A 57,671-nucleotide genomic window follows, 5' to 3' on the forward strand; every position below is an offset into this window, starting at 1 on the left:
TTTCTTTTTTTCAGAGTTTAATATTTATATTTTAGTTATCCTTTGTTTTTTTATTTATATAATATTATTATTGTGTATGAATGCCTTTACGAAAGAGGATTATTTATTATTTAAGAAAATATTTAAATGATGTAGTCTTATCTTCTATTAATTGCTATATACTAACGATAGACATGAATGCTTTTTACTGGTTGGTGCAGTATGTATTTCTTGATGACAAATGATGTGGAGCATCACTCAATTTCACTAAATAAAGAAGATTCAAATATACCATTTCAAATATATCAAACAGGATTACCGAGGCTTCTTGACACACTGAATAAATATGATGTATCATCTACTTTTTATTTCACAGGCATGTTCGCGGAACAATGTCCAGAGTCAGTTGAATTAGTTCACAACAGTGGTCATGAAGTTGGGTGCCATGGTTATGATCACTCGCCTCTTCGTGCTTTTGATTCTATTAGTTTTGATGATCAAGTAAATGAGTTGAAAAAAGCTAAATCTTTTTTAGAACCTTTAGCAGGTAATGTTTCTTCTTTTAGAGCACCTGCATTAAGATTAAATGATGATACTATTTTAGCTTTGAAAAAAACCGGTTTCAAAACAGATAGTTCTGTTGCATCACAAAGGTTTGATGGTCCTTTTACATTTGGTTCTAAAAACAAATTAAAGTGGTTGAGCGCTCCTAGAAAGCCTTATACTCTTTCCTATGAATCCCCTACAAAATCAGGTAATTCTGGTATATTAGAAATTCCAATTTCCGCAGTTTTAATTCCTTATATAGGTACAACTATGCGGATATGTCCTTCTCTCTTAAAGTTTATTGAAAAATATATATTTTATGAAGCTTACAAAACTGAAAAACCTGTTGTTTTTCTTTTTCACCCCAATGAATGCCTTGATTATGGTGTCAAGGGTATTTCAACTCGTAGGAGCTCAAACCTTATTGAATATGTTTTTGCAGATGTAATTAGGCATAACTTAAAAATGAGAAATCTAGGATTAAAATCTATTTCTCTATTGGATGAATTGTTAAAAAAAGCACAGAACTATGGTTTTGAGTTCGTTACAGCTAAGGAATTTGAGCAAATATACAGGAGATGAGGGAGCAATATGGATCAAAATGAACTAGATAATCTATACAAATATGATTTGCATGTACACTCCATTTATTCTTATGATTCATTGTCTACTCTCAAGAATATATTAAAAAAAGCTAAGTCTTTGGGTTTAGATGGATTAGCAATAACAGATCATGATACAATAAAGGGATCATTGAAGATGTCTGATCTCAACAAACAATTAGGAAACCCTCTTAATGTAATCATTGGTTCAGAAATCAAAACTAACTTAGGTGACGTAATAGGTTTATTTCTTTCTGATGAGATTGTATCTCGCAACTTTGAAGATGTTTTGGATGAAATCCATAATCAAAATGGTTTCGCAATACTACCTCATCCATATAAAACTTTTGAGTATATTCCTCAAAATGTACTGAAGCAAATAGATGCTATTGAAATATTTAACGCAAGAATTCCTGAAATATTGAATAATAAATCTAATGACTTAGTTATGAAGACACATATGTTGTACACTGGTGGTAGCGATGCGCATATGATTCGACATGTTGGTAAAGGTTTAACAGCATATAGTCAAGATATTGGTCCTTTGTCAGTTGATAACATTAAAATAGCTTTGAAAAATCCTTGTATCTATGGAGAAGTTTATTCTAGAAAATATCGCTATTATACTGTTGCAGTTGGTAATATCCGCAAAAAGAAAATAGGCCACTTGTCTAAAATTATATATAATGAATCAAAAAAAATCATAGCTGATAGGAAGTGAATATTTGTCTAAAGTATTTGTAACTGATGGCCGTTCTCGTGCATCTCTTGCTATTGTAAGATCCTTAGGTCATAACAATATTCAAGTCGTTTGCGGTGAATCTTTTGATTGCCCTGCATTTTATTCAAAGTACTGTTCACATAAGTATCTGTATTCACCTCCTAATAAGAATCCCGATTTATTTTTGGAATCAATTCTTAAAACTGTAAAAGAAAACAATTATGATACCATCATGCCTGTAAGAGATGACACTACTCTTTTATTATCTAAAAACAGATCTCTTTTTGAAGATTATTTTGAGATTCCGATTACTGATTATGATAAACTTATGATTGGTAGGGATAAGTCGAAAACGATTAAATTTGCTTTGGCAAATAATATTCCATGTCCACAAACTTATTTTCCAAGTGAGATGGAAGATCTTTTGGACTTAGAGGCAGACTTAAGTTTTCCTCTAGTCATAAAACCGCATCAAGGTTCCGGTTCACGAGGTATTCAAATAGTAAATTCATACGAAGAACTAATAACTCGATATGATGATGTATGTTGTTCTTTTGGTCCATCCATGCTGCAAGAATTTATTCCTTACGGGGGTGCTTATGGTGTTTCAATGCTTTTAAAGGAAGGTGAAATTAAAGCAAGTTTTACACATAAAAGATTACGAGAATATCCTCAATCGGGAGGTCCGAGTACATTGCGGGAAAGTGTAGAATATCCTCAGATTGAAAAATATGCCTCGACATTATTAAAAAAATTAAAATGGCATGGTGTTGCTATGGTGGAATTTAGAATTGATGCGCGAAATAACAAACCCATTCTTATGGAAATAAATCCTCGATTTTGGGGTTCATTGCAATTAGCAATTTCTTCAGGGATAGATTTTCCAAATATGCTTTATACTCTTGCAGTTAAAGGTGATGTCGAGCCTCAATTCTCTTATAAAGTAGGAGTCAAATCTCGTTGGCTTCTGTTTGGTGATATATTGTGGTATCTAAAATGTGAAAATAAAATTAAACAAGCACCAGCTTTTTTTAGTAAAGAAGGAGCTGTGTTTGATATTTGTTCAAGAGATGATCCACTCCCTATTTATGGAACCATTAAATATGGTGCATATAAAGTTTTAAGTAAAGAATGGAGATCTCATGTTTTCAATAGAGGATGGGGGCTTTCTGGAAATGAATAATCTATTAAATAGGGATTTTACGTTAATGAAATATAACTCTCTATGTAAAGCTTTAATTGATTCTGATTATGTACCTTTGACTGTGGTTGATTACTTAAAGTCAAATAATGATAGTTTGAAATCAGTAGTTTTGCGTCATGATGTCGATAAATGGCCTCAAAATGCTTTGCTTATGGCTCAAATAGAATCTAAATTTAATATTAAATCAACTTATTACTTTCGAGCACAAAATAACGTGTTTAATCCTCAAATTATAAAAAAAATATCAGATCTCGGACATGAAATTGGTTATCATTATGAAACGATGCACAAAGCAAAAGGTGATGAAGAGTCTGCTCTGCAGATATTCGAAGCTAACTTATGTAAATTTAGGGATATATGTAAAATTGAAACAATATGTATGCATGGTAATTCTCTTTCAAAATGGAATAATTTGGATTTGTGGAAACACTACAATTACAAGGATTACAATATAATTGGTGAAGCTTATTTGTCGTTTGATTTTTCACAAATACTTTATTTTTCAGATTCTGGTGGTACTTGGGATAATTCAAAAATAAGAATTAAAGACATTACTGTAGGAAAGTCAATTTCTTCTCCTAAAGAAGTTAAAAACACGCAGGATTTGATTGAATTAGTTGTGAATGGTTCTGCTAATAACTTGTATCTGTTATCACATCCTGACCGGTGGAATGATTCCTTATCCATATGGATTTATGAATATATGTGGAAAAAAATCAGAAATACAGGGAAGTTTGTTGTAAAAAAGATTATAGGGTGATTTTTCGTGATATCTATAATATCTTCATTTGATGACGACATTTGGAATGATTTTGTTTATAATCATCCACATGGTAATATTTTTCAAAGTGCTGAAATGGCACATGTTTATAAATCTACTAAAAATCAAGAGTCTATATCATTAATGGCTTTTGATTCTGTAAATAATGATGTACTTGCTGTTATTCAAGCAGTAGTTATATCTGAATATTCTAGTCCATTTAAATATTTTTCATCCCGTTCAATTATAATGGGCGGACCCTTGTTTATTGATAATGAACAAGGAATTAAAGCCGTTAATCTTTTACTAAAAAAATATGACGAAATCATTAAAAAAAAAGCAATTTATTCTGAAATCAGAAATTTATGGGATGTTAGCTTTTATCATAATGTTTTTAAAACAAATGATTATCAATATTCAGATCATTTGAATTACATAAATTATTTGGATGAGGATTGCGATAAACTGTGGAGTAAATTGAGAAAGTCAAAACGGAATTCTATTGCAAAAGGAGTCAAATTAGGAACTAAAGTTGAAGAAGTGATAGACTCATCTTTAATTACTGATGTATATAGTTTGTTAGAAGAAACATTACATGGAAAAAAACCACTTGCAGATATAAGTTTATTTAATTCCGTAATTAATTATTTAGTTCCAAGAAATATGGCAAAAATATGGATTGCAAAAAATGAAGGACAAATTATAGGTGTAGTTATTATTCTAATGTATAAATCAGTACTTTACGATTGGTATGCGGGCTCTTCTAGGGATAATCAATATTTGTATCCAAATGATATCCTTCCTTGGGAAGTAATAAAATGGGGACATAATAATAGTTATAAAAAATTTGATTTTGGTGGGGCAGGAAGCCCTGATAAAATATATGGGGTGCGTGATTTCAAAAAAAGATTTGGTGGAGATGAAGTAAATTATGGGCGATATAAAAAGATACATTCAAAATTGCTATGTTTTTTTTTAAAAAAAGTATATCGGGTACATAAGTATATCAGGCATTGGTTGTGATTCAAGTGCTATGTTTTAAGTTTATTAAAAAAATATTAAAAATACTTGCAAAATATTCTCCTGTCAATGGCCTTAGAATTCTATTTTTGAGGTTGTCGGGATATTCAATCGGGCATGATGTATATATCGCAGAAGATCTTATAATAACAGAAGAACTAAATAATAGAAAAAACCTGATTATTGGTGATAGAGTTTCCATTGGTCCAAGAGTCACATTTGTGACATCTTCAAATCCGAATAATTCAAAAATATATCCCTATGTGTCAGTTAAAAGTGGATGTATTATTATAGAAGATGATGTTTGGATAGGGTCCAATGCTGTTATTTTACCAAATGTTGTGATTGGGAAAGCATCTGTAGTTGGTGCTTGCGCTTTAGTTACAAAAAGTGTCTCCCCTTTCACAATTGTAGGTGGTGTTCCTGCTAAAGTAATAGGGGAATTAAATGTCAAAAAAAAAGATTTTAATTGATATACTTCATCCTGCAGATATTAATTTTTTTAAGAATACGATTGAGATTCTTAAAAAAAATAACATTGATGTAGTAATTATTTATCGAGATCGTGGTAAGTTATCCACTATTTTAAAAAAAGAGTTGCCATCTCAAAATCCAATTCTTATAGGTAAACATTATAATTCTTTCCTTATGAAAACAATAGGATTGCTTACTAGAAGCATTCATATTAGGCAATTCATTAAAAAAAATAATTTTGATTTGTGTACAAGTTTTGGGTTTTTTGTAGGTACTTCTACAATCATGCAGAGCATTCCGTCTATCTTATTTGGAGATGATAGAGAGTATCGATTAGCATACTATATTTCAAAATACAGTGGCAATTACTTTATACTCCCACGTTCTATAGAAGGAAATGGTAAAAACATCTTGCATTATGCTGGATTTAAAGAATTAGCTTATGTTCATCCTAATTATTTTGTTCCGAATCAAAAATCTCTTCTCTCTTATGGATTACAGCCTAATAAATACGTTTTCATAAGGGATGTTTCATCAAATAGTATGAATTACTATAAGTCTAAGGTTATGAATTTTAATTTAATTATAGATAAAATATTAGATTTAGGTTTGACTCCCGTTCTATCTAGTGAAAATGATGTAATTCCAACTAATGTTAAAAATAAATGTATTTTATTAAAGGAACCTGTTCACGATATTTTTTCAATATTAAGCTTCGCTCTTTTTTCTATATCTTCAGGAGACACTATGGCTAGGGAATCTTGTTTAGTAGGAACACCTTCTATCTATTCTGGTAAAAGAAATATGCAAGTAAATCAAGATTTTATAAGCAAAAATTGTATGTTTCCAGTTTTTAATGATGATGAGTTAATTAATACAATTGATTTTATATATCATGATAATATTAAAGAACATGTAAAGGAATCAATAGATTTGGCATTAAATCTAGAATGGGATGATACAACACAATATATGTCTAGTTTATTATTAGACATGATTGATAAAAATAATGTGGGTTAAGATATGTTGTCTAACAATAGTAGTATAATGCATGATAAATCTCTTGTGAATAAATCATTTACTTCTCATTTATTAGAAATAATGGCTGTAATTTGTGATTATTTGGGTTTTACATATTTTTTTCGTATAATTGCAACGTTTCGTCGAAACAAGGTTGCAATTTTGATGTATCATAGAGTTACTAATCTATCTTTGTTAGATAATGATAATATTGTTTTACCTGATGTTTTTGAGAAACAAATCCAATATTTAGTCAGGCATTATAATGTTATTACATTTAATGAAGTAGTTGATTTTGTTTCAGGTAAATTACAAAATATCCCTCGAAATTCGGTGATCCTTACTTTTGATGATGGTTACGAAGATTGTTATTCAATTGTATATCCTATTTTAAAAAAATACAATATACCATGCACTTTTTTTCTATCAACCGATTACATAGAGTCCAATGACTTTTTTTGGTGGGATAAAATTAGTTTAATGATAAACAAGACTAAAGGTGATTACTATTTTTCAGAATTTGGTCAAATTCCGCTAAATACACAACATGAAAAAATAAGGGCTAAGTATCTACTTTTAAATGCATTAAAAAATATGAGTAACCGTGACAAAGAAAAAGTGATAAAAAAACTAGAACAAGTATTGAATTTTAATACCGATGACTATTCCCCTTGTTGTTTAAGTAGACAAGAGATAAAGATAATGAGTCAAAACGGAATGGATTTTGGGTCTCATACATGTTCTCATTCTTTACTTACGCGGATTCCACTTAATGAAGTTGATGTAGAAGTAAGTCATTCTAAAAAAACAATAGAAGATATAATTGGGAAAAATGTAATTTTGTTTTCTTATCCAGGGGGAACTATTAATGATTATAATGACTCTATCAAAAAATCGTTATATAAAAATGGGTATTTTTTGGCTGTCTCTACTATATATGGGCTAGCCAAGATATATAATAATGTGAATATATATGAACTACCTCGCTTACCGGTGTATTATCAAACTAATTTTTCATTGTTTAAATTACAACTTACAGGTATTATAGATAAATTGTTTATGTTAAGAAAATTAGTCAAAAGGTGATTTTATATGAACTCAAAACTTGGTCCAAATCAAGAAAAAAAAGTAAAAAATTATTTTTCTAACTATGCAAATGCTTATTATAAAGAAAATTATGATGGGAGTCTAAAAAATTGTTATTCATATTCTCATATTGTTCGAAAAAACCATATTATGAGAATGATCGACTTCAACCAAGGTAGAATATTAGATATCGGATGTGGTCCTGGTGTAATCACTTATAGTTTGTTATTACAAGGCCATGAAGTATGGGGGGTGGATGTTTCTGAATCGATGATAAAGGAAGCATCAGAAAGGATAGAACAAACAGAATTTAAACAGAAAGCTCACTTTTCTGTTGGTGATATCACTTCCTTGGATTTTCCTGATAATTACTTTGATGCTGTTATTTGTTCAGGTGTCTTAGAGTATTTAGAAAATGATGATAAAGCACTTAAAGAAATATATCGTGTCCTCAAGTTTGAAGGTGTCGCTATTTTTGGTGTTCCAAAGCCAAGAAAAATATATGCCAAATCTATAGAAATAATCCGTAAAATTTTAATGCCATCAGTTCCAACTTTAGTGAGAATAAAAAGAAAAAGAAGCAACCGTGAATATAGGGGTGATTCTTCAACAAGATATTTTGGACATAATACATATACTTCTTCTACATTAGATAGTATATTAAATGGAGTAGGATTTAAAAAATTGGATTATGCTAATTATCATTTCGTATCGTTATTTTTATGTTTGTTAGCTCCTAATTTATCATTAAAAGTTGGAGAAAAACTTGATGAATTATATTATAAATCTACATGTTTAAGCAGTTTTTCAAAAGGTTATATTGTTAAAGTTCAAAAGTAAAAATTGGTCACTATGAATGCTAATATAGAAACTACTCATAGGAGTTATATATTGATAACTCCTGCGAAAAACGAAGAACTCAATATCGAGAAGTTAATATTTTCTGTCATGAATCAAACTTTAAAACCATTGTTATGGTTGATTATTGATGATGGTAGCACAGATTCAACTCCAGAAATAATACATAAAGCTGAACTCGAGCATGAATGGGTTACTAGTATTACATTGAATGAAAAACCACGAGATGTTCACAAGCATTATGTAGAAATATGCAATAATGGATTTAGGAATATAATAGATATTGCTGCTAGTAGAGGGCTTGATTTTAATTATATTGGGGTAGTAGATGCAGATATAATTCTAGAGAATACATTTTTTGAAAATTTAATTACTGAATTTGAAAAAAATTCTTCTTTAGGTATTGCTAGTGGGGCTGTAACATACATTGATGAGAATGGAAATGAAGAAATAGAATATGTAAAAAATGATGAGCCTGTGGGTGCTATGCGTCTATGGAATATTGAATGTTTTAATGAGACTAATGGTTATTATAGCAGTTATGCACCAGATTCTGTATCTAACGTGCTTGCTCTTTTAAACGGTTGGGAGGTTAAATTATTTTATCACATAAAAGCAATTCATTTAAGAAAAACAAGGACTGCAGAAGGCGTTTATAATGGCTATAAGTTGATGGCAGTTTCAGATTATTATAGAAATTATCATCCTCTTTTTCTTATATTAAAAAGCTTATCTATACTTATAAAAAGACCTTTGATCGGAATTTCCTATATACATGGATTAATTTATTGTATTTCCAATCATATTGAAAAGATTGATGATGTTGGTGTTAAAAATTATTACTATACAAAAACATTATCTGATATAAAAAAGATTGTTTTCTATTCAAAAAGTGTATCTTTGGGGGAAACTAATTGAGTAGCCCTAAAAAAACAAAAGTACAATTATTTCTTCTTCTCATCGTATTAAATGTAATTTTGCGCATGCCTATTTATTTTTATGAGATTGGATGGGATTCATTTAATATTCATATATTAGCTAATGCGATATCTTATTTTGGAAAAGCGAATTACTGGGAATCTGTATATTCTGTTTTTGGGTTTTACCCTTTATCCTATGCAAGCAGTCTGCCGTTCTTAATATCAGGTTTATCACAATTATCTAATTTAGCTAATTATTATTCAATATTCATCATTAGCGTATTTCTAGGAATATTTTGTATTTTTTCATCTTATTCGATGTCTACTTTTATTAGAAAAGATTATCCTTTTATCTTTATATTCACATTATTATTTTCGATATCATCTGGTGTTCTTTTTCTTACTACATATACAGCAAGTACAAGAGGTCTTTTCATAGCTTATATTCCTCTTTTAATATATTCAATGATTAAAATCTCTTATGATGTAAAGATAAAATCGATGATTATTTTTATAATGCTTTTTGTTTTTTTAATGTCAACACATCATTTATTCTTTTTTACAATTCCACTTATTATGTCTTTTATTGTAGCAAATGTTTTATTTTGGATAAAAAATAGTCGCCATACTTATTTCTTTAGGGGCTATTCGCTTGAGTTTATTTTTATGGTATTGTTGCTTGCTTCGATAATTTTGCCATTTTTAATGCATTTATTTTGGTCATTTGATCCAACCATTCAACGATTAAGTATTGGTGGGTCAAAGTATGCTGTACTGGAAAGTGTTCTCTATCAATATACTCGATATATTGGTGTTTTAATACCTTTCGTTGTTAGTGGGTATATTTTCGTTTTGTTAAATAAAAATAAAACAACTATTGACTATTTTTTACTCACAATCCCCATATTATTACTTCCTTTTATTTATCTCCCAACATATATGGAATGGTTTTTGCTTCCAATAGTTACTATATACATATCTATCGCTCTCTCTAACATATGTAGAAATATGTCTTACAAGTTACATTTTAATATATTTTCTATCTTCATTATTTTTTTATTATTAAGTGGATCTTTATTTTCATCTTATTACCAGTTTTCACATTTTGAATCAGACGATTCTCGTATAATGAAAGATTCAACATATCATACTGGTGTATGGATAAACAGAAACGTAAATGGCAGTTTCTTTTATACAAATGGTTTGATTGCTCTCAGAGTGTTTTCCATTTCACAAGTTTCTACTTTGTTTGGTGATAGCATTGGACTTTCATATGGATATTATAATAGTACTCAAGATTTAAATCTCTCTAAAAATTCACCTTTTTCTGTCAGCTATTATATAGATGGTCCAGTAGTCAAAACTCCAGGTGCAGCGTATATTGAAGGTGATATTAATCAACTTCACTTAAGTGAATATAATAGCAAATGGGGGCAGTACTTTATATCTAAATATGATATTACTCATGTAATTCAATATAAATTAGGTGCACAAACAACATTTATGCAATCTATTTATCCAGTCCACAATGAAATTTATGATAATGGAAAAATTAGTTTATGGAGTTTAACAAATGAAATATAATATATATATGGTTTCAAGTGCAGATTCAACTATGGAATATGGGTCTACAACAAGGCCTTATTATATATCAACATATTTAGTTCAGAATAAAGATATCAATATATATCATATGTGTGAAAATCCTACTAATTTTCAAGATAATTTAATACATTATTATCAAAAAAACAAAAAAAACAAATTTAAAATTATAAATGATCTTATGTTGCTCTATAAAATATCAAGGTCTGCATCTCCACACATATTATATCCACATCAGCCTGTCAATGCATTGAGACTACTGCCTTTTAAGTTTTTATTTAATTCTCCTTTAATTTATGATGCGCATAGTGCCTTCTGTATAGAAAACAATAATTTTAAAAATCGTTTAATAGAGAAAATTATATTAAAATACTCTAACATTGTTATTGCACCATCAGCAATGCTAAAAGAAGTTTTAATTCAGAACTATAATCTTAACCCTGATAAAATAAAAATAGTTGAAAATGGAGTTGATACTACAAAATTATACCCAGAAAGTTCTGATATTTTGCTAAAAGATACTTTAGGTATAAATGAAGATGATAAAGTAATTGTATTTACCTGTCCTCGCATCGAAACTTTTCCTGCTAACACTATAGCATTAAGATATATATTTGATCTTTTTCCTAAAATTGAAAATAGACTACATAACATTAAGTTAGTTATTATTGGTGGTGGTACTGAAATTGATACGCCATCTGAAAATATAATATATGTTGGATATGTACAAAACTTATCTAAGTATATAAATCTTGCAGATGTATGCATAGCACCTTATCCTTCTACTGCTGTTTGTGGAGGCACTCGAAATAAAGTTGCCGATTATTTCGCATGTGGTAAGGTTGTTGTTTCTACGGAAGAAGGAATTAGTGGGTTTGATGACGCGATGCCCGATGTTCATTTTTTATTGGCTCAAAGTGAAGATGATTTTGTTTCAAAAATAGTTCAAGTTTTGACTAGTCCTGATGGTATGTCTAATATTGGTCTTAACGCAAGGGATTTGTGTGTAAAAAAATATGATTGGAAATTGAAAAGCAACGAAATATGTTCTATAATGAGATATTTACTAAAAAATAAGACCTAAGGTGTGATATATACATGAAAATAACATACTTATTACCTCATTCACCTGAAGTCTGCGGATTAAACAATGATGCATTTAAAGAGTCAACTCATTTCTCACTTATTTTTTGTGAAAAACTAAGTGAATTAAATAATGATGTAGAATTGCTGTACTTTGGAACAAAATATTCCGTGAATAAAAAAGAATATGAAATAATTGAATTTCCCGTGTCAATTGGAAAATCATTTGGACAAGAATTATCCGTTCCTCTTTTAAAGTATTTGTTAACAATGGATTCAGATATTGTCCATATTCATGGTCTTAGACAAGTTAACTTACTACCTATTGTTGTGATATTGTACTTAAAAAAAATACCTTTTATTGTTCATCATCATGGTGGATATTTTAATTATTCAAAAAGGAAAGTGCGTTTTTTCTATAAAATAATGTCATTTTTTTTAAAATATCCTTGTGTAACTCTTTCTGTAAGTAAAATTGAAATAAAAAACTTACAAAAATCTGGTGTATCTGCAAATAAACTGATTCATTTTCCTGTTGGAGTAGATTGTTCTCAATTTTATCCAACTGATCAGGCAATATCAAGGACAAAATTATCGCTTAATACTGATGATATATATATTTTATTTGTTGGGAGAATGGTTTTTCTAAAAGGGGTTCAATATTTGATTAAAGCAATATCTATATTGCAAAAAAACTATAATAATGTACGCTTGATTCTTGTGGGGGATGGTCCCCAACATGCTTATTTTAAGTCCGTTGCAGAGTTGGAAAATGTATCAGATGTTGTATCTTTCGTAGGTTTTGTAAATAACTATGAAAAGTTACGTACCTACTATAATGCTACAGATATTTGCGTATTTCCTTCTCTATCTGAAGGTTCCGCTATAGTAACTTTAGAAGCCATGGCCTGCAAAAAGCCAATTATTTGTACACGAGCTCATCTGGGTGGAGGTATAGTTGAAGATTACACAAATGCTTTGATTGCCGATATTAATCCTTCCTCAATTGCTGAAAAAATAGTTGAACTAATAGAAAATAAATCGCTGCAAGATTCAATAAGTAAAAGTGGCTACAATTATGTAACTAATAATCTCTCATGGGAAGTTTTATCAAAAAAACTGAATGATATATATATAAGCAATAATTTAACTGTAGATTGATTTATTGGAAGTATGCCTATTGATTTTGTAGGGATACTCTATTTTTCAATCTAGCAATTATTTATAGCTGCCGTTTTTAGAATTACGTTTAATCCTTTCTGGTTCTATCTAAATTAGGAAGCCTTTCAAAATGGCATTAATTTCTAGCTCAAAAAGCTTTCTTTTCTTTATTGTAGAATCCACTCAAGTCCCCCTACGTAAAGTACGCCATATTATATGGTTACAATTGGGATCACTGTTGAACAGAGGTAATCTGCATGATCAGATACATTTCAGGAAAACGTATAGATCAACGGAAGATCGAAACAAGAATCTCTTGTTGTTTTTGATGAGGGGCGCATATCATAGGGAACACTGCTTTAATAAGGGTAGATGAGATGAATTACTTAACTGCAAGGAAGCTCAATACAAGTGATGATAATAAATAGTGTAAATTATTTCTATTTTCAAGGAAACGTTGGAAAGAACAACTTAATTCTAAAGCAAAAAAAGTCATGATATAAAGGATACGATTCTGAAGAGATACATTCACTAGCGAGAGAACAACTAGAAGCAATAGCTATGATTCCTTTGAGACAAAGAAAAAGGAAGAGAATTAAAGGATTCTATCGCAGGAAAATGGTGTGGGAATTTGATCGAGAATTGTATAATAACAGAAACCTCGTTGAAACGATGTTCTCTGTTCTGAAAAGAAAATATGGTGAAGAGGTAAAAGCAAAAAGGTATTGGAATCAACTAAAAGAAGTCAAGTTCAAGCTATTAGTGCATATCCTTGACAGGTACGTCAAGGTTATACTTGTTGTCAAAATGAGGATTTCTACAAAGCCGCAAATCTAATGTACAAATAACTCATAGCCATGGCCATGTCAGTTATGTTTATGTTCATGCGTATCTGAGTACATATACTAACTTTGTGAGTGATTACATGGTTGCCAAAAAAACAAAACGCTTATTTTCAAAATTTAGAACTATCAACAACCTTTATGTAATATTGTCTTCTCTTCATTCTTACATAAAGACTCTAAAAATCTCGCGATTAATTATGTTTTTTACCTTCTTTTCCAGTTTAATGGTAGGAGTTTCAAGTGCCAGTGTAGATTATGATGGCTCAAAAATAATTATTTATGATGGTAGTGAAGATTTATCATCAATATATGAAAGTTTAATGGATGATTCTATTTTAGAAGAATCGGAACTCGGTGTTTGGATTTTAAAGAAACCAATATTAATTAAAAATACTGGAATATTCGTGATAGATGGCAGTGATTGCGATTATTTAAAATTGCAAAGTTTAAATGATGAAAACTCTGCATATGTTGAAAATATGGGTAGATTAATTATTTTGGATACAAAAATAACTTCATGGAATACCACATCAAATAAAATGGCTACAAATTTCGATACTTCAAGAGCATATATTTATTCTCATGGAATACAAATAAGGATAGATTCAAGTGTGATATCTGGTTTAGGTATGGCTGGATCTATTAATTCGTGGGGTGTTTCTTTATATGCGGATGAAATAGGTGCAAGTATAAGTAATACATTATTTAGTAATAATTTTAGGGGTATCTCTATAGATGAAGATAATGTGCGTATGATTAATTGTGAAGTTTACAATTCATCTGATAAAGGAATTACGATTGCGTACGGCCAACCCGTAAATAATTTGTGGATGGAAAATGTAGAGTCACATTTATCTCCTTATGGCAATGCGATAAATGTCAAGTATTGGTCTACAGGTGGTTTGAGAAATTCAACATTAGTCGATGTAACAGCCCATCATGCAAACGGATCATTGATTCATTTAGCTTCCGCAAGAAATGTTAGTTTAATTAGAGTAAAAACATATGATAGCGGCTGGTATGATGAAGAAGCTGAGTGGCAAAATGGAGCTGGTGTTCCTCCTGCATCAAAACCTATCAATAATGAAGGTGTTCATAGTGGATTAGATTTACATACAGAAGTTCAAAACATATATGTAGAAGATTTTGAAGCATGGCATGTTGAAAATGCATTGTATGTACACAATACTGGTAAAGATGTTACTGTAAACAATGCATCCGTTCATGATAGTTTTGGTGGCTTTAATGTTCAAGCTGGAAATAATAATGTCACATTAAATAATTGTGAAGCCTATAATATAGGATTTGGTTCTTATTACGATGGTGCTGGTTTTAATATCCACAGCTCTAAGAATATAACCATTTCAAATTCTGAAGTTTTTGGTACAAATCACGGAATAAGGTTGATTCCATATGATTGGGGGGATTCTCGCTATGGTGATAATGTTGAAAATATAACATTAATTAATAATCACTTCCATGACCAATTAAGTTTGAGCTATATTTCGTTTGTTTTGGTTCAACCTACTGTGTATTTTGACAATATTGAGATAATAGATCAACAAGAAGCAGAGTACGAATTGCGTCATTTAGTATATGTAACTCCTTTACACCCTATAAATGTTTTAGTAAAGTATACAAGTGGAAAGGTTTTTGAAATAAACAATATGTGGTCTTCTATATCTAGTGATGGAAGTCTATTATCAATTACTTTATCTGAGCATTCCCTTGTAACAAGTTATGATTTGTTCGTAAAGCCTACATCGTATGACGTAGATGTTATTGTTAAAGAATTTGACACTTCAAAACCAATTGGAAATAATCTTGTAGAGTTTATTGCAAGTTCAACAGAAGGAAATAATGTAGATTTCACTATAGGTGACTTACAACCTTATGCAACATATATGGTAAAAATGGATGGGTATGACTTCAGTGAAGTTGTAGCAGATGAAGAAGGGCTCATAAGTTTCAGCAATGATATCTGGTCAGAGCATACTTTTACATTGATACAAACATCAGAAAGTTCAATTCCTATCTCCTCCAGTACAAGCCTGTCATTCACACCATCCGCAACCTCCCTAACAGCAACATCCGGTGAATCCACAACATTCTCTGTAGATACCAGTCAGGAATTTACAAGTGCGGTCTGGTCTTTTGATGATGAAGAGGTTGAGAGTGGTACAACAGAGCATGTAGAAGCATGGGCAACAGCAGGTACTCACACTGTAACCTTTGAAGGCACTGCAGCAGCAGGAACTATCTCAAGGTCATGGACAGTAGTCGTCTCTGCAGCAGCAGAATCTGAGTATTCATCCATCTCAATCTCCCCATCAACTACAACTGTAGTTCCAGGAGAATCCTTCAGTCTGGACGTGTACATAGATCCTACCCAGGCTATCACAGGTTCCCAGTTTGACCTGCAATATAGTCAGCTTGCAAGCATTTCTACTGTAAATGAAGGTGACCTGTTCTCAGCGAGTGGACTTTCAACAACCTTCCAGTATGACAGTATTGATAATGCAGCAGGATTTCTGGACAATGTCTATGCAGCTATAGTAGGTAGCGGATCCATTACATCGCCAGATGTAATGGCTACCATTGGGATGGTAGCAGGTAGCAGTTCCGGTATACTGGATATTGAACTTGCTAATGTCATTCTGAGTGATGCAAACTCCAATCCTGCAGAATATAACGTGTCCAATGCGACAATACTTATCGATACAGCTCCACAATTCACATCTCTTTCCTCACAGACAGTAGAGGAAGAACAGAGCCTGAGTTTCACAGCAATTGCAACTGATGCAGATAGTGATGATCTTACATACACCGCTACATCACTTCCATCCGGTGCAACTTTCAACGATGGAAGTTTCAGCTGGACTCCATCAGAAGGAGCTGCAGGATCATATGTAGCATCATTTGAAGTCACAGACGGATATCTTACAGACACAGTAAATGTGAGCATAACCGTGACATCAATGAATCACATTCCTGAGATAACTCTCTTTGAACCTGCAGATGGCTCAATATTTGAGGAAGGTTCGACTATTGATGTGAATGTAGCTGTAACCGATGTAGATGGAGATTCATTGAGTTACATCATTGAAATTGATGGTGTAGAGGTTAGCACTTCTGCCAGCTACTCATGGACAACAGACTATGAATCCGCTGGAACACATACTATTAAGGTAACAGTAAGTGATGGTACAGATGATGTCAGCTCTTCAGGTACAATAACCATTACCGATCTGCAGCCAAGATGGGATGTAAATGAGGATGGAACAGTCAATGTACTTGACATTACTCTTGTAGGTCAGAACTATGGTAAGACCTATACAGAAGCTCTTCCTCGCTGGGATGTTAATCAGGATGGTACTGTGAACATCCAGGACCTTTCAATAGTCTCTGGTCACTTCGGTGAAATAATTTAAACAAAATGAATTAATCGCCCCGTTCGGGGCACACTTCTTTTTATTGGTCTTGTTTTCTTTTCTGGTTACTGCTCGTCAAATACCTTTTTTGTTCTACTGGCATGACTCAGAATACAAAACTCGGCTCTGTAGAATTACTATTGATATGAGTAACATAAACTTTACTGGCTTTTCATTTCCACAAAAACAATCTGAAATGTAAATACAAAGTAACCATCCCCGCAGGCGGCATATTTCGATGCTGCTATACAGAAGATTTTTCCAAAAATTATCGCATTTATGCTGAGACTTATAATAATGGCTGTGAAAGTATTCCATGGTATTATGCAGGTATTTTGTTTTACTTTGTGGGAAAAACGCCGGCTTTGCCGGACCCTTCGGGATTACTCAAGTTATTCACGAACTACGATACATCAGTTTGCAAACGAATAACAATTCAATTATCCACCGCATATGACACATTTCTGTGCTGCTGTACAGGAGTCCAAAAAGCAACATGATTGTATAATTGGTCGTAGATAAAGAGATCCGCCGGCAAAGTGTGCCAAGTTGAATAGTTACAAAAAAAGAAGTACGCTGAATCGTAATATCATATATTTAATAGCAGGTAAAAATCCCTTAAGCTTCTATTGTAGTTGCTTTAGAATCTTCCTGGTAAAAATATTCCAATTGCACAGAATAGCATTGTAAGGGCGTACATTGCCCAAGTAGCCTGCTTCTCAGTAACTCTGTAGTAGTAGGGGAGTACCCACTTAAGAGTAAGGGGGTTGGGAACCTCCAGTGTCCCATCCTCACGTTCTTTTCCAAATTTAGCCACCGGGAATTTCATAACTCTCCAGTAGGCGTACATGAGGAAGTTGATTGTATGTGGGATGAGCATGACGAATCCACTGATGATAAAACCCTGGACTACTATAATCGTTCCAATAGCAGCTCCTATGGTGAGCGAACCCACATTTCCCCAAAATATCTTAGAAGGGTACCTGTCATACATATAATAACCAAGTGTTGCTCCGGTAACGCTAACAACGGCAAAGATGTTGTCTACATCCCCTATCAATACGGACTTTATAATCAGAGAGATAAGCACGATTACAGATAATCCAGAAGCAAGACCGTTGAAACCGGAGTGCATGTTCACAAGATTGGATGCTACAAGGACATATGTAGGTACGATGAACTGCAGGTAAAGAATTCCCAGTTCAATGCTGCCAATACTTGGAAGTGTGAAAGCCGTATGAGTAGCATACTGGATCAGTGGATATGAACAATAGTACATAAGAAGCAGTTTTGTTACCCTGCCAATATCAACCATATCATCAAGTATTCCAAATAGTCCGAACATGGCAATAACGATCAGAACAACATAATTTGTTGATGAGAATTTGAAGAACAATGTATTCAGGGAAAAACACACCATGGCTACAAGGATGATGGCTATGCCTCCTCTCTCTGGAATCATAGTTACTTCTTTCTTATAATAATCCCTAGCAATGAGGCCTTTATCTGTCAGTTTCCTGATAAAGTATGGCATTGATACATATGTAGCCATGAAAGGCACTAAAAAAGTGCTTCCAAGAATCAAGGCTAACAGCATAGAAGGTGATTCCAGATCCAGCATATTTCAAATCCTCTGAATTATTTAATATTTAATTTATTTTTATGTTCTGAAGCCAATATCATCCACATAATTGAAATCTGGCTCTTAATTATCTTTTTTAGTAATTCATTTATTATATATGTATCTACTGCTATGCATTCTATGTAATTAGAATATGGAATGTTTTCCAGTCACATTAAGTATTTCCTAAAATATGTTCTGGTTTATATAATAATGTTATCCTTTTTGTAACAGATTGTTTTTTCATAATGATGATGAGCATCATTTATTGCATTAGATATAACTTTATATAGTATTATCATCCATGTTAAAATGACAATTGGGTTATTGTCATAATGATAGTTAATACTCTGGTGCATGCATTACAGTATGTCTGCTTCGAAGTTACTTACTATAGGTGGTACGATGAAATTAGTTGAGAAAAAATGCGCAATGTGTGGCAGTCCTATCTATGTTTACGAGAGCTATGCTCGTGAGGAAATGTATTGTACTCTTCACTGCATGGAACGTGCAACATTTGGAATTGTTTCGGAGGGTTTAGAGCAGTTAAAAACAGTGTGCTAAGTCCAAATCATTTTTTTACTATTATTTTTGCTAAATCGTTTTCAATCATATACTCTATATGATTTATGAGTAAGATATACGGTTATATATAAAGTTCACAATTAAGTGAATATGAAAAAAGTTCTTATTACCGGTGGAATCGGTCAGGTAGGTAGTTACCTAGTTGATGCTATGCATGATATTTATGAAGTTACGGTACTGGACAATCTTTCTTCCGGTAAGGAACCAGATCTTCCTTCAAATGTAAGTTTTGTAAAGGAAGATATAAGGTCTCCTGTTGCCAGGGAACTTGTATCTAAAAATGATATCATTATTCATACAGCAGCCCAGATCAGCGTTGCTCGCTCCATGTCTGAGCCTTTATTTGATGCAGACAACAATGTATTTGGTACTCTTAACCTTCTTGAAGGAGCCAGATCAGGCAACATTGAGCGTTTTGTCTACATAAGCTCTGCTGCAGTTTATGGAAATCCTGAATATGTTCCAATTGATGAGAAGCATCCCCAAACCCCCATGTCTCCATATGGTGCCAGCAAGCTATGCGGTGAAAAATATTGCAACATGTACTATCATGCATATGGTCTTCCCACAGTCAGCATAAGACCTTTTAATATATATAGTCCCAGACAGGATCCTTCAAATCCATATTCTGGTGTAATTTCCAAGTTCATAGGCCGATTAAAGGAAGGTCTTCCTCCTATTATTTTTGGTGATGGCTCAAACACCAGGGATTTTGTTTCTGCACATGATGTTGTTGATATGATTACAATGCTTGCAAAAGGAGCTGGTGAGGACGGTGAAGTCTACAATGTGGGTACAGGTACAGTCACACGTATAGACGAACTGGCGCAGATAGTTCTGGACATATTTGAGAGCTCCTTGGATATAGAGTACAAAGACCAAATGCCAGGTGATATCAAGCACAGTTCCTCATGCATTGCAAAGGCTAATAATATTGGTTTTGAACCAAAGGTTGATCTCTATAAGGGTCTTGAAGAGATAATAGGGGAATAACCGGATAACTATTTTAGCTTTGTACAATATTTATAAAATAGAACTACATGCAGAATCTTCGCAAAAACAAATATCTTGCATTCATTGCTCATTATTTACTTCAATTGAAGCAGTTAATCCATAAAGTGGTTTCGTGGATACAGCACTTTGATTACATGAAACACAAAAAGGAAATTCTGATAACTCTGACCATTCTTTATGCAGGATTTATTTTTTATTTATCCGCACAGGCCAACCTCGGTGTTCCTCCGTCGGCTTTCAAGATACCTATTATGTATGAACTTGCAGATCTCGTCAAAAGCCTGGGTCTTGATTTTATAATTGAAATTGCAGAGTATGCATATGAGCATATGGACAAAGTGGCTCATATGTTCCTGTATTTCGGTTTAGGTGCACTTCTACATCTGACTTTCAAAAACTCGGATCATGTACTTCTCAGGAAGTATGCAGCTATCTTTGCCGTGATACTTGGTGTTATCTATGGTATCACCGATGAGTTCCATCAATCATTTGTACCGGGTCGCTCCTCCAGTGTATATGATCTTCTGGCAGATGGTATAGGCGTGACCATTGCACAGATACTTTTTGTAGTCCTTATACTGATGAACCTGCGCAGGAAAAAAGAAACCGGCCGGGAAGCAGATCCCGGTGAAAAGTAGATTACTGATTGGTGATTGAATGACTGTTCTTGTCTCCGCGTCCAATTCCTTTGTACACAAATCCTGCATTTATGAATATATCAGGATCAATAACATTCCTTCCATCTATGATTACAGTATGTTCCTTGCCTGTGAGTTTCTTAATGTCCTCTGGTTTCAGGCTGAAATACTCTTTGTGTCCTGTAAAGATAACAACTGCATCTGCTCCTTCTATAGTTTCATTTGAATCTTTCAGGAGCTCAACATTAGGGTAGCTGAGAACATGCGGATCATGCACTTTAAGTTCTGCACCTGCTTCAAGGATCATGTCCTTGTAAGGTTCTGATGGTGGATTGCGTGCATCATCTGAGTCATTGATGAAAGCCCAGCCAAGCATGGCAATCTTTGCTCCCTTAATGTCCATGTTTATTCTTTTAAGTGCGGCAACAGTAAGGTTATACATGTGTACAGGCATGAAGTCGTTGACCCTGCGGGCAAGAACATAGATTGACTCTGCATCCTGTGGGTAATCAAGAGCTTCAGTTCCTAGTTTTACACCACGTTCAAGGTGATATGTGTCCTTGGTAAGGCAATGTCCACCAACACCGGCACCTGGCCAGAGTATGGCTCTTGTTATGCCTTCCCCTTTCAGGCTGTCAATGCCAGCTCTGACATCATATACATTGATTCCCATGGCCTCACAGTAAAGAGCAAGCTGGTTAGCTGCTGCTATCTGCAGGTCTCTGAATGTGTTCTCTGCTGTCTTTGTAACTTCTGCTGCCGTTGCACTCATTGGTATAACCTTGCCCTCTGTGAGTACAGGGGAGTAGAGTTCAACTGCTCTGTCGGTGCTTGCTTTATCAATACCACCAACGATCCTGTCATGTTCCTGTATATTGCGAAGCAGTCTTCCAACCATTACTCTTTCAGGTGCATGTGCCAGTGCAAAATCTTCTCCTGCCTTAAGTCCTGACTCTTCCTCGAGGATCTCTCTAGCCATACTTTCAGTAGTTCTGGGGGTAATGGTAGACTCAAGGACAACAAGCATGCCTGGTTTAAGGTATTTACCTACATTACGGATACCTTCCTTAAGTGCTCCAAAGTCAGGTTCCAGTGCCTTTGGGTCTGCAAAAGGTGTTTGGATAGCCAGTGTAATCGCATCAAGTTCTGCTATTCTGGAAAAGTCAGGTGTACATTCAAACTTGCCAGCATCAGTGATCTTTTTCAGGAGCTCTTCCAGTCCGGGTTCTTCTCCCTTAAGTGGACTTTCACCATTGTTGAGCATATTTATCTTGTAACCTGATGAAGGAGAATCTCTCTGGAATCCAAGTACGTGGTCAAACTTATCGGAATCAGCAAAAAGAGCGGCTGCAGGGATACCCACATAACCCATTCCGATAACACCAATTTTCTTTATAGGTCCTTTTTCTTTCAAAATATTCTCGAGTTTATGGCTCATGATAATCATTCCTTAATCTCTATCATTTTTTCTTCTTTGTATGAACTAATGGCTGCGAGGCTGACTTTCAGTGCATGTTTTCCATCGTTTCCGGAAGGATTTGGCTGTTTGCCAGTAGTGATACAATCAATGAAATATTCAAGTTCGTTCCTGAGTGGTTCTTTCTGTTCTATTTTTGCTTTCCTTATCCAGCCACTGTCATGAAGTTCCACTGTCTGGTCAATGTAATCAAGATAGGCAACACCGTCAACGCCTACTGCAGTAAGTTTTCTTATCTTATGTGGTGTGAGCCAGTTTACTTCAACAAGTCCTGAGAATGAGTGGTCAAGTCTCATGTGAATGGTTGCATGATCCTCAAAGGAGTGGATGTCTGCTCCGGCCACTGCATATACCTGATTAATATCACTGCCATATAGATATGATATTACATCTATGTCATGTACGCCGATATCCAGAATAACACCAACGTCTCTTATCCTTGGATTATATGGACCGACCCTTGTGGTGGAAATGGAAACTATCTTCCCGAGCAGACCAGAGTCTATTATCTCTTTTAGTTTTATGACCGCAGGATTGAATCTTTCAATGTGTCCAACCATTACAAGCCGTCCTTTTTTCTTAGCTGCATCGATGATTGCATCAGCATTCTCTACGGTGTCTGCAATAGGTTTTTCTACAAGTACATGTGCACCTGCTTCTATAGCATCAATAGCAACCTGGCGGTGCATCTTGGTGGGGACTACAATGCTAACTGCATCAATTCCCGATGCCAGCATTTCTTTGTAATCTGTAAATGCTTTAGTATTATATTGCTGTGCAAGGCTTTCAACAAGGTCTTTATCTATATCAGATATACCTGCAAGTTCCACATCTGGCATCTCACTGTAGATTCGTATGTGGTTCTTACCCATGGCTCCGGCACCGATTACGCCTACTCTTAACATTGTGATTCACTCCATTGCTTTATTGTAGTACTGATTGTGTTGACGTCATCCTCGGTTACAGCAGGATGGACAGGTAGTGAAAGAACTTCCCTTGAGGCTTTTTCGGTAACCAGAAGATTGTCGTTGTATCCAAGTTCTTTATAATAGGGCTGCTTGTGGATAGGTATTGGGTAGTATATTCCGGAACCAATTCCCTTCTCCTTCAGATAATCAGAAAGCTGATCTCTGTTTCTTGTGCGTATGGTGTATTGGTGGAATACGTGTTTGCAGCCTTCCCTGACTGTTGGGCACTCTATTCCTTCTATGCCCTGGAGTTTATCCGTAAGCAGTTTTGCATTTCTTTGCCTTGCTTCTATATAGGAAGGAAGTCTTTTTAGCTGGACCAATCCAATTGCAGCTGATATATCAGTCATTCGCAGGTTGTATCCTAACATTTCGTGAAGATAACGCTGTTTGGAACCGTGTGCACGTATCATACGTGCCCTGTCAGCAACTTCTTTATTATTAGTGGTAATTATGCCGCCTTCACTGGTGGTCATGTTCTTGGTAGGATAGAAGCTGAATGCGCCTGTGCCAAAGGAACCTGCTTTTTTTTCTTTGTACATTGCACCGTGGGCCTGGCATGCATCTTCAATTAGAATTAGGTTATAATCTTCTGCAATGTCACTTATTGCTCCCATGTCGGCAGGCTGTCCATAAAGGTGCACAGGCATGATAGCTTTTGTGGCAGGTGTGATCTTATCTTCTATAAGCTGCGGGTCAAGATTGAATGCATCGGACTTGATGTCAGCAAACACAGGTCTGGCACCTGTGAAAAGTACAGAGTTTGCTGTGGCTATGAAACTGAAAGAGCTTGTGATTACTTCGTCACCCTTGCTGATCCCATGTGCAAGCAAAGCAGCATGCAGAGCCGCAGTTCCAGAATTTACTGCTACTGCATATTCTGCTCCGGCGTAATCGGCAAATTCCTGTTCAAACTCTGCAACCCGAGGTCCTTCAGCGATTATTCCCGAGCGTATTACTTCAGTTACGGCTTCAATTTCAGCTTCGTCAAGCTGTGGTTTTGCAATGGGTATCATGATCATCACGAATCTTAAAAATTATTAAAATCATAGTGGAAATATTATCTTAGTAATAGTTTACAGGTTATTCAAAGTTTTCAGTTTTTCCGGGAGGTCAACTATATTTGCAGGGCATCCAATGGCAAGTTTCCATGCAGGTACATCTTTTGTGACCAGTGCCCCGGCAGCCACCATGGCTCCCTCGCCAATCTCAACTCCGGGAACAAGCGTAGAATTAGCACCAATGGAAGCACCTTTTCTTATAACCGGGCCTTCAGGATGATATTCTCCTCTGATGGGGTATTTGTCATTGGCAAGCACAGCACATGGGCCGATAAAGACTTTATCTTCAATGGTAACATGAGTGGGAATGTACACATTACCCTGGATACTGACATTGTTTCCTATTGTAACAGTGCCGTCGATTATCACATTTGTTCCAATGAGAACATTATTGCCTATCGTGGTGTTCTCTCTTATCATGACATTATGCCCTGTCTTGAAATTGTTCCCTGCTTTTACATTGCTGAAAATTGTTGTTCCTGCCCGGATGAATGCATTGTCACCTATCACAGCACCTGGCTGATCATAGTTCTCTATTTCAACACCAGTTTTTGTGATTTCTATAAGGATGTTATGCTGAGGATAGCCAAGTATAACATTTTCAAGTACTACTGATTCTTTGCCTATTCTGCTGGCACCATAAAGTTTAGCAGACTTGTGAACATATGTGTTTTTTTGCATATTTCCCCACGATGAATATAGTTATGTGTTTATATATATTTATTCTGTACTAGTCATTATCAACAATAGTTATTTGGTGCTATTATTAGTATGACATAATATTTAGTTCAATAGATGTTATCATGTCATTCTTTCCAGCAGTTCAGACAGGAATACAAAACCCATTGTCGGAGTGTATGGATTTTTTGTATCCACCTTCATCGACTCCACCAAAAATAAGAATTTGTAGTCAATGTAAAATGACAGCATTAAAATAAAAAATTTCGGAAAAAAGACAACTATTTTCCAGAAAAAGAAAAATAAGAATTAGAGAGTGAAGGTGAACTTCACTTATCAAGAACTTTCTTATACATCCTTGCCTGGAAACCGTGATACTTAGCAAAGCCCTCGGCATCCTTCTGGTCAATGGTTGCACTGTCAAAGGATACAAGGTCTTCTGAGTAGAGTGCATATGGGGATGTACGTGCAAGAATGATCACACTGCCCTTGTGCAGTTTCACGGTCACAGTACCGCTTACACGTTCCTGTGTCTTGTTGATAAAAGCATTGAGGTCTGCGTAGAGTGGCTCGTCAACAAGGCCGTAGTAGGCAAGTTCTGACCACTGATCGTCCACATTTTTCTTGAACTTCAGCTCTGCTCTGGTGAGCACAAGCTTCTCAAGGTCTTTGTGGGCTGTGAGTAATACTGTGGCTGCAGGGTGTTCGTAGTTCTCACGTGCCTTAAGTCCGAGAACACGATCCTCTATCATGTCAGTCCTGCCAACACCGTGGGAACCTGCAATCTCGTTAAGCTTTATGATAAGGTCAACACCGTTCATCTCCTTGCCGTCAAGGGATACAGGAACACCATTCTCAAAGCCGATAACAAGTGTCTGACCTTCAGGAGCAGATTCAGGGGAAACGGTCCACTGGTAAATCTCTTCAGGTGGAATAAATCCAGGGTCTTCAAGTTTGCCACCTTCAATACTGCGGCTCCAGATGTTCTCGTCAACACTCCATGGCTTTGCGGTTGTAACACCTACTGGTATGCCGTGTTTCTTAGCATACTCGATTTCCCAGTCACGAGTGAGGTTCATGTCTCTCATTGGTGCAATGACATCCATGTCGGTAAGGCGGAAAACTGCCTCGAAACGGAGCTGGTCGTTACCCTTTCCTGTACAGCCGTGTGCAAGTGCAACCGCACCTTCTTGCTCTGCGATCTCAACAACTTTCTTAGCGATAAGTGGACGTGCAATGGATGTTCCCATTACATATCCTTCATAGTCACCATTGGCCTTGATAAGAGGGAAAATATAATCGTTGACAAACTCCTCACGCACATCAAGTGTGAAGTGCTTGTTGCTAATTTTCTGTGCCTTTTCTGTAGCCTGTTTTACATCGGCTTCAGGCTGTCCTACATCAACGGCAACTGTAACTACCTCATCGTAACCGTATTCCTCTTTGAGCAGCGGGATGCATACTGAAGTGTCAAGCCCGCCTGAATAAGCAAGTACTACTTTCTTTGTCATAGTATCTGATCCTGAAAAAATATTAAGAAAAACCTAGGGAGGCCTGAAAACTCAGGCCATCTCCTTGTGATATTCATTGATTGATTTTACCTCGCCCTCACCCTGCTTCATTGTAACAATAGCATTAGCTGCTGCAATTGCTGCCTGGATGGTGGTGATGTAAGGTACCTTGAAATCGACTGCTGCACGGCGAATCCTTGAACCGTCTTCGCGTGAGAGCTTGTCTTCCGGTGTGTTAATGACAAGTGCCACTTCGTATCTGCGCATCATGTCAATAACATTCGGGCTGCCGTCATGCACCTTCCTGACGATTCCCATTTCCAGTCCATGTTCTGAAAGGAAATCTGCTGTACCTTTTGTACCAAGAAGTTCGATGCCTGCGCTTACAAGTTTCTGTGCTACATCAAGAAGTCCGTCCTGATCTTCCTCCTTCACGGATAAAAAGACCTTTCCTGTAAGTGGTAAAAGGTTATCAGCACTAAGCTGTGCCTTAAAGAATGCCCTTCCGTAATCGGAATCAACACCCATTACCTCTCCGGTACTCTTCATTTCCGGACCAAGAAGCGGGTCTGCTCCAGGGAGCTTATCGAATGGCAGGAGGACTTCCTTTACGGAAACATGCTTGACCTTTGGTTCATCACATGTTGAATAACCCTGCTCTTCAAGTGTTTCTCCCATGATAACACGGGCTGCTATCTTTGCCAGTGGCAGTCCGACAGCTTTGGAAACAAATGGAATTGTCCTGCTAGAACGTGGATTTGCTTCAAGAACATAGACCTTGTCGCCTTTCTGTGCCATCTGGATGTTCACAAGACCCTTTACATTAAGTGCAAGGGCGATCTTGCGGGTATAATCACGTACGGTTTCAAGTACTTCATAAGAAAGTGACTGTGGTGGGATCACACATGCAGAGTCACCTGAGTGGACACCTGCTTCCTCGATGTGTTCCATGATAGCTCCGATAAGAACATCCTTGCCGTCACAGACTGCATCAACATCAATCTCAACCGCTCCCTCAAGGAAATCATCAATAAGAATTGGATGCTCTGGTGAAACTTTTACAGCCTCACGCATATACCTCTCAAGGTCATTCTGGTCGTAGACTATTTCCATTGCACGTCCGCCAAGAACGTATGAAGGACGCACAAGCACAGGATAACCAATTCTTGTGGCAATCTCAATTGCTTGATCCTGTGAGGTTGCATAACCTGCATCAGGCTGATTTATTCCAATCTTGCTCATCCTGAGGTTGAACTTCTCACGGTCCTCTGCAACATCGATGTCTTCAGGTGATGTTCCAAGAATCACCGTCTTAAGATCGTTGCGTCTCTTAAGTTCCCTTTCAAGTGGGAGTGCAAGGTTTACTGAAGTCTGCCCTCCAAACTGTACAAGCACTGCACCAGGATTCTCCTTCTCGATTACATTCATCACATCTTCAAGTGTGAGAGGTTCGAAGAAGAGCTTGTCTGATGTATCGTAGTCAGTGGATACAGTCTCAGGGTTGTTATTGATAATGTGAGCTTCAATTCCTGCCTCGCGGATAGCAGCTACTGCATGTACTGTACAGTAGTCAAACTCGATTCCCTGTCCGATTCGTATCGGGCCGGAACCCAGGATCACTATCTTCTTGCGGTCAGATGGATTAGCTTCACACATCTGCTCATAGCATGAGTAATAATAAGGTGTTTCTGCAGCAAATTCTGCTGCACAAGTATCTACCATCTTATAGGTAGAGATAATTCCTGCAGCACGCCTCTGGTCATTAATATCCTCGCGGGTTTTGCCAGTGAGTTCAGCAATACGTGCATCAGTAAAACCTGTCTGTTTTGCTTCACGGAGAAGATCATCGGATATTGCTCCGGAGAATCCTTCTTCCCTGACCATGTCTTCCATATCAATGATATTCTTAAGCTTCCTAATGAAGAAAATATCAATGCCAGTTAGACTGGAAACCTCTTCCACAGAGAAACCATTGCAGAGTGCGTGGTACATTACAAAGAGACGTTCACTTGTAGGAGTTTTGAGCAGCATCCTTGTTTCATTCTCTGACCATTCTTCTGTACCGAAGTTCATCTTGATGTCAAGAGAACGTACAGCTTTTAGAAGTGATTCTTCAATGGTACGGCCGATTGCCATTACCTCACCGGTACTTTTCATAGCTGTTGTCAGTGTCTTGTCAGCATTGACAAACTTGTCAAATGGCCACCTTGGGATTTTGGTAACGATATAGTCAATTGTAGGTTCGAATGATGCCGGTGTCTTCTTTGTGACATCGTTGAGGATCTCATCCAATGCCATTCCGATAGCTATCTTTGCTGTAACCTTGGCAATTGGATAACCGGTTGCCTTGGAAGCAAGAGCTGATGAACGTGAAACACGTGGGTTTACTTCAACAATACGGTAGTCGCCGTCCTTTGCAGCGAACTGGATGTTACATCCACCTTCGATACCGAAGGTTCTGATAATCTTAATGGCTGCAGTCCTGAGCATCTGATGCTCTTCATCATTGAGGGTTTGTGATGGTGTAACTACAATAGATTCACCTGTGTGGACACCCATTGGGTCAAGGTTTTCCATGTTACAGATTACAATACAGGTGTCATTTGCATCACGCATGACCTCATACTCGAATTCCTTCCAGCCTAGTACACTTTCTTCAATAAGTACTTGGTTGATACGGCTTCGGCGAAGACCTCTTTCTGTGATCTCAAGGAGTTCTTCCTTTGTGTGCGCAATTCCGCCACCAGCACCACCAAGAGTGTATGCCGGACGGATAATAAGTGGTAATCCAAGCTCGTCAATAAGCTCTTCAGCTTCCTTAAGTGTGGAGATGGCCTTGCTTCGTGGGACTTTCTCACCAATGCTCTCCATGGTCTGCTTGAACAGTTCACGGTCCTCGGTGTTCTTGATCGCTTCAAGGTTTGTTCCAAGAAGCTTTACGTTATATTTCTCAAGGATACCATGCTCAGCAAGTTCACTGGTAATGTTAAGGCCGGTCTGACCTCCGATACCTGCAATGAGGCCGTCCGGTCTTTCCTTGGCAATGATCCTCTCGACAGCTTTCACTTCAAGAGGCTCGATGTAAACAGCATCTGCCATTTCAGGGTCGGTCATGATAGTTGCAGGGTTTGAGTTCACAAGCACAACTTCCAGTCCCTCTTCCTTAAGAGACTTGCATGCCTGGCTTCCTGAGAAGTCGAACTCTGCTGCCTGTCCGATCATAATAGGTCCTGAACCTATCAGGAGTATTTTCTTAATGTCGTCACGTTTTGGCATTATTTCTTTCCTCCTGCGAGTTTGAGAACCTTACTAAAGAACAGGTTTTCAGTATCCTGTGGACCGGGATGCGCATCTGGGTGGTACTGCACGCTGAACATGTCCAGATACTTGTGTGCTATACCTTCCACTGTTTTATCATTGGTATTATACTGTGTAACTTCCACTTCTGCCTCTTCAAAGGAATTACCATCAACTGCAAAACCGTGGTTCTGGGAAGTGATGTGTACGATTCCGGTCTCAAGGTCCTTTACAGGCTGGTTTGCTCCCCTGTGCCCGAACTTCAGTTTGTATGTCTCTGCTCCAAGTGCAAGGGACATGATCTGGTGACCAAGACAAATTCCTACAATTGGCAGTTCACCTGTGAAGTGCTTTACTGCAGAAATTGCATTCTGTGCCTGCAATGGGTCTCCTGGTCCGTTTGATATGAACAGGAGGTCAGGGTCATAGGACTCTATGGTTGAAATGGATGAGTTTCCTGGTACTACAGTTACATCCATACCCCTTGCCAGAAGGCTCCTTTCAATACTGAGCTTACGACCGCAGTCAACAAGCACAACATTGAGTGGATTGTAAGGGTCCCTGCTTGGGCTTTCAAGCTTGAAAGGCTCTGGACAGCTTACCTGTGAAATAAAATCAATATCAGAAATGCTCTTCTGTGCACGGGCAATTCTTACTGCCTCCTCCCCATCGTCACTGCCATTGATGAGGGCTGCACGCATAGTTCCATGCTCACGTGTTTTGATGGTGAGCATACGTGTGTCCACGCCTGCGATGCCGGGCTTGCCTTCTTCCTCCATAAGCTGATAGATAGTCTTTTTTCCTAGGTGGTGAGATGGCTTGGGACATGCCTCCCTGACCACAAGACCTTCAGCCTTAACAGCATCGGATTCCATACAGTTGCCACTGACACCGTAATTGCCGATGAGAGGATAAGTAAACATAAGAATCTGGCCTTTATATGAAGGGTCTGTTAGAGCCTCCTCATAACCAGTATATTGAGTTGTGAAAACAAGTTCGCCGGAAACGATACCTTCAGCACCGAAGCCGGTGCCTTTTATAATTGTCCCATCTTCTAATCCTAATACTGCATTCATCTTTTGAACCTGCGAATACATGTAAGGAATAGGCTATAAGCGTTGCGATGGCCTCTCTACTTTTTGTAGAGAGTGCCGGTGTATTGTTAAAGATTATGAGATTTTACGCAGGAATGTACCTACTATGAGGACCACAAACAGGAATGATCCCAAAAGAACTATACCAATGAACTCTCTGGGCTTGTTTGCTGCATAGTCACGCAGTTTGAGCATATACTCATTGTCTATGACCTTTTCACTGACTTCCGGAACGTCATCATCAACTTCCTCAAGTTCAATACTGTCGTTCTCAACCGTCATAACCCATATATTGAACTCCCCGTCCTTGTTGGATATGTATGCTATTTTTCTTCCGTCAGGACTCCATGCGGGTGCTCTTTCATCAGAAAGGTCATTGGTGAGTTTCATGTGTGAACTGCCATCTGCACTTAATATCCAGAGGTCATAATCCCCGCCAACATTGGATGTGTAAACGATAGAGTTTCCATCAGGACTGTAGGATGGTTCTATATTATTATATGTATCACTTGTAAGTTGTACAGGTTTTACAGCATTTACACCAATGGTAAAAATGTCTCCATTTGCAGAATAAACAATGGTGTTTCCATCCGGGTTCCATGAGGGTGAGCTTTCATCCCCCGCTGCATCTGTAAGTCTATTATTGTCTGTCCCATTAGGTGACATGGTCCATATGTCATAGTTTCCGGAAACCCTTGAAGAATATACCACTAAATTTCCATCCGGACTTACAGCAGGATTTCGGGAATCAGCAGTTTCAGTTAGTTTTACCCCTTCACTACCATCACTTTTCATAACATGAATACTGATATAGCGTGCAGAAAACGCTTTTTTACTCTCGGTTGCAAAATAGATCTTAGAACCATCTTCATTAAAGACCGGTTCTCCTTCCCATGCCATGCCATCATAGAGTTTCTTCTGTCCTGAACCATCGCTGTTCATTATCCATATTGCCTGGTTGGCAGCATAAACAATTTTCTTGCTGTCCGGACTCCATGAAGGATGGTTGGCATTAGTTGTATTTGTAAGTTTTACATCACTCTCAATAACAGGAGCTGCTGATGAATATGAGATGAATAATATCAAAAAAGAGAGCAAGAGGAGTTTTCTTGTTACCCTCTTCCTGCTTATAATTTCCCTGTTTATCAATTTCCGGGACTGAATAGTAAAAAGTGACCACATCAGAGGTATATTATATATTAAGGTATTTATTAATCTTTTGTTTTAATATTTCACTTATGGTCTTGCCGTCGACTTTTCCTCTTACCTCAGCCATTACAACTCCCATAAGAGGACCAACGGCTGCCATGCCTTTTTCCTTTACGAAATCCTGACGCTCTTTGATTACAGCCTCAACCATGCTTTCAACATCAGACAGGTCAATACTGCCCAGTCCTAATTTCTCAGCCGCATCCTTTGCACAGAGTTGCGGTTCATTTGCAAGTGCACGGAGCAAAGCATCGATGGCTTCCTTTGCGGCTCCTCCCTCTGCAATCAGGTTACAGACATCAATGAAGTGTTTGTCTTCAAGATTATCAATCTCAACCCCGTCACGTTTCAGTTCCGGCAGTGTTCCGGTAAGAGTTCTGACAACAAGTGTCGCATTGACATTCTCGTTGTCTCCAAGAATTTCCATGATCTCTTCAAACAGTGGAAGGTATGTGGAATAAGCTATCTTTCCAGCAAGTTCTTTGTGAAGTCCGAATTCTGACTCAAAGCGCTTTGCACGCTCTGTGAGTAGTTCAGGCATTTCAATAGATTCAAAGTATTCCTTTGAGATATTTACCTGTGGCACATCGGTTTCAGGATACATCCTTGCTGCTCCCGGAAGCGGTCTTAGGTAGGAGTTGTTCCCATCTGGAAGTGACCTGCGTGTTTCTTCAGGAATTCCTTCCAGGGCTTCCTTTGCACGGATTATCACACTTTCCATGGCACCTCTTGCACGTACTTCGCGGTCAGCGACCATTACAACAGCATCGTTCTCTTCAGCACCAAGCTCTGTACGCATTGCCTGAACTTCCTCTTCTGAAACACCGTAAGCCGGAAGTTCGTCTGTGTGGAAGATTCCTCCTACGCCTGATGTTTTTGCACGGTCTGAGAATTCGGTACCAAGACGTCTTCCAGGTTGAACTTCCCTGCCAACATATCCGTCAAATCCACGGAGCAGGACGGCATAAACTTTGCCTTTCTTGCTGGTCTTTTTGATGACCTTGGACTGTGTTTCCTTGAAAATATCGGTTACATCGAAAATAGTGTCACATACAGATGCATTGCGCTCAAGTAACTCATCTCTAATTGCAAGGAGATTTACCTGGCGCTCTACCTCACGCTCAACAATGGTCTCTATCATATCGAGTGCCTGCACGCCTTTCAGTTCTACACGTGCACCTTTTGCGATTGAAATATTTACATCCTGACGTATGGTTCCAAGTCCACGCTTTACCTTTCCTGTGGAACGAAGCAGCATACCTATCTGCTGTGCAGTTTCCTTTGCATGCTGTGGTGAGATTATATCAGGATCGGTTCCGATCTCAACAAGTGGAATACCAAGACGGTCAAGAGAGTATATTATAGAATCTCCCTGGTCTTCGATCTTCTGGCATGCCTCTTCCTCAAGACAGAGTACACCGACACCAACAGGGCCTACTGAAGTGTCAAGATAACCGTCCTTTGCAAGGAAAGCTGTTCTCTGGAAACCGGATGTGTTTGAACCGTCAACTACGATCTTACGCATCATATGTACCTGATCCACAGGAACCATGTTCAGCAGCTTGGTGATACTCAGAGCGATCTCAAGAGCTTCCTTGTTGACCTCTGTTGGAGGCTCATCGTCATTCTCTACAAGACAGGTCGTGTCGTATGCCTTGTAAATATACTTACGTTTGAGCTTGGACTGTTCAAGGGCAGCCCTGTCAGTTTCTCCCATTTCACTGGCTGTTGGGCGGAGATAGCGGAAGAACTCATGGTTTGATTCTTCTATGTTTCTAATCTGTGTCGGGCAATTGCAGAACAACTTACATTTTGAATCAAGTTGCTGGTGAATTTCAAGCCCGCATTTCAGGCCAAGTTCTCTGTAATCGAATTTATCGCTCATAAGTGATCTCACCAAGTTAGTTTCGCATACGTCGGTTTACACATCAAACAGCCTCAGGATGTATAAAGTTATTGTTGCGAATTCTGGTGGATACTGGTAAATCCTGCCCAATCCTGATATTTAACGTGCCGCATAATTTGGGGAGTTCACGGCGAGATTTCCAAAAATACCTTTTTTTCAATTGAAACTAATTTGAGTATATGGTTCTTAATGATTGATTATGAGAAATAATGAAAACAGCGTGCGAAGCGTTTATATGTTAAAATTCTATAGAAAAGCATGTTAAAATCAATTATTAATCATGATATATACGAAACAATCATGACAAATCCGAAATACACAGGGATCTAAAATGATATCCAATATAGAACGCTGCTACCAATGTGGTCAATGTACATCTGTCTGTCCGATGGGAGAACAGGAACAAACTTACAGGATCCGCAGGTTCCTCCAGATGGAAAAGCTGGGTCTTGAAACTGAAGAGAGTATGGTGGTTCCTTTCATCTTTTACTGTACCACCTGCTACAAATGTCAGGACAACTGCCCGCAGGGTGTGAACCTTGTGGATGCAGTTCTGGCTATCAGGGAAAAAGCCGTTCATAAAGGAAAGATGCTTGAGGCTCATAAGAAAGTAGGTCAGATGCTCATAAACTACGGCCACGCTGTACCAACCAACACAGACGCCATGGAAAAGAGGGGACTTCTTGGCCTGGAGGAAAGACCACCTACAGTACAGGCTTCTATCGAAGGATTAAGTGAGATCAAGACTCTCATGAGACTTACAGGTTTTGATAAACTCGTTGCAGAATCCGAAGTAGAAGAACAGCTCACTGAGAACGCAGCAATGGTGCAGCAGGCAGACTTCACCCAGCAGCAGGTAGCTGAGGAGAAAGCATGAGCAACCTGTCCCTTTTCCTCGGTTGTGTGGCACCTAACCGTTATCCTGGTATTGAGGCTGCTACAAAAAAGACCTTTTCAAAGCTTGGCATAGAGCTTGACGACCTTGAAGGTGCATCATGTTGTCCGGCTCCGGGAGTGTTCAGGTCTTTTGATAAAACCACCTGGCTGACACTTGCTTCCAGGAATATAGCTCTCTCTGAGGAAATGGACGACGACCTGCTTACAATATGTAATGGATGTTACAGTACACTGAAAGAAGCTGAAACCGAACTGAAAAAGGATTCCGGGCTGAAAAAGGAAGTCAATGAAAAGCTCTTTGAAACCGGTCACGAGTTCAGGGGCCAGCACGATGTCCGCCATGTTATTGAGTATCTCTATCAGAACATTGGTGTTGACGGTATCAGGGAAATTGTTTCCAATCAACTGGATCTCAGGGTTGCAGTTCATTACGGCTGCCACCTTGTCCAGCCTCTCAAGGAAGCCGGTTCTGGGCTTGTCACAAACGACATCACATTCTTCGATGAACTTGTGGAAGCCACAGGCGCCAAAAGCATTGATTACGAGGACAAGATGATGTGCTGCGGAGCCGGTGGAGGAGCAAGGGCAGCCGTCCAGGATGCAACTCTCAGGATAACCGAGAAGAAGCTCCAGAATATGATAGAGGAACAGGTGGATTGCATTGTCAATGCATGTCCGTTCTGTCATCTCCAGTTCGATTCAGGACAGCAGGACATCAACAAGAATTCCGGCACAAATTATGAGATCCCGGTACTGCACTACACACAGCTTCTGGGACTTGCAATGGGTTTTTCCCCGGAAGAACTCGGAATTAATCTTAACAGCACAAACACTGCTGTGTTCATTCAAAGGATAAAGGAAGGCTTTGTCACGGCCTGATTTTATCCTTGATCTTCTTTATGATGATAAAAACGGAAAAAAGAAACTAAAAGCTGACAACGGAAAAACGTAATTTTTACTTTTATTTTTAAACGGCGATAGTCTACGCCATGAAAAAAGGGTGATGAAATTTGGCTCAGAGTGAAATAAATGATGATACTAAAAACACGGATGAACCCAGAATTGGAGTATTTATCTGTGAATGCGGAGTAAACATCGGAGGTGTCATTGACTGCCATGCAGTCGCAGATTATGCAGGTACACTTCCTGATGTAATACGCTCCTCGGTAAATAAATACACCTGCAGTGACTCCGGCCAGTCCGAGATCAAGCAGGCAATAAAGGATAATAACCTCAACCGTGTGCTTGTTGCAGCATGTACACCGAAAACCCACGAACCGATATTCAGGGCCTGTGTGGAAGAAGCAGGACTCAACCCTTACCTTTTTGAGTTCGTGAACATCAGGGAACACTGCAGCTGGATTCACATGCAGGAAAAGGAAGCTGCAACAGAGAAAGCATGTGAGCTTGTACGCATGGGAGTTTCCAGGGCTTCAAAGCTTGAACCACTGCAGTCCAACGAGGTTCCGGTAACAAATACAGCACTGGTCATCGGTGCCGGTGTTGCAGGTATGCAGTCAGCACTTGATATTGCTGATATGGGTTACAAGGTCTACCTAGTTGAAAAGAATCCATCCATCGGCGGAAAGATGGCCCAGCTTGACAAGACCTTCCCGACAAATGATTGCAGTATCTGTATCCTTGGTCCGAAGATGGTAGAGGTTGCAAGAAATAAGAATATTGAGCTTATGACCTACTCCGAAGTTGAGGAAGTGGATGGTTATGTTGGTAACTTTAAGGTAAAGGTCAGGCACAAGGCACGCTATGTTGATGTAAACACATGTACTGGCTGTGGACTCTGTGTGGAAAAATGTCCGGTTGAAGTCCCGAATACCGAGTTCAACGAAGGAATAGGAACCCGCAAAGCTATCTACGTACCATTCCCACAGGCTGTTCCACTTAGAGCTGTTATTGATAAGTCAGTATGTATCGACTGTGGTGCATGTTCCAGAGCTTGCAGCAGCAATTCTATAATTATGGAACAGGAAGACACATTCTCCGAACTGGATATTGGTGTTATAGTTGTCACAGCAGGTTTTGATGTTTATGACCCTGAACCAACACACGATTTCGGATACGGACTTTACGATAATGTAATTACAGGTATGGAACTAGAACGTCTGATAAATGCCAGCGGACCTACAATGGGCAAGGTTGTCAGGCCAAGCGATGTAAAGCCACCTAAGAAGGTTGGTTTTATCCAGTGTGTAGGAAGCAGGGACAAGAAGCGTAACAGATATTGTTCCAGTTTCTGTTGCATGTACGCTCTCAAGGATGCTCAGCTTATCAGGGAGAAATACCCGGATTCTGAAGTATATATTATGTACATGGACATGAGAACCCCGTTCAGAAACTATGAGGAATTCTACGACAGGGCAAGGGACATGGGAATTCGCTTCATCAGGGGTAAACCCGGAAAGGTCACAGAGAATGAGGATAATGGCCTGAAGGTACGTGTTGAGGACACGCTTACAAATGATATAATTGACCTTGACCTTGACCTGCTGGTTCTCAGTGTCGGTGCAGTTTCAAGTGAAAGCACTGAACGCATACGTCAGATTCTCAAGGTTAGCAGGGCAGCTGATGGTTTCCTGATGGAAGCGCATCCAAAGCTCAAGCCTGTTGATACAACACTGGACGGTATTTTCATAGGCGGTGTCAGTCAGGGGCCAAAGGACATTCCGTATTCAGTTTCACAGGGAAGTGCATGCGCTGCCCGTGCAACTCGTTATCTGGCACAGGGTAAGGCAATAACTGAAGGAATCACCGTTGAAGTAAATCCTGACATCTGTGTTGCATGTGGAATTTGTGTGCCAATGTGTCCTTTCCAGGCTCTTTCAATCGAGGACGGAAAACTGAATATCATCAAAGCACTCTGCAAAGGCTGTGGAACATGTGCTGTAGCCTGTCCGACTGGTGCATTGCAGCAGAATCATTTCAGAAATGACCAGCTTCTGGCACAGGTTAAGAATGTATTCACCTTTGAGGAGTAATGAAAATGACAGAGAATAAACAATGGGAACCGAAGATTGTCGCGTTCTGCTGCAATTGGTGCAGTTACGGTGGAGCTGACACAGCAGGAATGGGAAGATTCCAGCAGCCTGCATCACTCCGTATCATTCGTGTCATGTGTTCCGGAAGAATTGATCCGTTGCACGTGTTCAATGCATTCCTCGAAGGTGCGGATGCAGTACTTGTAACAGGATGCCACCTTGGTGATTGCCATTATGTTAATGGAAATTATAAAACACAGGTCAGGTACGATTTCATGGAAGATATGGTAAAAGAACTCGGTCTTGAACCTGAAAGGCTTCACCTGAGCTGGATAAGCGCCAGTGAAGGTGAGAAATTCGCCAACTTTGTCAGGGAAGTAACTGAACAGGTCAGAAAACTGGGTCCAAGCCCTCTCAAACCAGAAGGAGTGAACTGAAATGGTCGAAGTCGGAGACAAAGTAATAGGTTATTCAACCGATCCAGGAGTTCGCAACAAGGGAGCTTCCGGTGGTCTTGTTACAGCAATTCTTGCAGCAGCTCTTGAAAAAGGACTTGTGGAAGAGGTCGTTGTGCTCAAACACATCAACGAGTACGAGGCAATACCAATAATCACAAGTGATGTTGAAGACGTACTTGCATCTGCAGGCAGTATGCACACTGTCCCGGTGAACCTTGCAAAGTATGCTATTGGTAAGAATGTTGCTATGCCAGGAAAACCCTGTGATATTAGGGGTGTTATCGAGCAGGCAAAGCGCAATGAGGTCAATATTGACAACACATATCTCATTGGTCTTAACTGTGGAGGAACCATGTATCCTGTTCAGACCCGGGAGATGCTCATTAACATGTATGATATAGACCCTGAGGATGTTACAGGCGAGAACATCGAGAAAGGAAATCTCATCTTCAGGACAAAATCCGGTGAGGAAAAGGGCATTTCAATTGACGAACTTGAGGAAGCAGGATACGGCAGGCGCCTAAGCTGCCGCTACTGTGATGTCAAGATTCCAGTTAATGCCGACCTTGCATGTGGAAACTGGGGTGTCATTGGTGAGCTTACAGGAAACGCAACCTTCTGTGAAGTAATGAACGAGAAAGGTGTCCGTCTTCTTGAGAATGCCATTGACGCAGGTTACGTAGAGATAGAACCTGCAAGTGACAAGGCCATTACCATCAGGGAAAAGGTGAACAATGTCATGCTTTCCATGGGTGAGAAATGGTCTGAGAAGGTATTCACTGAAATTCCTGACGGGGAACGTACTCAGTATTATATGGAACAGTTTGCAGATTGCATAAATTGTGGAGCCTGTAAGGAAATCTGTCCTGTATGTACCTGCGGTGAGGATTCAAAGTGCACTATGTATCACAATCTTGAGGATAATTACAGAATGAGCATGTTCCACATGGTCCGCCTGATGCATCTGTCTGACAGTTGTATAGGCTGTGGTCAGTGTACCGATGTCTGTCCAGTGGATATACCATTAACAACTATCTTCAGGCGTTTTGCAGACAAGTCACAGAAAAAGTACAATTACAAGGCTGGAATGACACTTGAGAGACCACCATTCCTGGAGGTGATGCCAAGATGAAGGAAATGATATACCAGACGATCTGCCCGGGATGTGGAATAGGCTGCGGACTTTACATCAGGAAAAATGCTGAAGGTAAATTGAGTATCGACCACATGAAGAGCAGTCCTGTTAACCTTGGAAAACTATGCAGGTTCGGGATGAAGCTTCCATATTACTATGCTAAAGAGAATAATGCTGTAAATCAGGTAAATGCTTCAAATGCCGATGTTGAAACTGCTATCAAGACAGCAGTTGAGATTCTCAAGGATGCTGACAGTAGCAGTACTGCTCTGTTATCCGTTGGAAATACTACCAATGAGGAACAGATGGCATTTACAAAACTGGCTGCTACACTTAGTACTGTTGTTCAGACCGGTGTAAGTTCTGAGTGTCTGAATATGCCGGAGGCATCACTTGCTGAAATTGAAAAGGCAAAAAGAATCGTGCTTTTCATTGACCCTTACGCCCAGTATCCTCTAATTGTCAGGAGACTGCTTACAGCTAAGAAAAATGGTGCCAGTATAGTGGCTGTTGGAACACAACCGCTAAACCTGGCTGATGAAACACTTGACCTGAAACCAGGGCAGTATGATGAACTGAAACTCGATAGAGAGTCATTGATAATTGCCGATATGCATCCAAATTCAGATATAAAACTGGCAAAGAATATTCTTGTTCTTGCTCAGAAAACTGGTGCTAAGATACAGTTTATGAGATCTTTCATGAACAGTTTTGGTACCGGACTTTCTGTTAATCAGGAAAATAAAATGTTTGGTCTTGCAGAACTGGTTGAGGACATAGAGCTTGGAAACATCAGGACACTTGTAGTTCTGGACAGCGACCCAATAGAACTGATGCCTGATAATGAAGCTGCTATTGAAGCTTTAAAGAAGCTCGATAAACTCATTGTTATCAGTTCAAGAAGCAGTCCGGTTACTGAGCTTGCAAACATTGTGATAGCTACAGAACCTGTTTACAGCAAAGCTGGTACTTTCCTCAATGCCGAAGGCAAGCTTCTGAAAAACAGCGGTACAGGTAAAGCAGGTGTGGATGCACTTTCATTGCTCAATGCCGGTATCGGTGGAAAGGCTTTCACTTATGATGAGATGAACTATCTTGTGCTCAAAGCAATTGAAGCTCAGAAAGAGAACAGGTCAGTTGCTGCTGAATGTGCAGCTTCAGACAATGGAATTTCTTCACCTAAAGTCCTGAAAGGCAAGTACGAGTTAAAGTATCTTTATAATCCTTTCATGTGGTTTGACCAGAAGGACGACAATGATTTTGTTCTCCTTAACAGGAACACTGTCAGGAAACTTGGCCTGAGGAAAGGTGGATATGTGAACATGAAGAGTGACAGAGGCGAGCTTAAGATGAGATTCAGAGTGGAAGCACTTCCGGACGGTCTTGTGCTTACAGCAAAGAAGCTTCCTGTAGCTACAGGAACATCAACTATCATATCAATGGAGAGATGCTAATGCCGGAACTTAATAGCGAACAGCAGAAACAGTTCATTGAGGAAATGATGACAAAGAACGAACTTAAGGGAGCTTCCAAGAAGAGGCTCATAAGGTTCCTTGCTGAGAAATACCAGTGGGACCAGCAGAGAGTTCAGTTCAAACTTAAAAGGGCAACACTTGCAGAAAGATATGCTCAATCGCATTAAAAAATGACTTGAATGGATGAAAGCTATGAATCCTCCAATTTTTGCTTTCTGAAGTTTGAGTTCGTTTTTGACCAAATGGTCCATGAAAAGTTCAGTTTAACCTCTTTTTAATTTCATCACTGAGCTTTTCAGGATTCTCCTTTTCGATCATCATTCGCAGTTTTACATTATCAAGTAATGGTTTTGCTTTTTCTATACGCTCTTTTGCAAGCTTTAGCAGTGAATCATCAACCTGTGGTAGTTCAACTTCAACATGTTCTTTGTGTGCTTCAGGCTCAACTTCAAGGGTTCTGGAAACATCGGGATGTCTTCTCTTTCCGGTAATCATGGAGTCTATTGCATCCTTCCACTGTTCTGCCCACGGAGAATCAGGAATTGATGTATGATTTACCTTTGTTCTGGAAACAGTCATGACATCTTTGGGACATGCGTTGACACACGCGCCACAATAGGTACAGTAGTCATACTTTGCTGCTATCTTTGCACCTTCTTCAGGTACGTACCAGAGGTGGGATGGACAGACATTAAAACATCCATGGCAACCCTGTGGGTCGCATTTGTCAACGTTGGCCTCTATGAGATTTAGCTCACCTTCAAATTGCTTTTTGATATCTACAGCATCATAGGGGCAGACAACCTGACACCAAGTACAGCGTGTACATTTTTCATTATCGACTGTAACGTTTCCTTCAATCTCTGGTGCTTCACCTCGTTTCTCACCTTTGACCTTGATGGCATCTTCAGGACAGAGATCCTGGCAGAGCACGCAGTAATCACATTTGTCCTCGTCAACCAGGAGCATATCAAATGGCTGCGGGTCAGTTGGAGTTTTCTCTTTTTCTATAAGCAAAAATGCTTCACAGAATTCAGCACAGAGTCCGCAGAAATTACATTTCTCGGTATCAATCTCTATCTCGCCTTCTGCATCTTCCTTAAAAGGAGTAATCTCCTCTTTTTTCGGGAAAGTGAATTCAACTTCGATGGCTTCCTCAGGACATGCAGCTTTGCAGAGTGCACATGGGAGACATTTCTCGTTCATCCTGACATATGAATCGAATGTAGGGAACTCTTCTTTCTCAGGAAGGTCACCTTCCTCAGTTATTTTGAAAGCATGAACCGGACAGAAATTGGCACACATTGAACAGAATGTGCATTTCTCAAGGTCCATCATCACAGGTGGAGCATCCAAACCTGTGGATATTTCCTGCATGGGTCCGAGTTCCAAGGCTGTGGTTGGGCAGATATCGACACAGATTCCACATCCAACGCATCGTTTGTAATCAAAATCAAGAACCTTTATGGATTTGCTGCTTACCTGGCGGTAGATGAAATGTGAGCCATCCATGTCCATGTCCTTCTCGACACAGAGTGAGTTCTCCCTGCATTCCTCGGTCATTGTTCCGCCTCCTTAAGTTCAGAACCTATAGGACCGATCTTCTTCAGGTAATCAACAAAGCCTTCGATGGAATTTGCAAACCTTTCACCTTCGGAAGCCGATATCCATTCAACACTGAGTCGTCCGGGGTCAATTCCGACATCTGCAAGGACTTCTTTTAATGCGTCCATTCTTTGTTTTGCATTGTAATTAGCAAAGGTATAGTGGCATTCTCCAAGACGACAACCAGCTACAAGTACTCCATCTGCACCATGTTCCAGTGCTTCAAGTACGAAGGATGGGTCAACACGTCCTGCACACATGACACGGATTGCACGTGTGTTGGTTGGGTACTGTATCCTTGAAGTTCCTGCAAGGTCGGCACAGGTGTAACTGCACCAGTTGCAGAGGAAAGCAACGATAAGTGGTGATTCTGATTTGACTTCGGTTGCAGCATGTATCTGAGCTATTATCTGTTCATCGGTGCTGTTACGCATCCATATGGCATCAGCAGGACATGATGCACTGCAAGCTCCGCATCCCATGCATGAGAGTTCGTCAACCACAGCTTTGCGGCCGACCATGGTAATTTTATTGAATTTACATGTGTCAGCACAAATTCCACATCCAATACACTTGTCAGGATTAACGTGGGCACTGAGTGGGTCCATTTCAAGTTCACCTTTTGAAAGCAATTGCATCGCCTTGGCTGCTGCTGCACTTCCCTGGGCAATGGATACCTGTATCTCTTTGGGACCGGATGCGCATCCTGCTATATATATTCCTTTTACGTGGGAATCTACCGGTCTCATCTTCGGATGAGCAATGGAGAAGAAACGGTCTGTACGTCTTGTAAGGTTGAGAACTCTTGATATCTTATCAGCATCTTTGACGTTTTCCATTCCGGTTGCAAGGACAACAAGGTCAGTGGGTTCTTCGTATAGCTTGCTGCTTAACGTATCTTCATAACGAAGTTTCAGTTTTCCATCGGAATCCTGAAGAATTTCTCCGACTTTTCCACGGATGAAATTTATTCCCATTTCCTGACTGCGGATGTAGTATTCCTCGTACATCTCACCGGATGCACGGACATCGATATAATGAATTGTAATATCAACATCAGGGTATCTTTCCTTGAGTAACTGTGCATTTTTCATGCTTGACATGCAGCATACTCTTGAACAGTATGGATTCCCAACCTGTTCATCTCTGGAACCGACACACTGGATGAAGGATACTTTTTCAGGAACCTTAAGTGTTGAAGGTGAAAGAACCCTGCCTTTAGTAGGACCTGCAGCATTGAGCAGGCGTTCCAGTTCCATATTTGTTATAACATCAGGATAGATTCCATAACCATATTCCGGTTTTCTGCTCGCATCGAAGTGACTGTAGCCGGTTGAAACTATAATTGCTCCCACGGTGAATTCGATTTTTTCTTCTTTTTGGTGATAATCAATAGCATCAGCAGGGCATGCAAGTTTACAGAGTCCACAGCCTACGCAGTATTCATTGTCAATATAGACTACCTGAGGGACGGCCTGTGGTATTGGCATGTTGATGGCTTTGGTTTTTCCAAGTCCTGAGTCAAATCTGTTAGGAACTTCTACGGGACATACTCGTCCGCATTCGTCCACGCAGCCTTTGCATTTGTCTTCGTCAATGTATCTTGGCTGTCTGGTTACTGTTACATTGAAATTGCCCACGGGCCCGCTTACTTCTGTTACTTCTGCAAGTGTTATGAGGTCGATGTTCGGGTGCTGGTTCACGTCCGTCATCTTCGGGGCCAGTACACAGATGGAACAGTCGTTGGTTGGAAAAACCTCATTGAGCAGTGCCATTTTTCCACCGATGGTTGGTTCCTTTTCAACCATAATTACATGATGGCCTGAATTTGCAAGTGTAAGGGCAGCTTCAATTCCAGCTACACCACCACCGATTACCATTACATCTTTTTTGACAGGAATTTTTTTAAGTTGCAATGGGTCCAGCAGTTTGAGTCTGGCAATCCCCATTCTTATAAGATCAAAAGCTTTCTGGGTTGCCATCTGTGGATCATCCATGTGCACCCAGGAGCACTGCTCACGGATATTGACCATTTCCAGCATGAAAGGATTGAGACCTGCTTTTTCAAGCACTCTCTTAAAAGTCTGCTCATGCAGATGAGGAGAACAGGCTGCAACAAGTATGTGATTAAGATCAAGGTCGGTTATATCCTGAACTATGGAGTCCTGTCCCGAATCGGAACACATGAATTGTATGTCCTTGACCAGAGCAACGTTTTTTAGTTCACTAACTTTATCCCTGAGTGATTCGACATTGATTGTGTGTGCGATATTCAGTCCGCAATGGCAGATATAAACTCCGATTCGCATATTGTTGGCTCCCTATAGCAGGAAATGATGGTCTGGATAAAGATATAGTTTTGCATGATCTTCACTATAGCAATAACATTTGAATTGCCTCAGGAATTGATTCGTTTTTAGTTAATTAGTGGTAAACTGTTTGGACTATATATAACAGTTTGACCAATGGCCATAATGGTTATATTATAAATATGCTTATTATTATCTGTTTTACCTTCCTGTGCATATGTGCAGGAAACAACCGGGGATTGGAAAATTAATCATTTTTCTTTTCCCCTTCATGTTGCTACTTTTTACTTACTGGTTAAACTGTTAGAGTGCAAAATATGGTGTTTTTGAACTAAGGCAGTTCGATTTCAAATAGAATGTGAAATGCAGCAAAGAAATTGGTGAGAATTACCTGTTGGTGTATTTATTCAAAAGATTTCAGTTTAAACGATGGCCATAATGGTTTTATTATAATTCTTCCTTCTTTGAATTGTTTGAACCCAATCAGCACAAATCTGCGCGGAAGTTGGGGAGTGGGTAGAGGACATTCTTATGTCCTCTCATTTTCTCATTCTACTTTACATCCAAACACTTCATGATAAAAATTATCATTAAAGTTACTTTTTTTTAGTTTAATCAATGGCTAGAAAAGTTATATAGTACTATTTTTTATCTTTTTGAATAACTAGTGAAAGCTAGTAGGAGTACAATCATGAAAAGAATAGTAATAGCATTTCTTGTATTCTTGCTCTGCGTTTCAGCAGCAGGTGCAAAATCATCTGAAACAGCAATCGATGCAGTCTCATCAGGTTCCAATGAGACAATTGGAATAAAATCAGTAACCACTACAATTACACAGGGAGAAGTGAATTGGCATACAACATATGTTAGTTCTTCAAATTCTGCTATGATCGTTGATCTAAATTGGGGAGATACTACGGATTCATTACAATTATATGTATATGACCCAAGTGGGAACAGTTATGGTCCATACTATGACTCTGCTGATGGTTCCAATAATGGCAGGATCAATTTACTTCTAGATAATACTCCAGAAGTAGGGACGTGGAGATGCAAAGTTTATGGCTATCATGTTATAGGAACAGAAGATTATTCTATTTAGAGTTCTTTTTCAATATCATGAAAAAATATACAATCTTACTCATTTCCTTTTTTTTAGTCATATGTTCCTGCTCGATTTCTTCAGCATTCAGAACATATACTTCAGACGAAATAACTGATTCCACATATACTCAAGGGTGGATGAGTGAAGACTCATTCTGGGATATTCCACTATACTTCAAAATTATAACAATAGGTACAATTGTTTTTGGCCTTGGATGGAAGCTCGTTGCTATTCTCACAGCATGGGCTAAAAAAGATCCCAATAACGAGAATCGCCAGAAAATACTTGATTTTATTGAACAAAATCCCGGCAGCACAGTCAATGCGATAGAGACGGATCTGGGTATCAAGCGTGGAACTGTAAGGTATCATGTGACTAATCTTAAGGATGCAGGCAAGATTCTCATGTTCAGGATCGGAAACCATCTGAGCCTGTTCAAAAATGAGAGCGCTTTGTGGAATAAAAATCACAAAGGTATTGAAGTTCATCTGCCAGGTGCAACCTGCAAGAAAGTCTGCCGAACAATATATGATAATCCGGGAATAACTAATATGGAACTTTGTAAGGAGCTTGGGCTTTCCAAAGGGTCGGTGAGTTTCCATATAAAAACACTTGAAAATATAGATTGTCTTGAAGTTGAAACCAATGGCAGGTTTAAGAATTACTTTTTAAGGGAAGGCTACCACCCGGATGAGGTTCCGTTGTTTGAGATGATAAGGTAAAAGCAATTGTTTATAGCTATGTAACTTTCTCTATTTTCTGTCAATTTTATCACTTCTATTACAGTTCTGTTCACACCCGTTTTATTCAAGATAAATTTATAAAGCTCAAGTTCCAACTTTATATGGGTATATGTATGGGAATGAAGAGTGGCACCACTGGTTATGGAACGCATTTTTAGTTATTGCAATATTTTGCCTCATATCAGTTTATGAGAATATTTCTTATGCAGTATCCAACTGGGAACTGTCTTTCTTATATGCAAGTATCCCTAATATATCAGTATATTAAATATACTATGTCAGAAAGATCCTAGCATTAGGAAGCATGGGGAATAATATGTTCTGTTATCAATGTGAAGAAACTATGAATGGTACCGGCTGTACAAAGAACGGTGTATGTGGAAAAAAAGGAGAGGTTGCTGACCTTCAGGATGATCTTATCTTTGTCCTGAAAAGTATTGCATTCTACAACTCAAAGGCAAGAGCAAACAACCTTAATGATGCAAAGATTGATGAGTTCATTCTTGACGGGTTGTTTGCAACCATCACAAATACCAATTTTAATAAAGCTGATATTGAAAGATTAATCAAAGAAGGATTTGAAATAAAAGATGGGATCAAGGAGAAACTCCCAGGTGCTGCTCCAAATGCTGGTGATGACCTGACTGTCATGGCAAAGGTCAAACCTGAAACACTGGCCAATATCAACACCAGTGTTCTGGCAACGGAAAATGAAGATATTCGCTCTCTCAGGGAACTTTTGATGTATGGTCTCAAAGGCATGGCAGCCTATGCACACCATGCAAATGTTCTTGGATACAAAGATGACAACATCATGTCATTTATTGAAAAGGCACTTCTTGCTACATTGGATGATGGCATGGGTGTTGATGAACTCATTTCACTGGTACTGGAATGTGGTTCAGTTGGTGTTAATACACTCGCTCTGCTTGATAAGGCAAACACTACAACCTACGGAAACCCAGAGCCTACTGCAGTTAACATTGGTGTAGGTAGCAATCCGGGGATCCTCATAAGCGGACACGACTTGCATGATCTGGAACAGCTCCTTGATCAAACAAGAGGTACAGGTGTTGATGTTTACACCCACGGTGAAATGCTTCCTGCAAACTCCTATCCTGCCTTTAAGAAATATGATAACTTCGTGGGTAACTATGGAGGTTCATGGTGGAGACAGAAAGAAGAGTTCGACAAGTTTAATGGTCCGATACTTATGACCACCAACTGTATCGTTCCTCCTAAAGAGTCATACATCAATAGGATCTACACCACCGGAATTGTCGGCTTTGATGGTGTAACTCATATCATTGCCAATGAAGACGGAGGAAAGGATTTCTCTACCATCATTGAGCAGGCAAAGACATGCCAGCCACCGCAGCAGCTTGAGGAAGGCACCATCATGGGTGGTTTTGCTCATGTATCGGCACTTTCCGTTGCCGACAAGATAATTGAGGCTGTAAAAGGCGGCCAGATTAAGAAGTTCGTTGTAATGGCAGGCTGTGACGGAAGGCACAAGGAGAGAAGCTACTACACAGACTTTGCAGAAGCACTGCCGGATGATACTGTAATCCTTACAGCAGGCTGTGCAAAATACCGCTACAACAAGCTTGATCTAGGAAATATTGGCGGAATTCCAAGAGTAATTGATGCAGGTCAGTGTAATGATTCATATTCACTTGTTGTTATTGCACAGGCTCTAGCAGAGGCTTTTGGTATAGAGGATATTAACGACCTGCCGGTTGCATATAATATTGCATGGTATGAGCAGAAAGCATGTCTTGTACTGCTGGCACTGCTAAGCCTTGGTGTCAAGAACATCATGCTTGGTCCGAAACTTCCGGCATTTGTCTCACCAAATGTCCTGAATGTGCTGGTTGAGAACTTCAACATCATGCCTAACACAACAGTAGATGAGGATCTTAAGACCCTCATTTAAATTTTTAATAGCAGTTTCTAGGAATATTATAACTAAGTCCTTATTTCCATTTTACTTTAGGAAGTGTATTCATGAAAATAACAAGCTACAGCAATGCAGAAAAGAAAGAAAACCCTCATGGAGTCACAGTTCATAAGCTCTATGATACTGAACACGCTCAAGTTATGCACATGCAGCTCAAACCAGGAGAAGCTCTTAAAAAGCATTCAACACCTGTTGATGTATTTTTCTATGTGCTAGAAGGTGAGGGCATAGTAGAGATTGGTGATGAGCAGCAGACTATCACAAAGGATATGTTGATAGACAGTCCTGCAAAGATCCCTCACAGGCTTATGAATGAAAGCGATAGTCTGTTTCGTTTCCTTGTGGTAAAAGTACCACGTCAGACTGAACAGACAAAAATGATGTAAACCGGACAATTTTAAGATTTCCCGGTATCCTTTTCTTTTTTCTGTTCTTCTCCTGAAAGCATTCATTATTTGGATAGCCTGACAATGTTCATGGAATGTGACTGTCCGGCGTACTTAATCAGGCTTAGGAAATACAGTTTGATTTATTTTCTTTCCACACTGTGAAAAACAAAGGTTGTTTTACATTTTTTTATATCTTTGTTTATAATATAGTGTTTTAATCCTATACTTCTAATTAAAAATCTATTGAGCAACTGTAGATTCCATTTAGTCGAAGGCGTTAAATAATGATATCCTGAATATACCAATCATACTGTAATTGACTTTATCGGAGATTATCAATGACAGATCTAGCACCAATAATGGAAAAAACGCATGAATGGGCATCAAAATATGCAAAGAAAAAGGGTTTTATTCTAAACCCTGATGAAGAAATGCTGATGATGGTAATCGAAGGTCTTTCTAAAAATAAACATGAACATGGGAAGCAGTATTGTCCATGCCGTCTTAGAACCGGTGATGAGGAAGAAGACCGTAAGATTATCTGTCCATGTGTTTATCATGAAGAGGAAATAGAGAATGAAGGTAATTGCCACTGTTCTTTGTTCTTCAAAGTCTGATATTTTTAATAACAATAAAATCTGATCAATAATTCTACTCAGCATAAATGGGCGGAGATAAAATGGCAAATGTAATGGAAATATATCAGTTGCTTCCAAAAACTAACTGTAAGGAATGTGGAAAAAGTACATGCATGGCATTTGCCGTTGATCTGCTGGCACGTAAGGTCAGTGTGGATGATTGTCCTCCACTTGTAAACGATGCTAAGTATAAGGCAGGTTATGAGAAGCTCTCTGAAATGATAGCTCCTGTAAGTGGCGTAACCGATACAGGTCTCATAGTTCATGAGGACAAATGTATAGGATGCGGTAATTGTGTTGTCGCATGTCCTGTTAATGTTGCTAATGACCCGCTGGGTGCAGGTAGTGGAAAAGCGCCGACATCTGAGAAAGTAATCTTTAAGGTTGAAGATGGTGTTGTTAAAGCCCGCAATGTTAAGGAATGCCGCCGTTTTGGTGAGAACCGGATTCTCTGTGTTGCCTGCATAGATACATGTCCTACAAAGGCCATTGAGTTCGTATGAACTCTTATTCTTCTTATTTTAGAGTGTGGTGATGATTTGAGTGAATATTATGTTTGTACGGGATGTGCACTTCTCTGTGATGACATAGAAGTTGAAACAGAAAATAGTAAAGTAAAGACTGTTCATGCTGCATGTCGCAAGGGCGTTGCACGCATGAAAGGCTGCAGTGACCATCTGGAATGTACTATTGATGGTGAAAAAACAGATGTAGATTCTGCAATTGCAAAAGCTGCTGAGATTCTTAGGAACGCAGACAAACCTTTGATTTTCGGACATGGAAACTCAAGTTCGCAAGCTCAGAAAATGTCAATCGGTCTTGCAAAAAAGATTGGTGCATATCTTGATGATACTTCCTCCTTCTGCCAGGGTCCGGTAATAGAGGCAATACTTCAGGATAAACTCAAAACATGCACATTGGATGATATCAGACACAAAGCTGATGTAATTATGTTCTGGGGTGCAGACCCTTCAAATTCACATCCACGTCATCTTTCACGATATTCATATTTCCCAAGAGGCAAGGAACGTCAGAGAGGGTGGGAAGAGGACAGAACAGCTATTTGTGTTGATGTCAGGAAATCCGAGACGGCAGTTATTTGTGGAGATAACCGTTTCTACCAGATACCAGTGGGTGGAGATGCAGAGTTTATGGACGCACTGGTAAGTGCTCTCTCCAGTAAGGTTCCAAAGACATCATTCGGATTTGATGCAAAGAGAATACTTGAACTTGCAAATGTGCTGAAAAAGGCAAAGTTCGGTGTAATCTGTGTCGGACTTGGACTCATATATTCTCTTGAAGACCTCAACCCATTATTCAGATTAATGGACAAATTAAACGAAGTTTCTGATTTCAATCTCATGCCAATGGTTGGACAATATAATATGCGAGGTTTTAACCAGAATCTTTACGAGGAAACCGGATACATCAACCGTGTGAAATTTAACTCGGAAACAGGTGTTGCAGAACATGGTCCTGAGTTTTCCGTTGTTGAAGCCCTCAGGAATAAAACCGTTGATGCTGCACTGATTATAGGCTCAGATCCACTGTCAAGTCTTCCATTATCAGTTTCGCGATATCTTGCAGAGATTCCATTGATTACTATTGACCCATGCAGGAACCTCACATCTTCAAAGGCAAAGGTAACTATTCCCTGTGCTCTTGGAGGTGTGGAGTCTGGTGGAACTGCCGTTCGCATGGATGGTGTTGAGGTTGAGCTTAAGAAGATACTCGAAACTGAAAATCTCCCCGATGCTGAGATTCTCAGGAAAATCATGGAGGCGATCTGATGGGATTTGGACAATTCCTTGCAGCACCTGAAATTAAACTGAAGGTTGTTACATACAGAGATGTGTTCCAGAATACTGCACAGGAAACCTCTCGTTTTGGAGAGGAATATGAGAATTCTTCTGCTGTCATTAAACTTGACCAGAAGGACATTGCAAAACTTGCTATCAAAGACGGAGAGACTGTGATTGTTAAAAACAGCTTCGGAAAAGTTGTTGTCGCAGCCAGGAAATCGGACTATGAAGAGTCACATGCAGGTATTGCTTACATGGTAAACAGTCCATGGTCAAATTCCCTTGTACCGGATGAGACAGGAGGCACCGGAGTTCCGAAATTCAAGGATTTCGAGGTCACAGTTCAGGGTGCCAAGGGAGAAAAGGCTACCGGAATCAGTGAGATATTCTGATTTCTGAAATCCTGATCTTTCTGTAAATCACACTAATTATTGTATGCGTCGTAGATCTGCCAGACCCATACGATAAATCCTATTAAGTAACCTATCAGGATGATTTGCAGTAAAAAGCAGATTCCAAGCACGACCCATATACCAATTGCTTTGAATAGTTCTCCTTTTATTAACTGTCCAAGTCCAGGGATAAAGAAAGATAATAGTGCCGGAACCCCATGTTTTTGTGTTTGACTCATGTTCACTACCTTTTTACTTTAATTATCCATTCAATGAATCTTTGCGTATAAAAAAGTTGAGATTGCAGGCATTGATTTTTAATTCAAATACGCAAAACATAGCAAGGCTTTTAAATCATGTGTGCTAATAGCGGACATAGGCGACTATAAAATGTTTACAACTAAATTCCATATTTGCTCCTTTTTATTACGTAGGTGATATTGTAAATTATGCAGCAGATTTCCATATCATCTAAAATTATATATTTCATTGGCGCCAAAACGGTTGATAATTAATACAGGTAATTAGTGTGAACAATCTATTATTTTATTCTTATTTTGTCCCTTTTATCGGAGGTTATCCTCACAATGCATAAGATATGTACTGATATAGTAATTGAAACTCCTATCAATGAGGTCTGGGACCTCCTGACAGATTTTGACAATTTTGAAATGTGGAATCCTTTTATAACTAAAATAAGAGGTGAACTTGAGATTGGTTCTAAGCTTGATGTTCATCTCCAGCCACCCGGGACAAAAGGATTAGATATAACTCCGGTTATTACTAAACTGGAACCAGTTAATGAATTCAGGTGGAAAGGTAATCTCTGGGTCAAAGGCATCTTTGACGGAGAACATGCTTTCAGGCTTGAAGAACTTGAAAATGACCGTACAAGGTTAATTCAGTGTGAAAGATTCAAAGGTATACTTGCTCCTCTGATTCTATATGTGGTGGGTGAAAAAACCCGTGCAGGTTTTGAGAAAATGAATGCAAGTCTTAAAAATGAATGTGAAAAAAGAAACAGACAGGGGCTTACACAGTGTGCGCCCTTGGCCTGATAACTCTGTTATCTGAGTATTGTTCCATGCAGTGTGCAATCCAGCCTGAAACCCTTCCCATTGCAAAAATGGAAGTTGCAAGTTCGGCAGGAATATCAAGATATTTGTATACCACTGCAGAATAGAAATCCACGTTTGGATAAATTGGCTTTCCTTTAATCTCTACAAATTCATGGTAGAGAATATGTTCAAGTTCTTCTGCCATGTCGAACCATGATGTGTCACCATTTTCTTCGGCAAGTCTTCTGGCAACATCCTTGTATATCCTTGCTCTTGGGTCGAGCGTTTTATACACGCGGTGACCAAATCCCATGATCTTTTCCTTGCGTTCAAGTTTTCCAAGTGCATAATCCCTTGCGTTCTCAATGCTGCCTATTTCATCAAGCATATCCATTACACCTTTTCTGGCACCACCATGGAGTGGTCCTTTCAGTGTGCAAAGACCGCATATGACTGCGGAATACATGTCTGATAGTGTTGATGAAGCTATTCTTAATGAGAATGTGGAAGGGTTAAGTTCATGCTCAGCACTGAGTATGAGATCCTTTTCCATTGCTTCAGCTTCCAAATCAGTAGGAATTTTTCCACTTAGCATGTAAAGGAAATTTGCTCCATGGGAAAGGTTATCCATGGGTTTGATAGGTTCATCACCATAACTGGCTCTGTGCAGGGCTGCAACGATTGTTGGGAATTCAGCAACAAGTTTTATGGCTTTATTCTTGTTTGCTTCAGGAGTATGCTGATTGTTCTCTTCATCAAAATGTGCTGTACAGGATATGGCGGTTCGAAGGCCATCCAGTGCTTCTACGCCAAACTCAAAATGCTTAAGCACTTCGATAAGCTTTCCATTAATGCCCCGATTTGCTACAAGCATCCGGGAATATTCAGATAATTCTGCTTCATCGGGCATCTTTCCAGTGATGAGCAGATAGGAAACAGCATCATAAGAGAGATCAGCCAGATCCTCTATATTGATACCCCTATATTTCAGGATTCCCTGGATACCATCAATATAGGAAATTTTGGTATCCAAAGCTACTACGCCTTCCAGGCCTTTTTTCATCTCTTTCATTTAAAAATCCCCGATAGGTAAAATGTAAGTTTTGATAGAATATGTTCAATGAAAAAATATGTACTAATACCTTCCAATTATCCATATATTAAAGTTTGCTTGAATTCAAAGCGATTTATAAAATCATTAGTTATATCAAGCAAAATTATCAAAACAAGGATAGGGGTGAATTTTTATTCACCCTTTACTCTGTCTCTGAGGAATTTATGAAGAATTCCTCCATTCATATAGTATTCGATCTCAATTTCTGAGTTAAGACGGACATCTACTTTGAAATTCTTTTCCTTACCATCATCTGACTTTGCTATGACTGTAAGTTCTCCAAATGGTTTGAGTCCTTCAATCCCGGTTATATCATATGTCTCTTTCCCGGTAAGTCCAATGGTTTCAGCAGATTCACCACTCTTAAACTGAAGTGGCAGTACACCCATACCTACAAGGTTGCTGCGGTGTATCCTTTCAAATGATTCTGCAATAACAGCTTTAATTCCAAGAAGCTGGGTTCCTTTTGCTGCCCAGTCACGTGAACTTCCTGTGCCGTATTCTTTTCCTGCCACAACTATCAATGGAATCTTCTGATCCATATATTTCATTGCAGCATCATAGATCGGCATTTCCTTTTCTTCAGGAATGTACATTGTCCATGAGCCTTCCTTGCTTCCGACAAGTTTGTTCTTAAGACGTACATTTCCAAAAGTTCCTCTCATCATTACTTCGTGGTTACCACGCCTGGAACCATATGAGTTGAAGTTCTTTTCATCTACACCCTTTGCAATAAGGTACTGGCCTGCAGGATATGATGCCGGGATTGAGCCCGCAGGTGAAATGTGATCAGTGGTAATACTGTCTCCGACATATGCCAGGGCTTTTGCACCTTTAATATCAGCAAGTTCCTCTACTTCCAGTGGGAAATCCTTGAAGAAAGGTGGTTCCTGTATATATGTGGAGTCTGCATCCCAATCATAGAGCAGACCTTTTGGTGCATCAAGTTTTCTCCAGAGTTCTGTTCCTTCATACACATTGGAGTATTCTTCTTTGAACATCTCAGGTGTGACTGCATTGAGGATACATTCATTAAGTTCTTCTTTTCCTGGCCAGATATCTTTCAGGTAAACAGGGTGTCCGTTCGGATCACAGGCGATTGGCTCATTTACGAGGTCAATGTCAACTGTTCCTGCAAGTGCATATGCTACAACAAGCATTGGGGATGCAAGATAGTTTGCTTTGATCTGGGAGTTAATTCTGCCTTCAAAGTTCCTGTTACCACTGAGTACGGCTGCAACGGTAAGGTCTTTGTCTTCTATTTCCTTTGAAACTGCTTCTCTTAAGGGGCCACTGTTACCAATGCATGTGAGACATCCGTAACCGACAAGATGGAATCCCAGTGCATCAAGGTATGGCATAAGATCGGCTTTTTCAAGGTAGTCAGTAACTACACGGGAACCAGGTGCAAGGCTTGTCTTGACAAATGGTTTGACCTTAAGTCCTTTCTCAACAGCCTTTTTAGCAACCAGTCCTGCACCTATCATAAGTGCCGGGCTGGATGTGTTAGTACATGATGTGATGGAGGCAATAACAACTGAACCATGTGTTACAGCAACAACGTCGTCTGCACATTTTATCTTTGTAATGCCAGTATGATGTGGATGTGTGATCTCGGAAACACTATAGCCGCCTTCGTTCAGCCAGCGTCCGTAATCAGGGTCTGTTTCGCATGCTTCCTTTCCGCTCTTTGCAGCGAACACTTCTTTCATTGTCTGGTGGAATGCCCTTGACATTTCTGGAATTGGTATGCGGTCCTGTGGTCTTTTAGGTCCTGCAAGTGACGGTTCTACAGTGCTGATATCAAGTTCAAGTGTAGATGTGAATTCAGGTTCAGGTGCTTCATTTTCAAGGAAAAGTCCCTGTTCTTTACAATACTGTCTGACAAGGTCAACCTGTTCTTCACTTCTACCTGTCATGGTCATGTATTCAAGAGTTACTTCATCTACAGGGCAGAATCCCATAGTTGCACCGTATTCCGGAGCCATGTTCGCAAGTACAGCTCTTTCTGTGAGTTCGATAGCCTTGTATCCCGGTCCGTAGAATTCCACGAACTTTCCGACAACTCCATGTTCCCTGAGCATCTGTACAACTGTGAGTACAAGGTCAGTGGCTGAAACGCCTTCCCTGAGTTCTCCGGTGAGCTTGAATCCGACAACTTCAGGTATTGGCATATAGTATGGCTGTCCGAGCATTACAGCTTCAGCCTCAATACCACCGACTCCCCAACCAAGCACGCCAAGTCCGTTGATCATGGTAGTGTGGGAGTCTGTACCTACAAGTGTATCAGGGTATGCAACAAGTTCGCCACATTTTTCATTTAAATGAACAACAGACGCAAGGTACTCAAGGTTGACCTGGTGGATAATACCGCTTGCAGGTGGAACAACCTTCAGGTTATCAAAAGCATTCTGTGCCCAGTGAAGCAGTTCATATCTTTCCTTGTTGCGGTGGAACTCATATTTCTCATTGCAGTTACGTGCATATGATGTACCGTAATAGTCTACCTGAATTGAGTGATCGATAACAAGATTTGCAGGAATGACTGGATTTATTGCTGAAGGATCTCCTCCCAATCTTTCCATGGCAGATCTTATGGCTGCGATGTCTACTACTGCAGGAACACCTGTAAAGTCCTGCATTAAAACCCTTGAAGGAATGAACGGGATGTCAACTGCAAGCACTCCTTTTGGACTCCAGCTTGCAAGATTTTTGACGTCATCTTCTGTGATAACTTTTCCATCAACGTTTCTCAGAATATCTTCAAGCAGTACTCTGATTGAGTAAGGTAATTTGGAAATGTCGGCAATACCTGCCTCTTCAAGCTTTTTTAAGCTATAGAATGTTACCTCTTTGTTAGCAATAGTAATAGTTTGTTTGGATTCAAAAGGATCTTTAAGATCATCACATTTCATAATGTCACCTATTCAAATGTAATTTTAGTTAAGCGATTATCTGCAAAGTTAAAACCGGTGTTGATTCCGGATGATGATATAGTAGTATGTTTTAGTGGAAGTCCTATGCATTGTAGGTCGCTGCATCTGTAAACTTTTTGAAACTTGTTTGCAGGACTATCAAACTAGAGTATAAAAACCTGCATTGGAATAAATAACTTTGCCTGATTCATAAGTCATATTTAATTTTTTCAAATAGCAGATGGCCTGTAATTTGTTAACAATTTTGATTAATAATTTAAAAACGGAGGAGAAAAAGAAGGAGGGATTGTT

Annotated in this window: 48 protein-coding genes and 1 pseudogene; 34 read left to right on the top strand and 15 right to left on the bottom strand. The window is 38.9% G+C overall.

Annotation, left to right across the window (positions count from 1 at the left end; all coding sequences use genetic code 11):
• Positions 1-213: 213 nt before the first annotated feature.
• From FKV42_RS03300 to FKV42_RS03370, 15 genes and pseudogenes are all read left to right on the top strand, one after another.
• Entirely contained in the window at positions 214-1,107 is an 894-nt protein-coding gene (locus tag FKV42_RS03300) for a polysaccharide deacetylase family protein (protein ID WP_196214033.1), read from the top strand.
• 9 nt (positions 1,108-1,116) lie between these two features.
• Complete coding sequence (locus FKV42_RS03305) at positions 1,117-1,848, top strand: PHP domain-containing protein (RefSeq protein WP_154808828.1); 732 nt, start codon at positions 1,117-1,119, stop codon at positions 1,846-1,848.
• A 4-nt stretch (positions 1,849-1,852) separates the two neighbouring features.
• Positions 1,853-3,031: a carboxylate--amine ligase gene (locus tag FKV42_RS03310; RefSeq protein WP_154808829.1), complete on the top strand. Its 1,179-nt coding sequence runs from the start codon at positions 1,853-1,855 to the stop codon at positions 3,029-3,031.
• Positions 2,991-3,812, top strand: coding sequence for a polysaccharide deacetylase family protein (locus tag FKV42_RS03315; protein ID WP_154808830.1), 822 nt, complete (start codon positions 2,991-2,993; stop codon positions 3,810-3,812). The genes FKV42_RS03310 and FKV42_RS03315 overlap by 41 nt, the downstream gene beginning before the upstream one ends.
• Before the next feature lie 6 nt (positions 3,813-3,818).
• Positions 3,819-4,835, top strand: a complete 1,017-nt coding sequence (locus FKV42_RS03320; protein WP_154808831.1) for a lipid II:glycine glycyltransferase FemX — start codon at positions 3,819-3,821, stop codon at positions 4,833-4,835.
• Complete coding sequence (locus FKV42_RS03325; RefSeq protein WP_230375471.1) at positions 4,832-5,305, top strand: acyltransferase; 474 nt, start codon at positions 4,832-4,834, stop codon at positions 5,303-5,305. Before FKV42_RS03320 ends, FKV42_RS03325 begins: the two co-directional genes overlap by 4 nt.
• Positions 5,280-6,326: a DUF354 domain-containing protein gene (locus FKV42_RS03330; protein ID WP_154808832.1), complete on the top strand. Its 1,047-nt coding sequence runs from the start codon at positions 5,280-5,282 to the stop codon at positions 6,324-6,326. The genes FKV42_RS03325 and FKV42_RS03330 overlap by 26 nt, the downstream gene beginning before the upstream one ends.
• A gap of 27 nt (positions 6,327-6,353) precedes the next feature.
• Positions 6,354-7,412, top strand: a complete 1,059-nt coding sequence (locus tag FKV42_RS03335) for a polysaccharide deacetylase family protein (protein WP_196214034.1) — start codon at positions 6,354-6,356, stop codon at positions 7,410-7,412.
• 6 nt (positions 7,413-7,418) lie between these two features.
• Entirely contained in the window at positions 7,419-8,252 is an 834-nt protein-coding gene (locus tag FKV42_RS03340) for a class I SAM-dependent methyltransferase (protein WP_154808834.1), read from the top strand.
• 51 nt (positions 8,253-8,303) lie between these two features.
• On the top strand, positions 8,304-9,188 hold the full coding sequence (locus FKV42_RS03345) for a glycosyltransferase family A protein (RefSeq protein WP_196214035.1): 885 nt from the start codon (positions 8,304-8,306) through the stop codon (positions 9,186-9,188).
• Entirely contained in the window at positions 9,185-10,774 is a 1,590-nt protein-coding gene (locus tag FKV42_RS03350) for a hypothetical protein (RefSeq protein WP_154808836.1), read from the top strand. Before FKV42_RS03345 ends, FKV42_RS03350 begins: the two co-directional genes overlap by 4 nt.
• Positions 10,764-11,876, top strand: a complete 1,113-nt coding sequence (locus FKV42_RS03355) for a glycosyltransferase family 4 protein (protein WP_154808837.1) — start codon at positions 10,764-10,766, stop codon at positions 11,874-11,876. The genes FKV42_RS03350 and FKV42_RS03355 overlap by 11 nt, the downstream gene beginning before the upstream one ends.
• Before the next feature lie 14 nt (positions 11,877-11,890).
• Positions 11,891-13,036 carry a glycosyltransferase family 4 protein gene (locus FKV42_RS03360; protein WP_154808838.1) on the top strand — a complete coding sequence of 382 codons (1,146 nt, stop codon included), beginning with the start codon at positions 11,891-11,893 and terminating at the stop codon, positions 13,034-13,036.
• Between the two features lie 501 nt (positions 13,037-13,537).
• Positions 13,538-13,873 (top strand): annotated as a pseudogene (locus tag FKV42_RS03365) (transposase); the annotation flags it as partial.
• Positions 13,874-14,378: 505 nt separating this feature from the next.
• Positions 14,379-17,312, top strand: coding sequence for an Ig-like domain-containing protein (locus FKV42_RS03370; protein ID WP_196214037.1), 2,934 nt, complete (start codon positions 14,379-14,381; stop codon positions 17,310-17,312).
• Between the two features lie 640 nt (positions 17,313-17,952).
• Here the strand turns inward: FKV42_RS03370 and FKV42_RS03375 are convergent.
• The gene (locus tag FKV42_RS03375; RefSeq protein WP_154808840.1) at positions 17,953-18,933 is read right to left on the bottom strand and encodes an MraY family glycosyltransferase; all 981 of its coding nucleotides are present in this window, start codon (positions 18,931-18,933) and stop codon (positions 17,953-17,955) included.
• A gap of 405 nt (positions 18,934-19,338) precedes the next feature.
• Here FKV42_RS03375 and FKV42_RS13985 point away from each other — a divergent pair, with 405 nt between their 5' ends.
• From FKV42_RS13985 to FKV42_RS03385, 3 genes are all read left to right on the top strand, one after another.
• On the top strand, positions 19,339-19,497 hold the full coding sequence (locus FKV42_RS13985) for a hypothetical protein (RefSeq protein WP_196214038.1): 159 nt from the start codon (positions 19,339-19,341) through the stop codon (positions 19,495-19,497).
• Positions 19,498-19,608: 111 nt separating this feature from the next.
• Positions 19,609-20,511 (top strand): NAD-dependent epimerase/dehydratase family protein, encoded by a 903-nt coding sequence (locus tag FKV42_RS03380; RefSeq protein WP_154808841.1) that lies wholly within the window; start codon positions 19,609-19,611, stop codon positions 20,509-20,511.
• 155 nt (positions 20,512-20,666) lie between these two features.
• On the top strand, positions 20,667-21,170 hold the full coding sequence (locus FKV42_RS03385; protein ID WP_196214039.1) for a VanZ family protein: 504 nt from the start codon (positions 20,667-20,669) through the stop codon (positions 21,168-21,170).
• Position 21,171: 1 nt separating this feature from the next.
• On the opposite strand, the gene FKV42_RS03390 is transcribed toward FKV42_RS03385, so the two are convergent.
• The 9 genes from FKV42_RS03390 to gatE form a co-directional block, all read right to left on the bottom strand.
• The gene (locus tag FKV42_RS03390; protein WP_154808843.1) at positions 21,172-22,608 is read right to left on the bottom strand and encodes a nucleotide sugar dehydrogenase; all 1,437 of its coding nucleotides are present in this window, start codon (positions 22,606-22,608) and stop codon (positions 21,172-21,174) included.
• A 5-nt stretch (positions 22,609-22,613) separates the two neighbouring features.
• Positions 22,614-23,552: a UDP-N-acetylglucosamine 3-dehydrogenase gene (locus FKV42_RS03395; RefSeq protein WP_154808844.1), complete on the bottom strand. Its 939-nt coding sequence runs from the start codon at positions 23,550-23,552 to the stop codon at positions 22,614-22,616.
• Positions 23,546-24,631 carry a DegT/DnrJ/EryC1/StrS family aminotransferase gene (locus FKV42_RS03400; protein WP_154808845.1) on the bottom strand — a complete coding sequence of 362 codons (1,086 nt, stop codon included), beginning with the start codon at positions 24,629-24,631 and terminating at the stop codon, positions 23,546-23,548. Before FKV42_RS03400 ends, FKV42_RS03395 begins: the two co-directional genes overlap by 7 nt.
• Positions 24,632-24,691: 60 nt before the next feature.
• A complete protein-coding gene (locus FKV42_RS03405) occupies positions 24,692-25,357 on the bottom strand; it encodes an acyltransferase (RefSeq protein WP_154808846.1) in 666 nt (221 codons plus the stop codon).
• A 326-nt stretch (positions 25,358-25,683) separates the two neighbouring features.
• On the bottom strand, positions 25,684-26,865 hold the full coding sequence (locus FKV42_RS03410; protein WP_154808847.1) for an argininosuccinate synthase: 1,182 nt from the start codon (positions 26,863-26,865) through the stop codon (positions 25,684-25,686).
• Positions 26,866-26,916: 51 nt separating this feature from the next.
• Complete coding sequence (gene carB, locus FKV42_RS03415) at positions 26,917-30,141, bottom strand: carbamoyl-phosphate synthase large subunit (protein WP_154808848.1); 3,225 nt, start codon at positions 30,139-30,141, stop codon at positions 26,917-26,919.
• On the bottom strand, positions 30,141-31,238 hold the full coding sequence (gene carA, locus FKV42_RS03420; RefSeq protein WP_154808849.1) for a glutamine-hydrolyzing carbamoyl-phosphate synthase small subunit: 1,098 nt from the start codon (positions 31,236-31,238) through the stop codon (positions 30,141-30,143). Before carA ends, carB begins: the two co-directional genes overlap by 1 nt.
• Positions 31,239-31,331: 93 nt before the next feature.
• Positions 31,332-32,438: a TolB family protein gene (locus FKV42_RS03425; protein WP_154808850.1), complete on the bottom strand. Its 1,107-nt coding sequence runs from the start codon at positions 32,436-32,438 to the stop codon at positions 31,332-31,334.
• A gap of 10 nt (positions 32,439-32,448) precedes the next feature.
• Positions 32,449-34,350 carry a Glu-tRNA(Gln) amidotransferase subunit GatE gene (gene gatE, locus FKV42_RS03430; RefSeq protein ID WP_154808851.1) on the bottom strand — a complete coding sequence of 634 codons (1,902 nt, stop codon included), beginning with the start codon at positions 34,348-34,350 and terminating at the stop codon, positions 32,449-32,451.
• 352 nt (positions 34,351-34,702) lie between these two features.
• Here gatE and FKV42_RS03435 point away from each other — a divergent pair, with 352 nt between their 5' ends.
• The 7 genes from FKV42_RS03435 to FKV42_RS03465 all read left to right on the top strand — a co-directional run bounded on the left by FKV42_RS03435 (position 34,703) and on the right by FKV42_RS03465 (position 41,496).
• A complete protein-coding gene (locus FKV42_RS03435; protein WP_154808852.1) occupies positions 34,703-35,248 on the top strand; it encodes a 4Fe-4S dicluster domain-containing protein in 546 nt (181 codons plus the stop codon).
• Positions 35,245-36,147, top strand: a complete 903-nt coding sequence (gene hdrB, locus FKV42_RS03440; protein WP_154808853.1) for a CoB--CoM heterodisulfide reductase subunit B — start codon at positions 35,245-35,247, stop codon at positions 36,145-36,147. The genes FKV42_RS03435 and hdrB overlap by 4 nt, the downstream gene beginning before the upstream one ends.
• 131 nt (positions 36,148-36,278) lie before the next feature.
• Positions 36,279-38,261: a 4Fe-4S binding protein gene (locus FKV42_RS03445; protein WP_230375467.1), complete on the top strand. Its 1,983-nt coding sequence runs from the start codon at positions 36,279-36,281 to the stop codon at positions 38,259-38,261.
• Positions 38,261-38,698, top strand: a complete 438-nt coding sequence (locus FKV42_RS03450; protein WP_394348039.1) for a hydrogenase iron-sulfur subunit — start codon at positions 38,261-38,263, stop codon at positions 38,696-38,698. Before FKV42_RS03445 ends, FKV42_RS03450 begins: the two co-directional genes overlap by 1 nt.
• A 1-nt stretch (position 38,699) precedes the next feature.
• On the top strand, positions 38,700-39,851 hold the full coding sequence (locus tag FKV42_RS03455; protein ID WP_154808855.1) for a Coenzyme F420 hydrogenase/dehydrogenase, beta subunit C-terminal domain: 1,152 nt from the start codon (positions 38,700-38,702) through the stop codon (positions 39,849-39,851).
• Entirely contained in the window at positions 39,848-41,308 is a 1,461-nt protein-coding gene (locus FKV42_RS03460) for a molybdopterin-dependent oxidoreductase (protein ID WP_154808856.1), read from the top strand. The genes FKV42_RS03455 and FKV42_RS03460 overlap by 4 nt, the downstream gene beginning before the upstream one ends.
• Positions 41,308-41,496: a hypothetical protein gene (locus tag FKV42_RS03465; protein WP_154808857.1), complete on the top strand. Its 189-nt coding sequence runs from the start codon at positions 41,308-41,310 to the stop codon at positions 41,494-41,496. The genes FKV42_RS03460 and FKV42_RS03465 overlap by 1 nt, the downstream gene beginning before the upstream one ends.
• 91 nt (positions 41,497-41,587) lie before the next feature.
• Here FKV42_RS03465 and FKV42_RS03470 read toward each other — a convergent pair whose 3' ends face one another.
• Positions 41,588-42,892 carry a 4Fe-4S binding protein gene (locus FKV42_RS03470; protein WP_154808858.1) on the bottom strand — a complete coding sequence of 435 codons (1,305 nt, stop codon included), beginning with the start codon at positions 42,890-42,892 and terminating at the stop codon, positions 41,588-41,590.
• Positions 42,889-45,243 (bottom strand): CoB-CoM heterodisulfide reductase HdrA2, encoded by a 2,355-nt coding sequence (gene hdrA2, locus FKV42_RS03475; protein WP_154808859.1) that lies wholly within the window; start codon positions 45,241-45,243, stop codon positions 42,889-42,891. The genes FKV42_RS03470 and hdrA2 overlap by 4 nt, the downstream gene beginning before the upstream one ends.
• Before the next feature lie 691 nt (positions 45,244-45,934).
• Here hdrA2 and FKV42_RS03480 point away from each other — a divergent pair.
• The 8 genes from FKV42_RS03480 to FKV42_RS03515 all read left to right on the top strand — a co-directional run bounded on the left by FKV42_RS03480 (position 45,935) and on the right by FKV42_RS03515 (position 52,272).
• Positions 45,935-46,345: a peptidase domain-containing protein gene (locus FKV42_RS03480; RefSeq protein WP_196214040.1), complete on the top strand. Its 411-nt coding sequence runs from the start codon at positions 45,935-45,937 to the stop codon at positions 46,343-46,345.
• A gap of 140 nt (positions 46,346-46,485) precedes the next feature.
• The gene (locus tag FKV42_RS03485; protein ID WP_196214041.1) at positions 46,486-47,070 is read left to right on the top strand and encodes a winged helix-turn-helix transcriptional regulator; all 585 of its coding nucleotides are present in this window, start codon (positions 46,486-46,488) and stop codon (positions 47,068-47,070) included.
• Positions 47,071-47,407: 337 nt separating this feature from the next.
• Positions 47,408-49,027 (top strand): hydroxylamine reductase, encoded by a 1,620-nt coding sequence (hcp, locus tag FKV42_RS03490; RefSeq protein WP_154808861.1) that lies wholly within the window; start codon positions 47,408-47,410, stop codon positions 49,025-49,027.
• A 71-nt stretch (positions 49,028-49,098) separates the two neighbouring features.
• Positions 49,099-49,437, top strand: coding sequence for a cupin domain-containing protein (locus FKV42_RS03495; RefSeq protein ID WP_154808862.1), 339 nt, complete (start codon positions 49,099-49,101; stop codon positions 49,435-49,437).
• A 341-nt stretch (positions 49,438-49,778) separates the two neighbouring features.
• Positions 49,779-50,057 carry a ferredoxin-thioredoxin reductase catalytic domain-containing protein gene (locus FKV42_RS03500; RefSeq protein ID WP_154808863.1) on the top strand — a complete coding sequence of 93 codons (279 nt, stop codon included), beginning with the start codon at positions 49,779-49,781 and terminating at the stop codon, positions 50,055-50,057.
• A 62-nt stretch (positions 50,058-50,119) separates the two neighbouring features.
• Entirely contained in the window at positions 50,120-50,581 is a 462-nt protein-coding gene (locus tag FKV42_RS03505; protein ID WP_154808864.1) for a (Fe-S)-binding protein, read from the top strand.
• 36 nt (positions 50,582-50,617) lie between these two features.
• Positions 50,618-51,868, top strand: a complete 1,251-nt coding sequence (locus FKV42_RS03510) for a formylmethanofuran dehydrogenase subunit B (RefSeq protein ID WP_154808865.1) — start codon at positions 50,618-50,620, stop codon at positions 51,866-51,868.
• Positions 51,868-52,272, top strand: coding sequence for a molybdopterin dinucleotide binding domain-containing protein (locus FKV42_RS03515; RefSeq protein WP_154808866.1), 405 nt, complete (start codon positions 51,868-51,870; stop codon positions 52,270-52,272). Before FKV42_RS03510 ends, FKV42_RS03515 begins: the two co-directional genes overlap by 1 nt.
• Positions 52,273-52,304: 32 nt before the next feature.
• Here the strand turns inward: FKV42_RS03515 and FKV42_RS03520 are convergent, their stop codons facing one another.
• Positions 52,305-52,511, bottom strand: a complete 207-nt coding sequence (locus FKV42_RS03520) for a hypothetical protein (protein WP_154808867.1) — start codon at positions 52,509-52,511, stop codon at positions 52,305-52,307.
• 348 nt (positions 52,512-52,859) lie between these two features.
• Between FKV42_RS03520 and FKV42_RS03525 the strand changes: the two genes are divergently transcribed.
• Positions 52,860-53,330 (top strand): SRPBCC domain-containing protein, encoded by a 471-nt coding sequence (locus FKV42_RS03525; protein ID WP_154808868.1) that lies wholly within the window; start codon positions 52,860-52,862, stop codon positions 53,328-53,330.
• Here the strand turns inward: FKV42_RS03525 and FKV42_RS03530 are convergent.
• The gene (locus FKV42_RS03530) at positions 53,305-54,402 is read right to left on the bottom strand and encodes a citrate/2-methylcitrate synthase (protein WP_154808869.1); all 1,098 of its coding nucleotides are present in this window, start codon (positions 54,400-54,402) and stop codon (positions 53,305-53,307) included. The genes FKV42_RS03525 and FKV42_RS03530 overlap by 26 nt on opposite strands.
• A gap of 173 nt (positions 54,403-54,575) precedes the next feature.
• A complete protein-coding gene (acnA, locus tag FKV42_RS03535; RefSeq protein WP_154808870.1) occupies positions 54,576-57,359 on the bottom strand; it encodes an aconitate hydratase AcnA in 2,784 nt (927 codons plus the stop codon).
• Between the last annotated feature and the right edge of the window lie 312 nt (positions 57,360-57,671).

The sequence above is a fragment of the Methanolobus vulcani genome (assembly GCF_006546655.1).
Taxonomy (GTDB): Archaea; Halobacteriota; Methanosarcinia; order Methanosarcinales; family Methanosarcinaceae; genus Methanolobus; species Methanolobus vulcani_A.

Coding starts and splice junctions, on each gene's coding strand:
- FKV42_RS03330 (WP_154808832.1), top strand. CDS start 5,280: ATGTCAAAAAAAAAGATTTTAATTGATATACTTCATCCTGCAGATATT.
- FKV42_RS03395 (WP_154808844.1), bottom strand. CDS start 23,552: ATGTTAAGAGTAGGCGTAATCGGTGCCGGAGCCATGGGTAAGAACCAC.
- FKV42_RS03360 (WP_154808838.1), top strand. CDS start 11,891: ATGAAAATAACATACTTATTACCTCATTCACCTGAAGTCTGCGGATTA.
- FKV42_RS03390 (WP_154808843.1), bottom strand. CDS start 22,608: ATGAGCCATAAACTCGAGAATATTTTGAAAGAAAAAGGACCTATAAAG.
- FKV42_RS03485 (WP_196214041.1), top strand. CDS start 46,486: ATGAGTGAAGACTCATTCTGGGATATTCCACTATACTTCAAAATTATA.
- FKV42_RS03340 (WP_154808834.1), top strand. CDS start 7,419: ATGAACTCAAAACTTGGTCCAAATCAAGAAAAAAAAGTAAAAAATTAT.
- FKV42_RS03470 (WP_154808858.1), bottom strand. CDS start 42,892: ATGACCGAGGAATGCAGGGAGAACTCACTCTGTGTCGAGAAGGACATG.
- FKV42_RS13985 (WP_196214038.1), top strand. CDS start 19,339: ATGAAATTAGTTGAGAAAAAATGCGCAATGTGTGGCAGTCCTATCTAT.
- FKV42_RS03500 (WP_154808863.1), top strand. CDS start 49,779: ATGACAGATCTAGCACCAATAATGGAAAAAACGCATGAATGGGCATCA.
- FKV42_RS03525 (WP_154808868.1), top strand. CDS start 52,860: ATGCATAAGATATGTACTGATATAGTAATTGAAACTCCTATCAATGAG.
- hcp (WP_154808861.1), top strand. CDS start 47,408: ATGTTCTGTTATCAATGTGAAGAAACTATGAATGGTACCGGCTGTACA.
- carB (WP_154808848.1), bottom strand. CDS start 30,141: ATGCCAAAACGTGACGACATTAAGAAAATACTCCTGATAGGTTCAGGA.
- FKV42_RS03375 (WP_154808840.1), bottom strand. CDS start 18,933: ATGCTGGATCTGGAATCACCTTCTATGCTGTTAGCCTTGATTCTTGGA.
- FKV42_RS03300 (WP_196214033.1), top strand. CDS start 214: ATGACAAATGATGTGGAGCATCACTCAATTTCACTAAATAAAGAAGAT.
- FKV42_RS03385 (WP_196214039.1), top strand. CDS start 20,667: ATGAAACACAAAAAGGAAATTCTGATAACTCTGACCATTCTTTATGCA.
- FKV42_RS03355 (WP_154808837.1), top strand. CDS start 10,764: ATGAAATATAATATATATATGGTTTCAAGTGCAGATTCAACTATGGAA.
- hdrB (WP_154808853.1), top strand. CDS start 35,245: ATGAGCAACCTGTCCCTTTTCCTCGGTTGTGTGGCACCTAACCGTTAT.
- FKV42_RS03480 (WP_196214040.1), top strand. CDS start 45,935: ATGAAAAGAATAGTAATAGCATTTCTTGTATTCTTGCTCTGCGTTTCA.
- FKV42_RS03305 (WP_154808828.1), top strand. CDS start 1,117: ATGGATCAAAATGAACTAGATAATCTATACAAATATGATTTGCATGTA.
- FKV42_RS03465 (WP_154808857.1), top strand. CDS start 41,308: ATGCCGGAACTTAATAGCGAACAGCAGAAACAGTTCATTGAGGAAATG.
- hdrA2 (WP_154808859.1), bottom strand. CDS start 45,243: ATGCGAATCGGAGTTTATATCTGCCATTGCGGACTGAATATCGCACAC.
- FKV42_RS03400 (WP_154808845.1), bottom strand. CDS start 24,631: ATGATACCCATTGCAAAACCACAGCTTGACGAAGCTGAAATTGAAGCC.
- FKV42_RS03380 (WP_154808841.1), top strand. CDS start 19,609: ATGAAAAAAGTTCTTATTACCGGTGGAATCGGTCAGGTAGGTAGTTAC.
- FKV42_RS03495 (WP_154808862.1), top strand. CDS start 49,099: ATGAAAATAACAAGCTACAGCAATGCAGAAAAGAAAGAAAACCCTCAT.
- acnA (WP_154808870.1), bottom strand. CDS start 57,359: ATGAAATGTGATGATCTTAAAGATCCTTTTGAATCCAAACAAACTATT.
- carA (WP_154808849.1), bottom strand. CDS start 31,238: ATGAATGCAGTATTAGGATTAGAAGATGGGACAATTATAAAAGGCACC.
- FKV42_RS03435 (WP_154808852.1), top strand. CDS start 34,703: ATGATATCCAATATAGAACGCTGCTACCAATGTGGTCAATGTACATCT.
- FKV42_RS03455 (WP_154808855.1), top strand. CDS start 38,700: ATGGTCGAAGTCGGAGACAAAGTAATAGGTTATTCAACCGATCCAGGA.
- FKV42_RS03315 (WP_154808830.1), top strand. CDS start 2,991: ATGTTTTCAATAGAGGATGGGGGCTTTCTGGAAATGAATAATCTATTA.
- FKV42_RS03425 (WP_154808850.1), bottom strand. CDS start 32,438: ATGTGGTCACTTTTTACTATTCAGTCCCGGAAATTGATAAACAGGGAA.
- FKV42_RS03405 (WP_154808846.1), bottom strand. CDS start 25,357: ATGCAAAAAAACACATATGTTCACAAGTCTGCTAAACTTTATGGTGCC.
- FKV42_RS03530 (WP_154808869.1), bottom strand. CDS start 54,402: ATGAAAGAGATGAAAAAAGGCCTGGAAGGCGTAGTAGCTTTGGATACC.
- FKV42_RS03410 (WP_154808847.1), bottom strand. CDS start 26,865: ATGACAAAGAAAGTAGTACTTGCTTATTCAGGCGGGCTTGACACTTCA.
- FKV42_RS03460 (WP_154808856.1), top strand. CDS start 39,848: ATGAAGGAAATGATATACCAGACGATCTGCCCGGGATGTGGAATAGGC.
- FKV42_RS03520 (WP_154808867.1), bottom strand. CDS start 52,511: ATGAGTCAAACACAAAAACATGGGGTTCCGGCACTATTATCTTTCTTT.
- FKV42_RS03515 (WP_154808866.1), top strand. CDS start 51,868: ATGGGATTTGGACAATTCCTTGCAGCACCTGAAATTAAACTGAAGGTT.
- FKV42_RS03450 (WP_394348039.1), top strand. CDS start 38,261: ATGAAAATGACAGAGAATAAACAATGGGAACCGAAGATTGTCGCGTTC.
- FKV42_RS03505 (WP_154808864.1), top strand. CDS start 50,120: ATGGCAAATGTAATGGAAATATATCAGTTGCTTCCAAAAACTAACTGT.
- FKV42_RS03335 (WP_196214034.1), top strand. CDS start 6,354: ATGCATGATAAATCTCTTGTGAATAAATCATTTACTTCTCATTTATTA.
- gatE (WP_154808851.1), bottom strand. CDS start 34,350: ATGAGCGATAAATTCGATTACAGAGAACTTGGCCTGAAATGCGGGCTT.